Origin of the sequence: Allosphingosinicella sp., assembly GCF_046295735.1 — a bacterium.
In the GTDB taxonomy this organism is placed as follows: Bacteria; Pseudomonadota; Alphaproteobacteria; order Sphingomonadales; family Sphingomonadaceae; genus Allosphingosinicella.
This window is the reverse complement of sequence record NZ_JBKBMQ010000019.1, coordinates 1-45,986: the sequence shown is the minus strand read 5'-3', so window position 1 is coordinate 45,986 and position 45,986 is coordinate 1. Positions and strand designations below refer to the sequence as shown.

Below are 45,986 nucleotides of genomic sequence, written 5' to 3'. Positions count from 1 at the left end.
CGGCCCGATCAATGCCCACTCGTCATCCGTAAGACCAATCCACTCGCCCAACGCCGCCTCCAAAAGGAAGCTTTGAATCAACCTGCGAGTCCCCCGTCAAGCTTTGTCCACGAAACCTAGCGCACGTCGCTTTTCAAAAAAGTCGGTGCGCCGGTAGGCTGCCTCAACCGTGTTCGGCACCTTGTGTGCCAGCGCTTTCTCGACGATCTCCTTAGCGACGTTCGTCTGCTCCGCGGCCCAATCCGCGAAGCTGCTCCGGAACCCGTGCACCGTGATCCCCGCGATGCCCATGTCACGCAGCGCCTTGAGCATGGTGACATCGCTGATCGCGCGCGCCCCGTAATGCGTGAAGATCAGCCGCCCCGGCTTCACCTCGCCGTCCAGCACGAGCTGCTCGTCCCGAAGGCGCCTCATCAGCGCCACCGCAGCCGGAGCGAGCGGAACAACGTGCGGCTCCTTCATCTTCATCCGCTCGGCCGGGATCGACCAGACAGCCTTGTCCAGGTCGAACTCACCCCAGACGGCGTTCCGCACCTCGCCGGAACGGGTCGCGGTCAGCACCGTCAGCTTCAAGGCATCCCGGCCCACTGTGGGCGTGAGCGCCATCAACTTCTTCATGAACGCCGGCACATCCTTGTATGGCATGGCCTGCCGGTGCTGCACCTGACGCGTCTGCCGCGGCAGACCCTTGCGGACCGAGCGAAGCGACACCGGCTGCGCGATCATGCCCTTGATGTGCGCATAGTCCAGAACCGCGCCGATCCGCTGCAGGATCTTCCTCGCCGTGTCGGGGATGGTCAACCAGATTGGCTCCATCACGCTCAAGGCAGCCTTGCTGTCGATCGCGTCGATCGGCTTGGAACCGATCAGCGGGAACACATGGTTCTCGAAGCTCGCAATCCAGGAGGCGTTGCGTCGATCCTTCCAGCCCTTGCGCAGCGACTCGTAGCATTTGCGGGCCACCACCTCGAACGTCGGCCGGCTTGTGCGGCTGGGCCGCTTCAGCCCGCGCTGCTCGACCGGATCGAGCCCGGCCCGGACCATCTTCCGTACCTCCATGGCGGCGACGCGAGCCTCGGCGAGCGACACGTCGTGGATCGGGCCGAGCCCGTAGTCGCGGCGGCGGCCCTTATGCTGGTAGCGCAGCATCCATGAGCGGGTGCCGCTTGGCTGAACGATGAGGTACAAACCGTGCAGGTCGGCGTGCTTGCCGGGACCTGCTTTCTTTACCTTCAAGGCAGTGAGAGGCATGGTTGGATTTCCCAAAAATCTGAAGCCACGCTCTTTCCAACGGAATGATCGCGAAACAGCGGAACAACCCGGGACCGAGCGGCACCAGGGTCACCTTCCAAGTCTCATGATTTCAATAGGTTGAGACGGTGTTGGGCGCCGTGGGGCATCCCTCTTCTGTTCGTAGGGGTCACCAGCAAATCAAGCGTTTAGCCTACTTTGCCAAGTGGCCGTCTCATGCCTGCTCCAAAACCTCGGTTCTGATCGCAGCAGCTCATCAACTGCTTGTTTGGCAAAGATTGCCCGCACCTCCCGGTCAACTGCACGGCGGGCATTCCGGAAGATGGCGCTGCGGCTTGTCGCTCCCGCATCGAACCAGGGGTCATCTCACCTCCGCTGATCGAGTTCGCGGTCAAGGCCCGCCGAGCCTATGCCCCGCCTCCTGGAATCCGGTGAGAGCGGACGCCTTCGGCTGGAGCCAGACAGACACTTCCCGCTTTCGTTCACGCATTGATGCGCTGCGTCAGCGCCCGAGCGGCACTGGCGCGCGCTTGGAGAGCGCCTTCGACTGGATCGGCAGGACGCGGTTTCGTCGTCGCTCCCGGCGTGCAGGTCCGCGCCCCGGGCATGCCGCACCGGTGGCACGACGTGCCGTCCCCGCCGGGAGCTTCGCGCTTACGCAGACCTAGATCGACTCGTCGGAGGCTCCGCTGCGCAAGTAAAAGCGAACCGGCGAGCGGCCTTCAACCCGCACAAGATGGCTGTGCGCGGAAGCCGGCAAAAGCGGTGAGAGCGCGGTCGCGGGCGGCGGCGTGGGGGATGATCGGCGGGGGATAGGCCGCTGGGCGGTCGGGACCTGGGTCGTGGATCGTCTCGTCGGTGAGCGCTTCGAGTTCGGGGACCCAGCGGCGGATATAATCGGCGGCGCCGAATTTGCGGGACTGCAGCGTCGGCGCCATGATGCGGGCGAACGGTTGGCTGTCGATGCCGGTGCCGGCGATCCACTGCCAGTTCTGGCTGTTGTTGCCATAGTCCGCGTCGACCAGCGTGTCCCAGAACCATTCGGCGCCGCGCCGCCAGTCGATCAGCAGATGCTTCACCAGGAAGGAGGCCGCGATCATCCGCACGCGGTTATGCATCCATCCGGTCGCCCAGAGCTGGCGCATGCCCGCATCGACGATCGGATATCCGGTCCGTCCCCGGCACCAGGCGCGGAAGTCGGCGTCCGCGTCGGCGCCGGTGCGCCACGGGAAGGCTTCGAAGCGCGCCGCGCCCGCCCGCTCGCCGACGGCGGGCTGCGAAAGCATGACGTTGCGGGAGAAATCGCGCCAGGCGAGCTCCTTGCGGAACTTCTCACCGCCCTCGCCCGACAGCCCGTGCCACACCCGCCGCGGCGACAGTTCCCCGAGATGAAGGTGCGGCGAGAAGCGGCTGGTCCCCTCCTCCCCCGGCCGGTCGCGAAGCGCCGCATAATGTCGCGCTTCGTCAGCGAACAGGTCGAGCCGCTCCAGCGCGGCCGCTTCGCCGGGATGCCAGTCCGCCGCGAAGCCCGCCGCCCAGTCGGGGCGGGTCGGCAGCAGCCCCCAGCTCCGAAGCTCCTCGCCGCCGGGCCAGCGCTCCGGGCGCGCGATCCGATCGGGCGCGGAGGTCGGTGCCGGCGGCGGGAGTTGCTCCTGCAGGGCGCGCCAATAAGGCGTGTAGATCTTGTACGCCCCGCCGGCGCCGGTGCGCACCTGTTCCGGCGGCACCAGCACGTCGGCTGGGTGGAGCACGAGGTCGCAGGCGGCGGCGAGTTCCGCTTCGGCCGCACGCCACCAGGGCTCGTAATGGCGCACCGCGTGGATGCGCGCGCCGCCAAGCTCGGCCGAGAGCGTCGCCAGCACCGTCGCCGCTTTCCCCCGCCGCAGCACCAGGCCCGAGCCGCGCCGCTCCAGCGTCTCGGCCAGCCGCGACAGGCTGTGGTGCAGCCACCAGCGCTGGGCAGCGCCGATCCGCCAGCGGCCGGGCGTCTCGTCGTCCAGCACATAGACCGGGACGACGGGCCCCTCTCCCGCCGCCCGCGCGAGCGCCGGCTGGTCGTCGAGCCGCAGATCCTGCCGGAACCAGACAATGGAAGGAGCGGACATCATGCTGCAATGCCCCGAAACAGATGCCGTTCCGCGGCTTGAGCGGCGCGCGGATTTCGTCGCCTGATAGCCGATCGCGCGCCGCGGTAAACAGGGCCGAAGACGCGGCCGCGATGGACCCACACGACTCCCGGCGGCTTTCGGGCCGTTCGCCCCGGATCGGCGCGGCGCCGGGAACGATCGCCGAGGCCGCCGCTTTGCCTTGCCATCCATTTGAAAGGAGCGGCAAAATGTTCATGCACAACAAGCGGCTGCAATATACCGTCAGGGTTTCCGAGCCGAACCCGAAACTCGCCTGCATGCTGCTGGAGCAGTTCGGCGGCGCGGACGGCGAGCTGGCGGCGGCGATGCGCTATTTCACGCAGGGCCTCGCCGAAGAGGATCCCGGCCGCAAGGACATGCTGCTCGACATCGCGACCGAGGAACTCAGCCATCTCGAGGTGATCGGATCGATCGTCACCATGCTGAACAAAGGCGCCCGCGCCCAGCTCACCGAACAGCAAAGCAGCGAGGCCGAGCTCTACCAGATGATCGGCGCCAGCGGGACCAGCGCCAAGGAGGCGATCCTGTTCGGCGGCGGTCCCGGGCTGATCGACTCCGCCGGCGTTCCCTGGACCGCCAACTATATCGACAGCCGCGGCGAGCCCACGGTCGACCTGCGCTCCAACATCGCCGCCGAGAGCCGCGCCAAGATCGTCTACGAGCGGCTGATCGGCATCACCGACGATCCCGGCATCAAGGAGGCGCTCGGCTTTCTGATGACCCGCGAGGTCGCCCACCAGAAATCGTTCGAGAAGGCGCTTTACGCCATCGAGGACAATTTCCCGCCGGGCAAGCTGCCGGGGGTCGAGGCCTATGCGAACATGTACGTCAACGCCTCGCAGGGGGAAGGCGACATGCGCGGGCCGTGGAACAGCGGCGACCAGTGGGAGACGGTCGACGACCTCAACCAGGTCCTGCCCGCCGATCCCGGAGGCGACGGCACGGCGAGCGTCGGCCTCGGCCCGAGCGATGCCGGCGCGCTCCAGATGATGACGGCGCGGCTCAAGTCCGATCCCGACGCCGATCCGATGACGGGAGCTGATCTCGGCGCCGGCCCCGGCGCCGGACGCACCAGCAAGGGCGATCAGGGCGGCGCCAGCGACATCCACAGCGCGTCGCGACGCGCCGACAGCCTGACCCCGGCGGAATGAGGAGACGGCGCATGGCGAGGACCTTGAGCGAACATCTGGAAGGACGCGGCGCCCGCCGCGCGGGGCTCGTACTGCTCGGCGTGGCGGCGGGTCTCGGCGCGACCGGCTTGTTGAAGGCGGGGCGGAAGGGCTTCGCGTCGCTGCGGACCGTCACCCACCGGAGCGGGACACCCGATCCCTCCTACCGGCCGGCGGCGGACCCGGCGGCCGGCCGCGCCGCCTGAGCCGCCTGAACCGCCGGGGCTGACTGCCCGGCAGGAACCGATACCGGCCGCGCCCGTGCCGCGCGGCCGGCGTCGTTCCACAAAAAGCGCAACAGACACGTTGCGGTTGCGGCGGCTGCCGCTATGCGCGGGGAAGGCCACCTTCACTCGGCCGGGAGAGCGCAACTGGACTGGCAACTGATCCTTCTCGCGACGTTCGCGAGCGGCCTTGCGGGCCTCGCCACCGCCGGCGGCGCCCTGCTGATCTACGCCGTCCCCCGGAAGCGGCTGGAACAGATCGAGCATCCGGCGCTCGGCTTCACCGCCGGGGTGATGCTCGCCGCGTCCTTCTTCTCGCTGATCCTGCCGGGCATCGAGAGCGCGACGGAGGCGGGAATGCCGCTGCGCAGCGCGGCGGCGATCGTGGTCGGCGCCCTGCTTGCCGGCGGCGCCGTCATCTTCCTGATGAAGCGCTACAGCCCGCCGTTCGAGAGGATGCTGCTCAACCCCGCCGACATCGAGCCGGACCGGGCGCGGCGGATCTGGATCTTCATCGCCGCCATCATCCTCCACAACCTCCCCGAAGGCCTGGCGGTCGGAGTCAGCTTCGGCGGCGGCGACATCGCCAACGGCACCGCCACCGCCATCGGCATCGGGCTGCAGAACGTGCCCGAAGGCCTCGCCGTCGCCCTCCTCGTGCTGTCGCTCGGCTATCGCCGGTCGACCGCGCTCCTGGTCGCCCTGCTGTCCGGGCTGGTCGAGCCGCTGATGGGCTTCGTCGGCATCGCGATGGTCAGCATGGCCTCGGCCCTCCTGCCCTGGGGCATGGGCTTCGCCGCCGGCGCGATGATCTACGTCGTCACCGCCGATATCATTCCGGAGACCCACCGCAAGGGCAATGCCGACCGGGCCAATGCCGGGCTGATGATCGGCCTCGCGGTCATGCTGTTTCTCGACATCACGCTCGGCTGATCCGCTTCTCCGACGAACGGCGTCCCGAAAGCCGCGCCGATTTCGGCCGTCGCGGCAGCCGGAACCCGCCGCTCCGCCTGTCGTTTCGGATGCCAAGTCAATGGAGAGGAACAATGGAACTGCTGACACCGCTCGAAACGCTGTGCCGCCTGATCCTTCGGGCGCGCGAGCTCGAGGCGCAGGTTCCGGCCCTGGATCCCGACGAGGATCCGGACAATGTCGACGACATCGACGACGGCGAGGACGATCAGGCGCTGTCCGCCCTGCAGGACGAACTCAACAGCGGCGTCGAGGAAGAGATCACGGCGATGCTCGACGACCTCGCCGACGATCAGCTCGCCGAGACGGTGGCGCTCGCCTGGGTCGGGCGCGGCACCTATGACGTCAGCGAATGGGAGGACGCCTGCGCCGAGGCCAACGAGCTCGACCCCGAGGAGGCGATCGACGAGCTGATGGAGATGCCTCTGCTCGCCTCTCACCTGGAGGCCGGCCTCGCCGCCTTCGACTATAGCTGCGAAGGCGTCGGCCAGAACGACTGACCGGCCGGCCGCCGCTCAGCCGCGGAAGACATGCGTCTTGAGCGGCTCCCACGGGCCGCCGAGATAGCACCAGGAGGCGAGGCCGCGGATCGCGAGCGGGCGCGGCTGGAAGGTGGCGCGCAACTGCTGCTGCAGCTGCCTGGCCTCGCGCGGCTCCACCTTGTTCTGGATGGTGATGTGGGGCCGCCAAGGGGCCTGGTCCTGCGGCGTCAAGAGTCCGCGCAGCGCTTCCGCCAGCTCGGCCCGCATGTCCTCCAGCGCCTCGCTGTCGACGCGGAGCGCCGTGCCGCGGCCGAGATCGAGGATGCCGGTCAGCGTCGCCCGTGGTGGCGGCAATGCGGCGAAGCCGGCGAGGCGCTGCGACAGCTCCCGCTCGACGCCCGGCGGCAGATGGTGGAACAGGGTCAGGTGCGCCGGCACGCGGTTGAGCTCCGGCGGGTAGTGCTTGCGGCGCAGTTCCTGCAGCCAGCCATTGTCGCCGTCGCCGAAGACCGCCGTGACGATGATCGGCGCGCCGCTCATATCTCGACCTGACTGCCCAGCTCCACCACCCGGTTGGGTGGCAGCCGGAAGAATTCCATCGCGCTTTCCGCGTTGCGCAGCATCCAGGAAAAGAGCTTCTCCCGCCACAGCGGCATGCCCGGCCGCGCCGACGGCAGCAGCGTCTGGCGCGAAAGGAAGAAGCTCGTTTCCATCATCTTGAACGCCGCGCCGCATTGGACGGTGTCGAGCGCCTTCGGGATGTCGGTGTCCTGCATGAAGCCGAAGCGGAGGATCAGGCGGAAGAAGCCGTTGCCGAGATCGGTGAGGGCGCAGCGCCTTTCCTCCTCGACGTAAGGCACGTCCTCGATCTGAACGGTGAGCAGCAGCACCCGTTCGTGCAGCACCCGGTTGTGCTTCAGATTGTGGAGCAGCGAGTGCGGCACGCCTTCGGCCGACGTCGTCATAAAGACGGCGGTGCCCGGCACGCGCGCCGCGCTGGTCGCGGCCGACTTGATGAAGACGCCGACCGGTATCGCCGCCTCGCGCATCCGGTCGCGCATCAGCTGCCGGCCCCTGGCCCAGGTGGTGAGCAAGGTGAAGATGACGAGCCCGACCGCCAGCGGGAACCAGCCGCCGTCGGGGACCTTGGTGAGGTTGGCCGCGAAGAAGGCGATGTCGACGACGAAGAAGACGGCGAGCAGCGGCACCGCCAGGATCGGCCGCCATTTCCAGACCGAGAAGATGACGACGGTGAGGAGGCAGGCGTCGATCAGCATCGCGCCCGTCACCGCCACGCCGTAGGCGGCGGCGAGGTTGGAGCTGTTCTGGAAGAACAGGACGAGCAGGATCACCATCACCATCAGCGCCCAATTGATCGCCGGGATGTAGATCTGGCCGTGGGCGGAGGCGCTGGTGTGGAGGATCGACAGGCGGGGGATGAAGCCGAGCTGGATCGCCTGCTGGGTGACGGAGAAGGCGCCGGAGATGACCGCCTGACTGGCGATGATCGTCGCCGCCGTCGCGATGAAGACGAGCGGCAGGCGGAACCATTCGGGGGCGAGAAGATAGAAGGGGCTGGAGATCGCGCCCGGATCGGCGATCAGCAGCGCCCCCTGCCCCATGTAATTCAGCATCAGCGCGGGCAGCACGAACCAGATCCAGGCGATCCGGATCGGTCGGCGGCCGAAATGGCCCATGTCGGCGTAAAGCGCCTCGCTGCCCGTCACCGCCAGCACGACCGACCCGAGCGCCAGGAAGGCGAGCCACTGGTCGATGATGAAGAAGTTCAGCGCATACCAGGGGTTGAGCGCGAACAGGATGGTCGGATCGCCCGCGATGCTGGCAATGCCGAGCACCGCCAGCGTCAGGAAATAGATGCCGACCACCGGCCCGAACAAAGCGCCGACCTTGGCGGTGCCCTTCCGCTGGATCAGGAACAAGGCGATGAGAATCGAGATGGCGATCGGGACGACGAGCGGCGCCAGCCCCTCCTCCACCACCGTCAGCCCCTCGACCGCCGACAGGACGGAGATCGCCGGGGTGATCATCGAATCGCCGTAGAAGAGCGCGCAGGCGAACACGCCCAGCATCATGATCCCCGCCGACCAGCGCATGTTCGATCCGCCCTTGCGGGAGATGAGCGCGAGGAGGGCGAGGCTGCCGCCCTCCCCCTTATTGTCGGCGCGGGTGAGGATGGTCACATATTTCAGGGTGACGATCAGCATCATCGCCCAGAAGATGAGCGACACGACGCCGAACACGTGGATACGGTCCACGGCCAGCGGATGGTGGCCGGCGAACGTCTCGCGAAAGGCGTAGAGCGGGCTGGTGCCGATGTCGCCGAACACGACGCCGATCGCCAGCATGGTGAGCCTGGCGACGCTCGCCTGCCGCGCGTGGTGACCCGCCGGCCGGTCGCCCGGCTGCATGGGAAGAGCTGAATTGTCGGCCATGAAACGGGAAGCGGAAACGCCCCTCCAAAACGCCCTGCCCCGGCAAGGCGGCGGGCGCATTAGCACCGGCCTTATGCATGCGCAACAGCGACAAATGCGGATCGGCCCGCTATAGGCGCGCGCACAACAGATTCACGGAGCCCTAACATGCGCGTCGGCGTGCCCAAGGAAATCAAGGTTCATGAATATCGGGTGGGTCTCACCCCGGCATCGGTGGCGGAGCTGGTCGCCGCCGGCCATGACGTCATCGTGGAGACGAAGGCCGGAACCGGCATCGATTTTGACGACCAGGCCTATGTCGATGTCGGCGCGACGATCGCGGCCGACGCCGCCGAGGTCTTCGCCAAGTCCGACATGATCGTGAAGGTGAAGGAGCCGCAGGCGCAGGAAATCGCGCTGCTCGAATCGCGCCACACGCTGTTCACCTATCTCCACCTCGCCGCCGACAAGCCGCAGGCCGAGGGGCTGATGAAGTCGGGCGCGACCTGCATCGCCTATGAGACGGTGACCGCCCACGACCGCTCGCTGCCGCTGCTGAAGCCGATGAGCGAAGTGGCCGGCCGCATGTCGATCCAGGTCGGCGCGCACTATCTCGAGAAGGAGCAAGGCGGCCGCGGCGTGCTGCTGGGCGGCGTGCCCGGCGTGGCGCCGGCGCGGGTCACGATCCTCGGCGGCGGCATCGCCGGCGTGAACGCCGCGCAGATGGCGGTCGGCATGCGCGCCGACGTTACCATCTACGACATCTCCAACGCTCGCCTCGCCGAGCTCGACATGTTCTTCGGCAGCCAGATCAAGACGGCCTACGCCTCGAAGGCGGCGGTCGCCCATGCCGTCGCCAATTCGGAGCTGGTGATCGGCGCGGTGCTGATCCCGGGCGCCGCCGCGCCCAAGCTCGTCACCCGCGACATGCTGCCGACGATGAAACGCGGCAGCGTGCTGGTCGACATCTCGATCGACCAGGGCGGCTGCTTCGAAACCTCGCGGCCCACCACCCACAGCGACCCGGTCTACGAGATCGACGGCGTCATCCATTATTGCGTGGCGAACATGCCCGGCGCCGTCGCCCGCACCTCGGCCTTCGCGCTCAACAACGCCACCCTGCCCTTCGTGCTGAAGATCGCCAACCAGGGCGCGGACGCCGCGATGGCGGCCGATCCGCACCTCGCCAACGGCCTCAACGTCTCGGGCGGCAAGATCCGCCACAAGGCCGTGGCCGAAGCGCTCGACCTGCCGTTCGAGGCGGCGTGAGCCGAAAAGCCCCTCTCCTTCGGGAGAGGGGCGCCCGGTCCGGAACATAGGCGGAACACGGCCGTTGAGGGGACGAATGTTCCTTCAAGGGTAAGCCGATGTCCGACACCGACAATCCGAAGACCACCGCGCCCGGCAACGCCGCCAAGGACCCCGACGATTGGGTAACCGGCGACGAGTCCATGACCGGCGCGCAGGCCTCTTATCTGAAGACGCTGAGCGAGGAAGCGGGCGAGGCGTTCGACCCGGACCTCACCAAATCCGAGGCTTCCAAGAAGATCGACGCGCTTCAGGAAAAGACCGGGCGCGGCCTCGATCACTGAGCCCGTGCGCCGGGCTTCAGGGCCGCCGTCCGGCGGCGCGCGCGCGATCGATCACCTGAAGGCGCTCGGCGAGCACGCGGTGCCATTCCGAATCCTCCGGCGCGCGCGCGAGCAGGTCCCGCCAGATCGCCTCGGCTTCCTCCACCTCTCCCGCCTGCGCCAGCGACAGGCCGTAGAAGAAGGGCGGCGCCGGATGATCGGGCGCGAGCCGCGCCGCGCGCTGGAAGGCGAGGTGCGCCGCCGGGCTCATCAGCCCGTCGGCATGCAGGACCAGCGCGTTGCCGAGGCCGATCCACAGGATGGCATTCTCCGGATACCGCCGCAGCGCGTTGCGGATCAGGCCGACCGCGCCGCGCGTGTCGCCGCGCCGCTGATAGCTCTCGGCGATGGTGAGCCACGAGCCCGCCGCGTCGAATCGGCCGAGAAGTTCCGGCCGCAGTTCGGCGAACTCGCTGTCCGCGGCGGCAGCGGAGGCGGCGGCGGGCTTGGGCCGCCCTTCCATCGTCGGCCGACCTTGCCAGACATAGCCCGCCAGCGCGAACAGGAGCGATGCCGCCAGAAGCTGCAGCCCCGCGCGGTCGAACCGGCCGACCCGCCAGAGAACGAGGCCGGTGACCAGCCCCATGGCGATGATGATCGCCCAGCCCATCAGCCGCGTCCTTTCCGCCGGAATCGGCCGCGCGCCAGGAAAATGCCGAGCAGGACCAGCAGCACCGGCGCCGCCCAGAGCGGCCAGGTGATCGGCGAAACCGGCGGCGCATAGCTCACCCAGGCGCCGTAGCGGTCGATCAGCCAGGCGCGAATCTCCTCCGGCCGCTCCCCAGCCGCGATCCGCCGCCGCACCAAAGCCCGCATGTCGCCGGCCATTTCGGCGTCGCTGTCGGCGATCGACTGGCCTTGGCAGACGAGGCAGCGCAGCGTCTCCATCAGCGCCGCCGCCTGCGCCTCCTGCCGCGGGTCCGGCAGCTGGGTGTAGGCGTAGTCGGCGGGCGGCAGCCGCGAGTCCGCCGAAGCGGAAGCCGGCACCGACAGCGCCAGGCAGATCGCGGCGATGCGAAACACCCTCATCGCGCCGCCTCCCACGCCGCCAGGATGTCCGCCACCTGCGCGTCGTTGATGGCGCCGATATGCTGATATCGGATCACGCCCTGGCCATCGATCACGAACGTCTCCGGAACCCCGGAGGATCCGAGCGCCATCTGCACCGAACTGTCCACGTCGGACCCGATGCGCGCGAAGGGATCGCCATGGCGCTCGAGAAAGCGGGCGATGTCTTCCGGTCGGTCGCGGATGGCGATCGCGTCGATCGGAACGCCCCGGCGTGCGATCGCCAGCAATTGCGGCGCTTCCGCGATGCAGGGAATGCACCAGCTGGCGAAGATGTTGAGGATGCGCGGCTCGCCCGATCCGAAGTCCGAACTGGCGAGGGCGGGTTTCTCCGGCACGGCCTGCGGCAGCGCGAATTGCGGAAGCTCCCGCCCGATGAGGCGCGATTTCACCTGACGGTCGGAGGGCGCGTAGAGGCCGATCGCGACGGTGCCGAGGAAGATCGCGAACAGCGCAAGCGGCAGCCAGAGCACCAGGCGCTTCATTCCAGAGCCTCCTTGCGGGTCCGGCGCTCGCGCAGCACCCGCCCGACCAGCGACAGCGCGCCGCCGATCGCGACCAGGATGCCGCCGAACCAGATCAGCGTCACGAACGGTTTCCACCAGAGCCTCAGCTGCCAGCGGCCGGTCTCGTCTTCCTTGCCGAGCACCGCGTAGAGCTGCCCGTCCCAGCGCGTCGCGAGGGCGGCTTCGCTGGTTTCGGTCACCGGGCTCGAGAACATCCGCGCCTGCGGCCGCATCGCGAAGCTGGGGCCGTCACCGCGGCGGGCAGTGAGCTGCGCCTCGAGCGCGGTCCAATTGGGGCCGGCGACGGGCTCAACGGCGTCGAAGCGCACGGTGAACGGGCCGATCTCGCTCAGCTGGCCGATCTCGGCCGCGACCAGTTTCTCCTCGGTGAAGGCGGCTTCGAACGCCATGCCGGCCATGCTGACCGCGATGCCGAGATGCGCGACCACCATCCCCCAGATGAAGAGCGGCGTGCGCCGCAGGTTGCGCTTCCACAGCGGCGCGACGCTCGCCGCGCCGACGCCGAAGGCGAGCCCGAGGCCGAGCAGCGGGAGGATGCCCGTGCCCGGCGCCGCGACGAGCACGGCGATAAGGGCCGCGACGGTGAGCAAGGCGGGAAAGGCGATGCGGCGGGCAAGCTCCAGCGCCCGGTCCCGCCGCCATTTGAGGAGCGGCCCGGCTCCCATCACCGCGACGAGCACCAGCGCAAGCGGCCCGGCGGCGGTGTTGAAATAAGGCGGGCCGACGGACAGCTGCTCGCCGGTCGCCGCCTCGATCGCGAGCGGGTAGAGAGTCCCCACCAACACGATGCCGAGGATCGCGGAAAGGAGCAGGTTGTTGAGAACGAGCGCGCCTTCGCGGCTCACCGGCTCGAAGGTCGCGCCTTCCCGCACCGTCCCGATCCGCAGCGCGAACAGGAAGAGCGCGCCGCCGATGTAGAGCACGAGCAGGCCGAGGATGAAGGCGCCGCGCTGCGGATCGACCGCGAAGGCGTGGACCGAGGTGAGGATCCCGGAGCGCACCAGGAAGGTGCCGACCATCGACATCGAGAAGGCGACGACCGCCAGCATCACCGTCCAGGCGCGCAGCCCGTCCCGGGTCGCCAGCACCGTCACCGAATGGAGCAAAGCCGTCGCCGCGAGCCAGGGCATCAGCGACGCATTCTCCACCGGATCCCAGAACCAGTAGCCGCCCCAGCCGAGCGTGTAATAGGCCCAGTAGGATCCGGCCACGATGCCGATGGTGAGGAAGATCCAGGAGAAGAGGACCCACGGCCGCATCGCTCGGGCGAAGGCGGGCCCCACGTCGCGCGTGATGAGCGCGCCCACCGCGAAGCTGAACGCCACCGACACGCCGACATAGCCGACATAGAGCGTCGGCGGGTGGAAGGCGAGGCCGGGGTCCTGAAGCAGCGGGTTGAGCCCCCGTCCTTCCATCGGCGCGGGATATGCGCGGGCGAACGGATTGGAAGCGAACAGCAGGAAGCCGTAAAAGCCGATCGCGATCGCCGCCTGCGCCGCCAGGGTCGCGATCAACGTGCGCTGCGCCAGCGTGCGTTCGAACAGGGCGACCGCGCCGCCCGCCAGGGCGAGCACCGCCACCCAGAGCAGCATCGATCCTTCGTGATTCCCCCAGGTGCCGGCGAATTTATAGAGCCAGGGCTTGGCCGAATGACTGTTCGCGACAACCAGCTGGACCGAAAGGTCGGTGCGCAGAAACAGGAGGATGAGGATCAGGAAGGACAGGCCCGCCAGGGCCGCCTGCGCCGCCGCCACCGGACGCACGGTGCGCACGAGCGCCTCGCCCCCCGGTCGCAGCGCGGCGGCGGCGAGCATCAGCTGCAACAGCGACAGCGCCGCCGCGATCCACAGGGCCGCGAGGCCCGCTTCGGCCATCATTCCAGCGTGTCCGTCTTGTGCAGCCCGGCCTGGCGGGAGAGTTCGGGCGGCATGTAATTCTCGTCATGCTTGGCGAGGATCTCGCTCGCGACGAAGGTGCCGTCGGGCTGGAAGCGGCCGTCCGCCACCACCCCGCTATTCTCCTTGAACAGATCGGGCGTGATGCCGGTGAAGCGCACGGGGATGGTCGCGGCGCTGTCGTCGAAGACGATGAAGTCGATGGTGACGCCGTCGGGATGACGGCTGATCGACCCTTCCCGCACCATGCCGCCGATCCGCACCGCCCGATCGAGCGGCAGGCCTTTGCGGGCGACGTCCGCCGGCGCGTAGAAGAAGGCGGCCTGGTCGCGCAGCGCCGACATGCCGAGCAGCACCGCGCCCAGCATCGCCACCACGGCGATGATCAGCAGGGTCAACCGCTGGTTCTTCGCCTTCATCGGCCGCGCCCCAATTCGTCCGCCGCACGCTCGGCGCGGCGCATCGCCGACCAGCTCCACAGCACCAGCGCGGCGACCGCGAGAAAGGTGAGCCCGTAGGAGGCGAGGATGAAAGGCCAATGGTTCACGGCCGCGCCATCCTCTTCATCCGTGCCTCGACCTTGTTGCGGGCGAGCTCGGCCCGCATCCGCATCAGCACCACGGCCCCGAACAGGAGCGAGAAGCCGAGCGCCGCGCCGAGCAGCGGCCACAGCATCGAAGGATCGATGGTGGAGCTGCGCCGGATGAAGCTGATGCTCTGACCCTGGTGGAGCGTGTTCCACCAGACGACCGAATAATGGATGATCGGCAGGTTGATCGCGCCGACCAGGCCGAAAATGGCCGTGATCCGCCCCTCGCCGCCTTTCTCCCGCTCGGCGTCCGCCAGCGCCATATAGCCGATGTAGAGGAACAGGAGGACGAGCATCGACGTCATCCGCCCGTCCCATTCCCAATAGGTGCCCCAGGTCGGCCGGCCCCAGAGCGAGCCGGTGACGAGGCAGATCGCGGTGAACGTCGCGCCCGGCACCGCGAGCGCCCGCCCTGCGACCGCGGCCAGCGGGTGACGCCAGACGAGCTGCATCGCGCTCGCCACCGCGATCCCGGTCCATCCGCCCATGCCGAGCCAGGCGGCGGGGACGTGGACATACATGATCCGGACGCTCTCCCCCTGGAGATAATCGGGCGGCGCGGCGAACAGGCCGACGCCCAGCGCGAGCGCGATCAGCGCCGCGCCCGCCCAGCCGAGCCATGCGGTCAGCGGGCGCGCGAGTTTCAGAAAACGAGCGGGATTGGCGTAGATATGCATGGGATGAACGCTGTCTAGCGAAGCGGAACGGCGCGGGAAAGCAAATGCGTACTTTTCCGGAGGCCACTGGCGCCTGTCGGCTTGCCCTTTGATGAACCGCGGCCCAAGTGGGTCGCGGATGCCCGCTCCCGCCGCCTCCCCGCCGACCGAGAACCGAAGGCTCGGCATCCTGCTGAGGATCGGCGCGACCACCTGCTTCGCCTTCATGGCCGCGATGATCAAGCTCGGCTACGAAGCGGGCGTGTCGACGCCGGAGCTGGTCTTCTACCGCTTCGCGCTCGGCCTGCCCCCGCTGCTCGTCTGGATCGCTTGGAGCGGCAATTTCGGCGCGTGGCGCACCCGGCGGCCGGGCGCCCATGTGCTGCGCGCCACGATCGGCCTCACGGCGATGGTCCTCGCCTTTTCCGCCCTGTCCTATCTGCCGCTCGCCGAGGCGACGACGATCGGCTTCGCCGCCCCCTTGTTCGCCGTCGCGCTCTCCGCTTTGGTGCTGAAGGAGCCGGTCGGCCGCCACCGCTGGAGCGCGGTCGCGGCGGGCTTCATCGGCGTTCTGATCGTCATGCGGCCCGCGGGTGAGAATCTGCCGACGATCGGCCTCGCGCTCGCCGTCGCCGCCGCCTTCGCGGTCGGCTGCGTCACCATCGCCATCCGCCAGATCGGCCGCACCGAAGGCACGCAGACGACCGTGCTCTGGTTCACGTTCATCTCGATCCTGCTGGCGGGCGCGCTGATGCCCGTCTTCGCGCAGGGCCACGCGCCGCGCACCTGGGCGATCCTGATCGGGCTCGGCTTCTTCGGCGGCACCGCGCAGCTGCTCCTCACCGCGTCGCTGCGCTTCGCCCCGATCCCGGTGATCGCGCCATTCGATTATTCGCAGCTGCTCTGGGCGGTGCTGCTCGGCTGGGCGATCTGGGACACGCAGCCGCCGCCCAGCACATGGGCGGGCGCCGCCGTGATCATCTTCAGCGGCCTCTACACCTTGTATCGCGAACAGCGGCTCGGGGTCGCCGTGCGGCGGCGCCCCGAGGAAATATGAGCGTCAGCCGCGGCCGATCTTGCGCTGGGCCATGTCGTCGGCGACCGCGGCCGGGTTGCGGCCGGTGGCGGCGCTCTCGTCCCAGATCGCCTCGAGCCGGCCCGGGATGCGCTCGATCCGCTCCCTGACCTTCGCCTCGTCGCCGTCGCCGAGATATTCGGAAGCGACGTTGATGATGCCGCCGGCATTGATGACATAGTCCGGCGCGTAGAGGATGCCGCGCCCATCGACGCGGTCGCCGTCCGCCGCGGTCGCGAGCTGGTTGTTGGCACCGCCCGCGATCACCGGCACGCGAAGCTCGGGGATGGTGCGCTCGTTGAAGATCGCGCCGAGCGCGCAGGGCGCCAGCACGTCGGCCTCGATCGCCAGGATGTCGCGCGCGGCCACCGTCTTGCCGCCGACCTCGTCGGCGAGCGCCTGGGCGCGATCCGCCGCGACGTCCGCGACCGTGATGCGGGCGCCGTCCGCCGCCGCCAGCCGGGCGAGGCCGCCGCCGACGCTGCCCGCGCCCTGGATCGCGATGTGGAGGCCCGACAGGCTGTCCTTGCCGAGCGCGCGTCGAACGGCGGCGCGAACGCCCAGGAAGACGCCGTAGCTGGTGTGCGGGCCGGGATCGCCGCCGACGGCGCCCTCGGCGACCGGAAGGCCGGAGACGTACTTCGTCTCCTTCGAGATCGCGACCATGTCGGCCACGCTCATGCCGACATCCTCGGCGGTGACGTAGCGGCCGCACAGCCCGTCGACGGCGCGGCCGAAGGCGGCGAGCATCTCGGGCGTCTTGGTGTGCGCCTCGTCGGCGAGGATCACCGCCTTGCCACCGCCGAGCGGCAGATCGGCCATCGCATTCTTGTAGCTCATGCCGCGCGACAGGCGCAGCGCGTCGGCCACCGCCTGGCCCTTGTCGGCATAATGCCAGAAGCGGGTGCCGCCCGCGCCCGGCCCGAGATGGGTGGAGTGGACGGCGATGATCGCCTTCAGGCCCGAATTCCGATCGGTGACGAAGTGCACGACCTCATGGTCGTCGAAATCGGGGAAATCCCAAGGCGACTGCATGTGCGAATAGTCCTGAATTGTGGGTGCGGGTGGGGCGATCGACGGGACTTGAACCCGCGACCCTCGGTACCACAAACCGATGCTCTAACCGACTGAGCTACGATCGCCACTGCGCGCAAGGTGCGGAGCGCACATAGGAGCGGCGGGGGCGCGGCGTCAAGGCGCGATGGGTGGCGCCTCGGCCGGCGCCTCCCATATCCTTCTCATGATCCCACTTTCCATTCTCGACCTCGCCCCGATCGTCGAAGGCGGCGACGCGGGCCAGGCGCTCCGCAACGCCCGCGACCTCGCCCGCCACGGCGAGGCGCTCGGCTACCGCCGCTTCTGGATGGCCGAACATCATTCGATGCCCGGCGTCGCCAGCGCCGCCACCGCCGTCGCGCTCGCTTATGTCGGCGCAGGCACCTCGCACATCCGCATCGGCGCGGGCGGCATCATGCTCCCGAACCACAGCCCGCTGGTGATCGCGGAGCAGTTCGGGACGCTCGAATCGCTCTTTCCCGGCCGGGTCGATCTCGGCCTCGGCCGCGCGCCCGGGACGGATCAGGCCGCTGCCCGCGCCCTGCGCCGCAACCTCGACGGCGGTGCCGACCGGTTCCCGGAGGATGTCCTCGAACTCATCGACCATTTCGCGCCCGCCGATCCGGAGAAGCGGGTCCGCGCCATCCCCGGCGAAGGGCTCGACATCCCGGTCTGGATCCTCGGCTCCAGCCTGTACGGGGCGCAACTGGCGGCGATGCTCGGCCTGCCCTACGCCTTCGCCTCCCACTTCGCGCCGCAGGCGATGATGGAAGCGATCCGGCTCTACCGGGAAAGCTTCCGCCCCTCCCCCGCGCTCGACAAGCCCTATGTCATGCTCGGCTTCAACCTGTTCGCGGCCGATACGGACGAAGAGGCGCAGCTTCTCGCGACCTCCCTGCAACAGGCCTTCGTCGCCTTGCGCCGCGGCCGGCCCGTGCCGCTCCAGCCCCCGGTCCCGGAGTTCCTGCACAGTCTGCCGCTCGCCGAGCGGACGATGCTCCAGCAGCTTTTCTCCTGCTCCGCGATCGGCGGGGCGGAGACGGTGAAGCGGCAGATGGAGGCGTTCGTCGAACGCACCGGCGCGGACGAGCTCATCGTCACGTCGCAGATCTACGACCATCGGGCGCGGTTGCGATCGTTCGAGATCGCCGCCCGCCTGTTCGGCCAGGAACCTGCCGCGCCTTCGCTCGCTACAGCCGCGAAGGAGCAGGACGACATGGCCGAAGACCGCGAGAAGATCAGCACGGGACCCAACGAGCGGGCCGTGAACGAGCCGATCGCCGGCACCGCGCCCGGCATACCCGACGACGCGCGCGGCCCCGGCGAGGAACTGCCGGAGCCGCCGAGCGACGAGGAGGTGAGGCGCACCGCCGAGCGGCTGGGCGCCAAGCTCGACTAGGCTGCCGCTTGGTCGCGCACCGCCGCGTGGGCGCGCGAGTCGAACAAGCGTGCGAGTTCGAGGTGCAGCGCGCGCGCCTTGTCGCTGAACGCGGCGTCGGCCGCCGCCCGCTGCTCATCGGCCCGGCGGGCGAAATAGATATGATCCTCTTCCATCGATCCTCCCCATAACGGCGACTCGCGACGGCGCCGTGACAATCGGCAAACGGATGGCGTGGCCGGTTTCATCCGCGGCCGCGGGCTCAGCGGGTCAGTCGAGTCGGAAAAGGGGAAGGCGTGGTGGGCGCGGCAAGGATTGAACTTGCGACCCCTGCGGTGTGAACACAGTGCTCTACCACTGAGCTACGCGCCCACGCCTTGAGAAGAACGCCGCCCGGCGTGGTGTTCCGGGCAGGGAAGCCGGCAAATGGCGCCGGACTGCGCCGCGGTCAATAGGGCGGCGCCGGAAATCTGTCCAGCGCTTCCCGTATCGCCGCGCCGCTACTGGCCTCAGGCGTTGACCGCGTCCTTCAGGCCCTTGCCTGCCTTGAACTTCGGCTGGGTGGATTCCTTGATCTGCATCGGCTCGCCGGTGCGCGGGTTGCGGCCGGTCGACGCCTTGCGCCGGGAGCAGGTGAAGGTACCGAAGCCGACGAGACGGACCTCGTCGCCGCGCTTCAGCGCGTTGCTGATCGAGTCGAAAACGGCCTCCACGGCCTTGCTCGCATCGCCCCGGTTGAGCCCGGTCGTGTCGGCGACCTGCCCGATTAACTCCTGCTTGTTCATCTCTCCCGAACCCCTGTTACTGTGACTCGGCGCGCACGCCGGAACCTCCTTTTAAGAACAGGAGCCGCGCGAGAGTCAAAAGGAAAGGCGCACGTTCCCTAGGGTCCGTGCGCCTTTCCGGATGGCGGGCGATGCCGCGCCGCCACACTTCAGTGGCGGATCGAAACCCCTTGCGACTCGTCGGGCGCCGCGGCCAGCTCGGTCGGCGGAACGGCGGCGAGCTCGTCCGCCTCGCTCCATTCGATCGGCACGACCGGGGTGGCGAGCGCGTGGAGCAGCACCTCGTCGACATGGCTGACGCTGACGATCTCCAGTCCTTCCCGAATATTGGCCGGGATTTCGGCGAGGTCCTTTTCGTTCTCGGCCGGGATCAGCACCTTGGAGATGCCGCCGCGCAGCGCCGCGAGCAGCTTCTCCTTGAGGCCGCCGATCGGCAGCACGCGGCCGCGCAGCGTCACCTCGCCGGTCATCGCGACGTCGCGGCGCACCGCGATGCCGGTCAGCGTCGAGATGATCGCCGTCACCATTCCGATGCCGGCCGACGGACCGTCCTTCGGCACCGCCCCTTCGGGCAGGTGGACGTGGATGTCGCGTCGGGCGAACAGGCTCGGCTTGACGCCGTAGCTCGGGCTGCGCGCCTTGACGAAGGAGAAAGCGGCCTGGACCGACTCCTGCATCACTTCGCCCAGCTTGCCGGTGGTCTTGATCTGGCCCTTGCCCGGCACGGTCACCGCCTCGATGGTGAGCAGTTCCCCGCCCACTTCGGTCCAGGCGAGGCCGGTGACGGCGCCGATCTGGTCCTCTTCCTCCGAAACGCCATGGCGATAGCGGCGCACGCCGGAGAAATCGGCGACATTGTCCGGCGTCACCTCCACCTTCTCAGCCTTGCCTTCGAGAATCTGGCGCAGCGCCTTGCGCGCGACCTTGGCGATCTCGCGCTCCAGCGTGCGCACGCCGGCCTCGCGGGTATAGTGGCGGATCAGCGCCCGCAGCCCTTCCTCGGTGAATGCGAGTTCGCCGTCCTGAAGACCGTGCGCCTCGATCTGCTTGGGGATGAGGTGACGCCGGGCGATCTCGACCTTCTCATCCTCCGTATAGCCTTCGAGGCGAATGATCTCCATCCGGTCGAGCAAAGGCTGCGGGAGGTTGAGCGAGTTCGCCGTGGTGACGAACATCACGTCGGACAGGTCGTAATCGATCTCCAGATAATGGTCCTGGAACTTCGCATTCTGCTCGGGATCGAGAACCTCAAGCAGCGCGGAAGCGGGATCGCCGCGGAAATCCTGGCCCAGCTTGTCGATCTCGTCGAGCAGGAAGAGCGGGTTCGACGTGCCCGCTTTCTTGAGGTTCGAGATCACCTTGCCGGGCAGCGAGCCGATATAGGTGCGGCGGTGGCCGCGGATTTCCGCCTCGTCGCGCACGCCGCCCAGCGACTGGCGCACGAATTCGCGGCCCGTCGCGCGAGCGATCGAGCGACCGAGCGAGGTCTTGCCGACGCCGGGCGGCCCGACGAGGCACAGGATCGGGCCCTTCAGGCGGTTGGTGCGGGCCTGGACGGCCAGATATTCGACGATCCGGTCCTTGACCTTCTCGAGGCCGTAATGATCCTCGTCGAGCACCGCCTGCGCCTCGGCGATGTCCTTCTTCACCTTCGACTTCTTGCCCCAGGGCAGGCCCAGCAGCACGTCGAGATAGTTGCGCGACACCGTCGCCTCGGCGGACATCGGCGCCATGGCGCGCAGCTTCTTCAGCTCCTGCTTCGCCTTGGCGCGGGCTTCGCGCGAGAGCTTGGTCCGCTCGATCTTGCGGGACAGCTCGGCGATCTCGTCGCCCTCGCCTTCCTCGCCCTCGTTGCCGAGCTCGCGCTGGATCGCCTTCAGCTGCTCGTTGAGATAATATTCGCGCTGGGTCTTCTCCATCTGGCGCTTCACGCGCGAGCGGATCTTCTTCTCGACCTGGAGCACGCCGAGCTCGCCTTCCATGAAGGCGAAGGCCATCTCCATCCGGCGCACCGGATTGAGCTCGGCGAGCAGCGCCTGCTTGTCCGACACCTTTATGTTGATGTTGGCGGCGACGGCGTCGGCGAGCTTCGACGGCTCCTCGATCTGCGACAGCTGGACGGCGGTCTCGGCCGGAAGCTTCTTGTTGAGCTTGGAATAATTTTCGAACTGCTCGACGACCGAGCGCATCAGCGCCTGCACCTCGGTCCCTTCCGGCTCGTCGGCGTGGACCGCCTCGACGTCGGCGACGAGATGCTGCCCCTCGGAGCGCAGCGCCTGCAGGCTCGCGCGGCTCTGGCCCTCCACCAGCACGCGCACCGTGCCGTCCGGCAGCTTCAGGAGCTGGAGAACGGTCGCCACCACGCCAAGGTCGTAGAGCGCCTCCCGGTCCGGATCGTCTTCGGCCGGATCGAGCTGGGAAACGAGGAAGATCTGCTTGTCCTGCGCCATCGCGCTTTCCAGCGCCGCCACCGATTTGTCGCGGCCGACGAACAGCGGCACGATCATGTGCGGGAAGACGACGATGTCGCGCAAGGGAAGGACGGGGAAGGACAGGGTCATGTATACTCCGGCACGGGCCATTGGCTCTCGCGCTCTATATGGGGAGAAAGGCGGGGAGCATCAATCCGCCACGGCGGCGGTGCGGCGCGTCAGGCCCCCGACGCGCCTCCCAGCAGGATCGCGGCGGCCGCGAAGCTGTTCTGGAGCGCGTGGATCGCGACCACGATTCCGCAGGCGAGCCAGAAGCCGCGTTCGCGCCAGGTGAGGAAGGCGATCGACATCAGCAGGAACGGCCACCAGGCGACGAAGCCCCAGATCGGCGCCGCCAGGCTGTGCGCGACTCCCCATCCCACCGCGCTCAGGAACACCGCCGGCGCGGGGCCGAGGAAGCGGTTGAGGAGGAGAAGCGGCGGCACCATGAAGGCGGTCTCCACCGCCGGCACGACGAGCACCAGCAGGAAGACCGTCCAGGCCTCGTCGACCGGGCCGAGGTCGGGCTGGGCCGCCTCGGGCGCCACCGCCCCGGCGAGAACCGACAGCAGGATGCTTCCGGCGAGGCTCAGCAGCCAGGCCTTGAGGATGAAGGACCAGGGCCGGGCCGGCCGGAACAGGAATTCCGGGAATGGCGCAAGCGCCGCGGGGCGCTCGCGCCGCTCGTCCCCGGACGTCACCCTGCGTCAGCCCGGCTCAGGCCGCGCTCTCGCCCTTCTTCTCGGCATAGACGCGGACCGGCTCCTTGCGGCCTTCCACCACGTCCTTGTCGATCAGCACCTCGTCGACCCCGTCCATCGACGGCAGGTCGAACATCGTGTCGAGCAGGATGTTCTCGAGGATCGAACGCAAGCCACGCGCGCCGGTCTTGCGCTCGATCGCCTTCTTCGCGACCGCCACCAGGGCATCGTCGGTGAAGGTGAGATTCACATCCTCCATCTCGAACAGCTTGGCATATTGCTTGATGAGCGCGTTCTTCGGCTCGCGCAGGATCTTGACGAGCGCGTCGGTGTCGAGATCCTCCAGCGTCGCGATCACCGGCAGGCGGCCGACGAACTCGGGGATCAGGCCGAACTTCAGCAGATCCTCCGGTTCGCCCTGGCGCAGCACCTCGCCGGTGCGGCGCTCCTCGGGCGCGGCGACATGGGCGCCGAAGCCGATCGACTTGCCCTGCAGGCGGTCGGCGATGATCCGCTCCAGCCCGGCAAAGGCGCCGCCGCAGATGAACAGGATGTTGGTCGTGTCGACCTGCAGGAATTCCTGCTGCGGATGCTTGCGGCCGCCCTGCGGCGGGACGGAGGCGGTGGTGCCTTCCATCAGCTTCAGGAGCGCCTGCTGGACGCCCTCGCCAGACACGTCGCGCGTGATCGAGGGATTGTCCGACTTGCGGCTGATCTTGTCGATCTCGTCGATATAGACGATGCCGCGCTGCGCCCGCTCGACATTATAGTCGCTCGCCTGGAGCAGCTTCAGGATGATGTTCTCCACGTCCTCGCCGACATAGCCGGCTTCGGTGAGCGTGGTCGCATCCGCCATGGTGAACGGCACGTCCAGAATGCGCGCCAGCGTCTGCGCGAGCAAGGTCTTGCCGCAGCCGGTCGGGCCGACGAGCAGGATGTTCGACTTGGCGAGCTCGACGTCAGCGCCCTTCTGGCCATGGGCCAGCCGCTTGTAATGGTTGTGGACGGCGACGGAGAGCACGCGCTTGGCGTGGCTCTGGCCGATCACATAATCGTCCAGCACCTTGCAGATTTCGAGCGGCGTCGGGACCCCGTCCCTGGTCTTCACCAGAGCGGACTTGGTCTCCTCGCGGATGATGTCGTTGCAAAGCTCGACGCATTCGTCGCAGATGAACACGGTCGGCCCGGCGATGAGCTTCCTCACTTCGTGCTGCGATTTGCCGCAGAAGGAGCAGTAGAGGGTGCTCTTGGAGTCGCCGCCGCTCAGTTTCGTCATATGTCTTCCCTCGCGGGCCTATGAGGCCGCCCGTCTCTGCCCCGTCAGCATACATCCTGACGGTAAATTGATACGCTTACAATCGCCTAAACGTCAGGCGGTGGATTTCGCCGCATCCTCGTCGGCGGGGCTCGGCCGCTTCTCGAACACCTCGTCCACGAGGCCGAACTCCTTGGCCTCGATCGCGCCGAAGAAGCGGTCGCGCTCGACGGCCTTCTCGATCTCCTCGATCGGCTGCCCGGTATTCTTCGCCATCAGCTCGTTCATCCGGTGCCGGATGCGCAGGATTTCCTTGGCCTGGATCTCGATGTCGCTGGCCATGCCCTGCGCGCCGCCCGACGGCTGGTGGATCATGATCCGGGCATTGGTGAGCGCGACCCGCATGCCGGGCTCGCCGGCCGCGAGCAGGAAGGCGCCCATCGAGGCGGCCTGGCCGATGCAGACCGTGCCGACCCGCGGCCGGATATATTGCATCGTGTCGTGCATCGCCATGCCGGCCGTCACCACCCCGCCCGGCGAGTTGATGTACATGTAGATGTCCTTCTTCGGATTCTCGCTCTCCAGATAGAGGAGCTGCGCCGTCACCAGCGTCGCCATATGATCCTCGACGGGGCCGGTCACGAAGACGATCCGCTCCCGCAGCAGGCGGGAATAGATGTCGAAGCTGCGCTCGCCCCGGTTCGATTGCTCGATGACGATCGGCACGAGGCCGGCGGCGATATCTTCATGATCCATGGGTGGAGAGCATCCTGATTGTGGTGAGTGTCGAACGACACAAAGCAAGATCGGGGCGGCGAGGCAAGGGTTCAAGGCCCCGCCCCTTCCTCCCGCCGCAACGGGCCGGCGCGCGGCGGCGGTCTCAGCGCCTGAACGTCAGGCCGAACGTCACTGCCTCGCCGATCCCGCCGTCGCGATCGGCGCGGTAGAGGAGATCGACGTCGAACCGCGCGCCCGGCGGCGTCCAGCGCAGGCCGGTCTGCAGCCCCTTCTCGCCCGTGTCGCCCACGAACGCCTCCGCCATCACCAGCAGCTGCTCGCTCGCTTCATGGACGATCTGGGCGCCCCAGGTGGCGCGGTGGCCGACAGCGCCGCGGGTCCAGGCCCAGCCGGCGTTGAGATTGAGGCGCAGCCGCGGATCGAGGTCGAAGGTGACCGGCATGACGAGGCTCGCCGAACCCAACCTGCGGTCCACCACGCTGATCCCGGCCGCGCCGGACAAGGCGACGGCCACCCCGCGGCGCGCGGGCAGCAGCGCATATTTGACGGTCGGGCCGAGGACGACGTCGCGATCGCCGCCTTCGCGCGAGTAGGACAGCTCAGCCCCGACGTCGAAGCGAGGCGCGTCGCCCGGGGTGCAACTCGGCGCGACGACGGCGAGCCGGGCGCCGCGGGCGAAGGTCGCCCAGCCTTCCACCTGGCATTCGCCCGGCTCCTGGACCTCCGCGTCGTCGACGATATGGGCGCCGCCCCCCGCATGCGCGGGAACCGCCGCCGCCGCCAGCAAGGCTGCGAGCGACGGCGCGGCAAGGCGGCGGTGCACGGACGTCCCCATTCGAGGCGCCGCTATCGCCAGCCCCGCCGGGGGGCGTCAACCCCTTTCCGGTTCGGCGAACCGGGTCAGCAGCTGCGGTCGATTTCCCGGCCGATCAACGCGCCCGCGCCGGCGCCGACGATCGCGCCGGTCGTACCGCCGCGGCGATAATAGCCGCCGCCGCGCGCCACTTCGCGGCCGAGCAGGGCGCCGACCACGCCGCCGATCACCGCGCCGGCCGTGCCGTCGCCGCACCGCTCGCGATAGACCGGGCGCGCATAGCCGCGCTGCGGATAATGGCGCCGGGCGCCCTGGTAATAATCGCCGGGGCGATAAGGCCGGTAGCCGCGATCATATCCGCCGTGCCGGCCGTAGCGGTCGTAGCGATAGTCGTAGCCGCGGTCGGCGTAGCGATCGTCGTAACGATCGTCGTAACGATCGTAATAGCCGTCCTGATAATAAGGGTCGTCATAATAGCCCTGCGCCTGGGCGGCGGCGGGCAAGGCGACGAGCGCCGCGGCGGCGGTGCCGATAAGGATCTTCCCGAGCATATACTGGCTCCCTGAAAGCGGCGCGGCGACTCGCCTGCCGGAGCCTCTTCTCTGCCGCCACGCTAATGAGCGGAGCATGAACAATGCTGCTGCTGCTGCGGAACCCGCTGGACGGCCGAGGCTTTGAGCCGAAAGCCCCGCATGATAGGATTCCCGCATGACGGCACTGCGCAAAGGGGACGAGCCCCGGCCGGTGAAGCTCACCGTGGAGGATTTCCTGCGCCTCGACGCGGCCGGCGCCTTCGCGTCCTACGCCAAGACCGAGCTCATCGAGGGCGTTATCGTCGCGATGAACGCACAGCATGCGGCCCATGCCCGCGCGCAAGGCCGGCTGTTCCGCAGACTGGCGGAAGCGGTAGAGCGGTTCCTGCCCGGCCACGAGGCGCTGATCGTAGAGATCTCCGACACCACTCTCGCCTTCGACCTCGGCACCAAGGCGAGAGCTTATGCGGCGAACAACATTGCCGAATATTGGGTGGTCGACCTGCCGGGCGGACGTGTTCGCCAATTGTGGTCGCCGTCAGCCAACGGCTATGCCGAGAGCCGCGAGATCGCGATCGGACAACCAATCGAGGCGGTGACCCTCACCGGCCTCCGCGTCGAGACCGCCGGCATCTGAGCGGACATTCCCGCCCGCTTCGGCCGCGGCATAGTCCCCTTCAATGGCGCGGCAGCGCATGATAAAATGACGGCGTGTCCGAGCATCTGCCCCTCAACATATCCCCGCTGCCGGTGAAGCTGCGGATCGGGGACTATCTGCTGCTGGACGATGCGGGGGCGTTCGACGGCTATCGAAAGACCGAGCTGATCGAGGAGGAGGTGTTGTTCATGAACGCCCAGCACCGGCCGCACGTCCGGATCAAGTCGCGGCTCCATGTGCTGCTGGCGGAGGCGTTGAGATCGCATGGAGGCGGACTGGAAGCGATCGTGGAAGGTTCGATCGCCATTCCGCCGATCAACGTCCCGGGACCCGATATCGTGGTGACGAGCGAAGCCGAAGGTAAAGGCCTGGTCCCTCTGGAATCCGTGCATCTGATCGTCGAGGTCGCCGACGCGACGCTCAAGAACGACCTCACCGTCAAGGCCGCCGTCCATGCTCGCCACGGCGTCCCGGAATATTGGGTCGTGGATGTCGAAGGCCGCGCGATCCACCAGATGTCGGCGCCGGACGGCGAGGAATATCGCGAGCGGCGGAAGATCGGGTTGGGCAGGCGTATCGAAGCGGTGACGCTGACGGGGCTTGCGGTCGCGACGGAGGGGGTCGGTTAGGAGCCCCTCCGCCCCGAAGGATCAGCGGGTGAGCTTCCGGTACGTCACCCGGTGGGGCCGGTCCGCCTCGGGACCCAGCCGCCGCAGCTTGTCTTCCTCATAGGCTTCGAAATTGCCTTCGAACCATTCGACATGGCTGTCGCCCTCGAAAGCGAGGATGTGGGTGGCGAGGCGGTCGAGGAAGAAGCGGTCGTGGCTGATCACCACCGCGCAGCCGGCGAAATTCTCGAGCGCATCCTCCAGCGCGCGCAGCGTCTCGACGTCAAGATCGTTGGTCGGCTCGTCAAGCAGCAGGACGTTGCCGCCCTGGCGCAGCATCTTCGCCATATGGACGCGGTTGCGCTCGCCGCCCGAAAGCTGGCCGACCTTCTTCTGCTGGTCGCCGCCCTTGAAGTTGAAGGCGCCGACATAGGCGCGGGTCGCGACCTCGTGCTTGCCGAGCCGGAACACGTCGAGCCCGTCCGAAATCTCCTCCCAGACGTTCTTGTTCGGATCGAGCGCGTCGCGGCTCTGGTCGACATAGCCGAGCTTCACCGTCTCGCCGATCCGGATCGAGCCGGCGTCGGGCTGTTCCTGGCCGGTGATGAGCTTGAACAGGGTGGATTTGCCGGCGCCGTTCGGCCCGATCACGCCGACGATGCCGCCGGGCGGGAGCGTGAAGTCGAGATTTTCGAACAGCAGCTTGTCGCCATAGGCCTTGGTAAGGCCCTGGGCCTCGATCACCGTGCCGCCCAGCCGCTCGGGCACCTGGATCAGGATCTGGGCCTTGCCCGGCGTCCGGTTCTCCTGCGCCTCGACCAGTTCGTCGAAGGCGCGGATACGGGCCTTTGACTTGGCCTGGCGCGCCTTCGGGCTGCGCCGGATCCATTCCAGCTCTTCCGCGATCGCCTTCTGCTTGCCCTGCTCCTCGCGCTCCTCCTGCTCGAGCCGCTTGGCTTTCTTCTCGAGATAGCCGGAGTAATTCGACTCGTAGATGTAGTAGCGGCCGCGATCGAGCTCGAGCACCCAGTTCACGACATTGTCGAGGAAGTAGCGGTCGTGGGTGACGAGGATGACGTTGCCGGGATAGTCGATCAGATGCTTTTCCAGCCACTGCACGCTCTCGGCGTCCAAGTGGTTGGTCGGCTCGTCGAGCAGCAGGATGTTGGGCTTTTCGAGCAGCAGGCGGGTGAGCGCCACGCGGCGCTTTTCGCCGCCGGAGAGATTTTCGACCGAGCTGTCGCCGGGCGGGCAGCGCAGCGCGTCCATCGCGATCTCGAGCTGGTTGTCGAGCGTCCAGCCGTCGACCGCGTCGATCTTCTCCTGAAGTTCGCCCATCTCGGTCATTAGCGCGTCGAAATCCGCGTCCTCGGGCGGATCGGCCATGATGGTCGAAATCTCGTTGAACCGTTCCATCATGTCGGCGACGGGGCGAACGCCGTCCATGACGTTCTCCTTCACCGTCTTGGTGGGATCGAGCTGCGGCTCCTGCTCCAGATAGCCGACGCGGATCCCCTCGCCCGGCCAGGCCTCGCCCTGGAACTCGGTGTCGCGGCCGGCCATGATCTTCATCAGCGTCGATTTGCCGGTGCCGTTCGGCCCGATGATCGCGATCTTGGCGTCGGGATAGAATTGCAGGTTGATGTTGTTCAGCACGGGCTTCGGCGCGCCCGGGAAGGTCTTGGTCATGTTCTTCATGACGAAGCTGTACTGTGCGGCCATGGCGGCGCTTTCTCCGGATAGCTGTGACGGGTGGATTTGGGCGCCTACCTAGTGACGCAGCGGGCGATTGGCAAACGGCGCGTGGGGCCGCTAAGGCCCTCCCATGAAGAAGCTCCTGATCGCCGCCGCCGCCATTCCCGGCCTCGCCTTCGCCACGCCTCCGATCATGCCGCCCGGGCCGCCGCCGTCCCCGCCGCCCCTCTCGGAAATGGCGCCGGGGCTGCGCGACGCCGCCCTGTCGGACGATCTCGCCTGGAACCTCATCGAAGGTCTCACCACCGAGGTGGGACCGCGTCTCGCCGGCACAGAGGCGGAAGCGCGGGCGCGGCAATGGGCGGTCGCAAGGCTGCGCGAACTCGGCTTCGCGAACGTGCGGGTCGAGGACTTCCCGATGCAGGTGTGGGTGCGCGGCGCGGAGACGGCGGAGATCGTCGCTCCCTTCCCGCAGAAGCTCGCCGTCACCGCGCTCGGCCGCAGCGGCGCGACTCCGGAGGCGGGCCTCGCCGCCGAGGTGGTGGGCTTCCGCGACCTCGCCGCGCTCGCCGCCGCTCCGGACGCCGCCGTGCGCGGCCGTATCGTCTATGTCGGCCATGCGATGATGCCGACCCAGGACGGGTCCGGCTACGGCCATTTCGGCCCGGTCCGTTTCGCGGGGCCCGGCATCGCCGCCCGCAAGGGCGCCGCGGCCATCGTCATCCGCTCGGCCGGGACCGACCGCGACCGGCGCAACCCGCACACCGGCATGACGAGCTGGCCGGAAGGCGTCGCCGCCATTCCCGCCGGCGCCCTGTCCAACCCGGATGCCGACCAGCTCGAGCGCATCCTCGCCCGCGGCCAGCCGGTGCGGATGCGGCTCGCGCTCACGCCGCGCTGGATCGGCGAGCGCATGTCCGGCAACGTCGTCGCCGAAGTGCCGGGCACCGATCCTTCGGCCGGCGTGGTGCTGATCGGCGGCCATCTCGACAGCTGGGATCTGTCGCCTGGCGCGCTCGACAATGCCGCCGGGGTCGGCATCACCGTCGCCGCCGCCAAGCGGATCATGGACGCTGGCCGTCCCCGCCGCACCATCCGCGTCGTCCTGTTCGGGGCGGAAGAGGTCGGCGTGATCGGCGGCGCGGCCTATTTCGAACGGCACCGCGGCGCCGGCGACGTCGTCTTCGTGTCGGAAAGCGATTTCGGCGCCGACCGCATCTGGCGGATGGACGCGAGCTTCGACGACGCCGCCCGTCCGATCGCCGACCGCGTCGCCGCCCTCCTCGGCCCGCTCGGCGTCACGCGCGGCACCGCGCCCGCCGGCGCCGGCGCGGACCTCGGCGCCTGGGCGCGCGACGGCGTCGCCGCGATCAGCCTCAGGCAGGACGGTCTGCGCTATTTCGACTTCCATCACACGCCCGAGGACACGCTCGACAAGGTCGATCCGGCCCAGCTGCGGCAGAATGTCGCCGCCTGGACGGCGATGCTGGCGGTGGTGGCCGACGCGCCGGAGCCGATCGGGCGGGTCGAGCGACCGCGCCCCTGACCAGGCGTCAGAAATCGGTGGAGACGCTGGCGAGGCCGAAGGCGTAGAGCAGCACGCCGCTCGTCGCCGCGGCGGTTCCGACAGCGGCGCGTAGCCCGCCGGCGGCGTAGCGACCGCTCCGGACCAGCACCGCCGCATGGGCAAGGACGGCCAAGGCGGCGACGGGCGTCAGCATCGCCATCGCGCCGAGCCCCGTCAGCGCCGGTCCGGACGTGCCCAGCTTGTACGGGTCGTCGCTCACGACGGCGATCAACACGAACCATCCGATCAGGGTCGCAAGCATGAACGCGACGCCGATCCTCGAGGCCCGCACGAACCGGTCCTGGCGCTCGGGCGGCCGCCGGCCCCATAAGCGCCTGGATGCCGCCGCCACGGGGATGGCGAGGCCGGCCACCAGAATCGCTCCGGTCGACGCGCCGAACAGTGGAAGGGCGAATGCCATCCAGGCCGGCGCGCGCTCCAGATCGCTGACGGGGTTCACCATGGCGCTCGCGAACCGGACCACCTGGCCATCGGGATCGCGCACCAGCACGAGCGGAGTCCCGGTGACGGCCTCCGCGAAGCGATCTTCGCCCTGCGGGATCCAGACCCGCGGCTCTCCCGCCAAATCGACGACGGAATCGATGCGGAGATTGCCCTGCGCGTCGGCGCGCACCCCGACGAGGTTCAAGTCGCTCAGCTTCAGCGGTCCCGCGCGAAATCGCCGGGCGGGAAGCCAATGGCCTTCCGCGTCGCGCGCCGTCGAACGGCCGAATGCCCGCGGCGCGGCGCCGGGCGCGAAGCGGTCGATGACCGCAGCGGGAAGCTCGGCGCGGATGTCCAGGGCAATGCCGTTCCGGCCCATCCCGGTCATCCCGAGATACCAGCCGATCCCCAGTTCCGGGATCATCTCCATGTCGGTGACGACGGCGGCGGTCGTGCCCGGATGACCGACATAGGCCGTTCCGCGATGCTCGCGCACGACGAAACCCAGCCCGAAACCCGCGGGCAAGCCGGGCGCGAGCGGCCGGTGCAGGCGAAGCATGTTCGCGAGCGTGCCGCTCCCGACCAGCCGTCCGGCGCCCTCGGATCCGTCCTCCGTCAGGGCGACCAGCAACCTGCCCATGTCTTCCGCCGAGGCGCTCATCGCCCCGGCCGGCGGGATGGCGATGAATTCGAACCGCGTCGCAGTCCTCGCCGACGCACCGTAGGTCGACGCCAAACGGCTGCCGCGCGCCCCTTCGGGAGGCTGCGCGAAAGTGGCCGTCCGCATGCCCAGGGGTTCGAAGATCCGCTCCCTCGCGGCGACATCGAACGGCTTACCGGTCGCCCGTTCCACGATGCAGGCGGCAAGCGCGGCGCCCGAATTCGAATAGGACACGCGCTCCCCCGGCGGGCTCACCCGCCGCGGGAGATGGTCGCGGACCGTGTCGCACAGTCCGGCCGTCGGTCTTCCGAACACCCCCATATAGCGTTCGCTGAAGCCGGCGCTGTGGGTCAGCAGGTGGCGCATCGTGATCGGCAGGCCGAATTGCGGTTCGATCCTGAACGGCAGATAGGCGTTGACGTCGCGGTCGAGGTCGAGCCTGCCCTCGTCGACGAGCTGCATGGCCATCAGCCAGATCGCGAGCTTGGAGATGGAGGCCTGGCGCAGAAGGTGGTGTTCGGGAGAGAGCTGTTCGCCGCTGTCCAGATCGGCGACGCCATAGCCGCGCGACAGGATCACCCGCCCGTCGCGCACCACGATCAGGGCGCCCCCGGGCACCTCGCCGTCGGCAAGCGCCGCCGCGACATGGCGGTCGAAGAATGCGGCGACGTCGGCGTCCGACGGCCGCGCCCGAAGCGGGGAAGGCGCCAGGCACAGGAGAGCGACGGCGGCAAGCACACAAGCGGCATGAACATATCTGAACAACCCGCCCTCCCCCGCTTAGCACCAACACTTCTTGGTGAGCTATAGCGGTAACACGGTCAAGCCGCCGGAATGGGGAGGAAGGAAAGATGGTCGGGGAGACAGGATTCGAACCTGCGACCCTCTGCTCCCAAAGCAGATGCGCTACCAGGCTGCGCTACTCCCCGACGTGCCGGCTGTGACTGCGAACCCGGCCGCGGTCAATAGATGGTGGGCCCGGAGGGATTCGAACCCCCAACCTAGCCGTTATGAGCGGCCGGCTCTACCGTTGAGCTACAGGCCCCACCTCCCCCGCCGATAGCCGAGGCGCGGGGGCGGGGACAAGGCGGTTCAGGCGGTGCCCTCTTCGCCGGTCCCGCCGGCGCGGGCGTCCGGCAGCAGCGCCGGCAGGTGAAGCGAGAAGCGGCTCTCCGCGATGTCGAGGCCGCCGCCGCTCGCTTCGGCCAGGTTCCTCACCAGCCGCAACGCGAAGCCGAGGCCGAGCGCCGGCGCGGCCGGCCAGTCGCCTTCCGGACTGTAGCCCGGATCGAGCAGCGCCGCCTCGTCGAGGTCGGACACCGCCCGCGGGCGTTCGACCGACAGGCAGATCGCCTGGCGTCCGGCACATTGCGACGCCTCCATCCGGGCGGTCAGCGTCTCGCCCTCTTCGGCAAGCCCGATCGTCGCGGCGAGCAGGCGCGCGAACATGCGTTCGGCAGCTTCCGGCTCCACCATGGCGGGCGGCAGGTCGCGCGCGATCTCCACCTTGAGCGCGGCGCCGCGATGCTGCGCGATCCGCTCGTAGGAATCGTGCAGGCGGCACAGCAAGGCGACGGCGTCGACCGCGCCTTCGCCGAGTTCCAGCCGCCGGCTCTCCAGCCGGGCGGCGGTGTCGAGATCGTCGACCGCCGACAAAAGCCGCCGTGCCTGATCGATGATATCGACCGCGCGGTGCCGATAACCGTCGGCGGCGGGGCCCATATATTGGCCGTCGATCATCTCCGCGAAGCCGAGAATGGCGTTCAGCGGCGTGCGCAGCTCGTGGATGAGCTGGCGCAGCGAGTCCGGCTCAAGGCTCGTCCCGAACAGCCCCCCCGCCGCATCGCTCCGCGCGACCTCGTCGAGCCGCGGCCGCCGTCCCGTACCGCGGAAGCCGAGGAAGTTGCCGCGCGCCGGATCGAAGAAGGGAACGCCCGAGATGCGCCAGTCGCCGGCCGCCGGCCCTTCGCCCGGAATGGAGAAGCGCGCGTCGCGGAACGGCGCCCGGCGCTCGAACGCGCCCGCCGCCTGGCCGTCGACGCCGTGCTGGCCGCGTTCGGCGATCGCGGCGATCGACAGGCCCACCAGCGGCCCGCGCGGCGCGCCTTCCACCCAGATCAGGATGCCGTCCGTGCCCGTTTCCCAGCGGAACGCCTCGACCCGCTCCCCCGCCGGCGCCGCGACGGGAGCGGGAGCGTGGACGGGCGCCGGGCGCGGCGCCGCGGCGCGCTGGCGGCGAAAGGCTTCGATCCGCGCCACCAGCTCGCGGATCTGTGCCTCGCCGCCGGCTCCGGCGTCCGGCACGGACGGTGTCGGAGGCGCGGCTACGGCTGCGGGGGCGGCTTCGACCGCGGGTGCGTCGCGGCCGAGCCGGAAATCGGTCGGCCCGAAGGCGGCGAGCGCCTGCACGACGTCCGGCCCCAGGTCGCGGCGGTGCCGAAGCAGCGAGCGCGCGGTCGGGCCGAGTTCGGGGAGGATTTCCACCCATTCGGGCGACGACAGCCGCACCGCCCGGAACAAGGGCGCGCAGACGCTCGGATGGTCCTCGGCGAAGAAGCGCAGCAGCAGCGGGTCGATGCGCAGCCCCGCCAGCGCGCGGGCGCTCTGCCGGCGCGTCTCGATCGGCACTTCGTCGCGATGATAGCGAAGATAGGCGAAGGCGCATTCGACCGCCGGGTCGCCGCCCCGCTCGCGGCGCTGGGCGAGAAGGTCGACGAGCTGACGCCATTTGGCGTCGCGCTCGCGGGCCGTCCCCATCGGCTGCGCCAGCACCGTCGCGATCATGTCGTTGAAACGCACCGCCCGAACCTGCCTTGTCGTTGGCGCGAAGCGGCGGCCGTCCGCCCTTCGCCTTTCCTGCCTAATCCTCGCGCGGGGCGCGCGGAAGCGTCCATATCGGGACGTTGCAAAACGGGACGGGCGGAGCGGTCGGTGCGGCGTGCGTTGGGCACGAAAAAGGGCGCCGGTGCGGCACCGGCGCCCTCTTCCGTTCGGCGGTTGGCCTCAGCCCTGCTGGGCGAGCCAGGTCAGCCAGAAATTGGCGAGCGCCTGGCGCGGACCGGTGACGGCGCGGAACGCCGTCTCGGCCTCCGCGCGCTGACCGGACTGGGCCAGCGCCATACCGAGGCGGGTGTTGACGAGGTTCGCGTCGACGCCGCCCTTCTCGAGCGCGGCGCGATAGAGCGTCACCGCCTTCGCATAGTCGCCATAGCCGTAATAAGCGTCGCCGATATTGAGCGCGAGCGTGCCGTTCGCGCCGGCCAACGCCTGCCGCTCCTGCTGGGCGAGCGAGGCGCGGTCGCCCGCGAGGCGGCCTTGGATCGAGGCGCGCAGGTCGCGGAAGGCCGGGCGGTTGCCGTCGATCATCCGGTTCTGGACGCCCGCTTCGAGGACCGCATTGGCTTCACCCGGCAGACCCGCCGCGTTCAGCATCTCGGCCATCTCGAAGAAGTCGCGCTCGCCGGCCAGGGCACGGGCGGTGCGCTGCAGCCGCATCAGGTCCAGCGCGGCGGCCCGGTCGAGCTGCGCCGAGTCGCGGTAGATGATCAGCGCGTCGCGCCAATTCTCCTGGGTCGGATAAGCGGCGACCAGCGCGCGGGCGAAGCCCACCGCCTGCGGCGTCAGCCGGCCGTCATAGGCGATCTTCAGGCCGCGCTTGTACCAATTCTCCGGCACCTGCTGGCCCGTGGCGCGCATCGCCTCGATCGCGCGGTCGAGCAGGGCGACGGCTTCGTTGCCCTTGTTGAGGCTGTGCTTCACTTCCGCGAGCCGCGCGAGCGCGGTCGGGTCGTTCGGACGCAGCTCGACGACGCGGGCATAAGCGGCCTCGGCCTTCGGCAGGTCGCGCGCCTGGGCGGCGAGCGCGCCCTGGTTGTTCAGCAGCTCGACCAGCTGTTCGGCCGGAGCGGCGCCGCTCGCGATCATCGCGTCGATCGCCTGGGCCTGGATCTGCTGGTTCTGCATGCCGACGCCGAGGCGCAGCTGCATCGCGGCCAGCATGTAGCGGCCGTCGGCGCCCTGCATGGCGGGCTGGGCGGCGGCGAGCGCGGTCTGGGCGGTGGCCCAATCCTGCGCCTCGATCGCGGTCTGCACCGGAAGCAGCGCAGCGCGCTCCTCGCGGGACAGGTTCATCTGGCGCTGGCCGTTCTGCGCCTGCGCCTGCGCGGGCTGCTGCTGCTGCGTCTGCTGACGCTGCCGCTCGCGCTGCTGGCGGCCCGGGATCTGGGCATTGGCGACGTCGACGGCGACGAGAGAACCGCCGCCGAACGCAAGCGCCACGCCGAGCGCGATCTTCGAAACCTTCATATAAGCTGCCTCCTGTTGACCGCCTCTCCAGCGGGCGAATCTGTTTCAATCCTGGCGGTTGCGGGGGTATCTACCGCCAATCGCCCGGCCTTTCTAGAGGTTGGCCGCTGAACGGCGCTTGAACCGCAAACCCCCGGAAATCCAGCGATTTTTGAGCCGAGGCGGCGCCGGTTTGACGGCCGGGCACGCGGCGGTTAGGCGGCCGCGATGATCGCCGTCATCTCTCCCGCCAAGACGCTGGACTACAAGACCGCCCTCCCCGCGCTCGCGGCCACCCGCCCGCGCTTCGAAGCGGAGGCGGAAGCATTGGCCGCCGCCGCCGCCGGCCTGTCGGCGCCGAAGCTCGGTACGCTGATGCACATCTCGGACAAGCTCGCCCGGCTCAACGCCGACCGCTTCCGCGGCTTTGCCGAAGGCGAGGAGCGGCCTGCCATCTACGCCTTCGCCGGCGACGTCTATGCCGGCTTCGAAGTCCACAGCCTGCCCGAGGAAGCGGTGCTGTTCGCGCAGGACCATCTGCGTATCCTGTCCGGTCTCTACGGCCTGCTGCGCCCGCTCGACGCCATCCGCCCCTATCGCCTCGAAATGGGGACGCGCTGGGCGCCCGGCCGCGCGCGCAACCTCTACGAACATTGGGGCAGCCGCGTCGCGGACGCGCTCCGGGCGGACCTCGACGGCGGCCCGATCGTCAATCTCGCCAGCAAGGAATATTGGCAGGCGGCCGCGCCGCACCTCGCGGACCTGCCGGTCGTGGAGATCGATTTCCGGGAGCGCGGACCGGACGGCCTGCGCTTCAACACGTTCAACGCCAAGCGGGCGCGCGGCATGATGGCCCGCTTCATCTGCGAGCACCGCCTGACCGAGGCCGATCAGCTGAAAGGCTTCGACAGCGACGGCTACCGCTTCGACCCGGAGGGTTCCGACGCCGCGAAGTGGCGCTTCGTCCGCTGACCGCCGCCCTCGCGCGTACGCGCGTACGCGCGGGGTGGCCAAGGCGCATCCCATCGGCTAGGACCGGCGCCACTCATCTCCCGCGCGCCCGCGAGCGCCGAAACCGCACAACCAGGAACTGACATTGGCCAGCGCACCGCCGACCATCGAACCTTCGGACATCTCCCCTATCTCCATCGTCGAGGAGATGAAGACCTCCTATCTCGATTATGCGATGTCGGTGATCGTCAGCCGCGCGCTGCCCGACGTGCGCGACGGCCTGAAGCCGGTCCACCGCCGCATCCTCTTCGCTTGCCAGGAAGGCGGCTTCGTCGCGGGCCGCCCGTACCGCAAGTCCGCCAAGATCGTCGGCGACGTGATGGGCAACTACCATCCGCACGGTGACAGCGCGATCTACGACGCGCTCGCGCGCATGACCCAGGACTGGTCGATGCGCGTGCCGCTGGTCGACGGCCAGGGCAATTTCGGATCGATGGACCCCGATCCGCCCGCCTCGATGCGCTACACCGAGGCGCGGCTCGCCCGCGTCGCCATGACCCTGCTCGACGATCTCGACAAGGACACGGTCGATTTCACGCCGAACTATGACGGTTCGCGCATGGAGCCGCAGGTGCTCCCGGCCCGCTTCCCCAACCTGCTGGTGAACGGCGCCGGCGGCATCGCCGTCGGCATGGCGACCAACATCCCGCCGCACAATCTGGGCGAGGTCATCGCCGCCTGCAAAGCCTATATCGACAATCCCGCGATCACGATCGACGAGCTGATCGAGATCATCCCGGGTCCGGATTTCCCGACCGCGCCGCTGATCCTCGGCCAGGCCGGCGCCCGCTCCGCTTATCATACCGGCCGCGGCTCGATCATCATGCGCGCCCGCCACGAGGTGGAGGAAGGCCGGGGCGATCGCCGCTCGATCGTGCTCACCGCCATCCCCTACCAGGTCGGCAAGAACGGCCTGGTCGAGAAGATCGCCGAGGCCGCGAAGGAGAAGAGGATCGAAGGCGTCGCCGACATCCGCGACGAATCGAACCGCGAGGGCGTCCGCGTCGTCATCGACCTGAAGCGCGACGCCACGCCCGACGTCGTCCTGAACCAGCTGTGGCGCCACACCCCGGCCCAGTCCTCCTTCCCGGCCAACATGCTGGCGATCCGCGGCGGCCGGCCGGAGACGCTCAACCTTCGCGACATCATCGAAAGCTTCGTAAAATTCCGCGAGGAGGTGATCACCCGCCGCGCGAAGTTCGAACTCGCCAAGGCCCGCGACCGGGCCCACATCCTGCTCGGCCTCGTCATCGCCGTCACCAATCTCGACGAGGTGGTGCGGATCATCCGCGCCTCCGCCTCCCCGGCTGAAGCCCGGGCATCGTTGCTCGCCCGCGAATGGCCGGTGGCGGAGATCGCGCCCTATATCGCGCTCGTCGAGGCGGTGGAGCATGAAGTCGACGGCGACACCTACCGCCTGTCCGAGGCGCAGGTCCGCGCCATCCTTGAGCTTCGCCTCCACCGCCTCACCGCGCTCGGCCGCGACGAGATCGGCGGGGAGCTGCGCGAGCTCGCCACCTCGATCGGCGAACTGCTCGAAATCCTCGCCGACCGCGCCAAGCTCTACCAGGTGATGCGCGAGGAATTCGACGCCGTCTCCGCCCAATATGCGACGCCGCGCGTCACCCAGATCGCGCCCGCCGCCGACGGCATCGACGACGAGGACCTGATCGAGCGCGAGGACATGGTCGTGACCGTCACGATGGGGGGCTACATCAAGCGCACCCCGCTCGAGACCTTCCGCGCGCAGAAACGCGGCGGCAAGGGCCGGGCCGGCATGGCGACCAAGGACGAGGACGCCGTCACCCACCTGTTCGTCACCTCCACCCACACCCCGGTCCTGTTCTTCTCGACCGCCGGCAAGGTCTACCGTCTCAAGGTCTGGCGCCTGCCCGAAGGCGCGCCCCAGGCCCGCGGCCGGCCGATGGTGAACCTGCTCCCGCTCGGCGAGGGCGAGACCATCTCCACCGTCCTCCCGCTCCCGGAGGACGAGGAGGAGTGGAAGGACCTCCACGTCGTCTTCGCGACCGCGAAGGGGAGCGTCCGCCGCAACTCGATGGACGCCTTCGCCAACGTGCCGTCGAACGGCAAGTTCGCGATGCGCTTCGACGAAGGCGACGACGATTGCCTGATCGGCGTCGCGCTCCTGTCGGAAGAGGACGACGTCCTCCTCGCCACCCGCAACGGCAAGGCGATCCGCTTCGAGGCCACCGCCGTCCGCGAATTCCAGAGCCGCACGTCGACCGGCGTGCGCGGCATCACCCTGCTCGGCGACGACCGCGTCATTTCGCTGTCGATCCTCAAGGGCTTCGATGCGACCACCGAGGAGCGGGACGCCTATCTCCGCGCCGCGCCGTGGAAGGAGAATCAGAACCAGCCGACGCTCAGCCCCGAGCGCATGGCCGAGTTCGCCGAGGCGGAGGAGTTCATCCTCACCGTCACCGCCAACGGCTACGGCAAGCGCACCTCGGCCTTCGAATATCGCCGCACCAACCGCGGCGGCCAGGGCATCACCAACATCGAGACCTCGGCCCGCAACGGCCATGTGGTGGCGAGCTTCCCGGCCCATAACGGCGAACAGCTGATGCTGGTCACGGATCAGGCGAAGCTCATCCGCACGACCGTCGGCGACATCCGCATCGCCGGGCGCAACACGCAGGGCGTCACCATCTTCCGGGTCGCCGACAACGAGCATGTCGTCTCCGCCGCCCGCATCGACGAGGAAGAGGAGCCGGAGAACGAGGCGGAGGAGCTGGTGGCCGAAGATCTCGGCTCCGCCCCGCCCGCCGCCGCCGAGGACCAGGTCCGGCTCGACGACGGCACCGGCCCCGACACGCTCGACGAAAAAGACGTGGAGGAGTGATCCGGACGGACGGCGGCTGAGCCGCCGTCCGCGCCGCTAGCAGAACAGGTCGATCCGCTCCCAATCGGACAACGCTGCGGCGCGGAGCAGGCTGCGGTGGCATTGCTCCGGATCGCGCTCGTAGCAGAGCAGCGCCGAGGGCGCCTCCGCGGCGAGTTCCCGCATCCGCTCGGCCTCGACCACCGCCTCCATGGTTTCGAGCTGCTCCGCATAGATGCGGTCGAGCGCCGCCGAGTCCCCCCGCCGCGCCGCCGCCCGGCCGTCGGCCGGGGTGCCCAGCGCGCGCAGGTGGACGTAATCGATCCCGGCGTCCGCCAGCCCTCCCCGCAGCGCGTTCTTGGAAAAGCCCGGGCGGCGGGAATTGGGAACGGCCCGCACGTCGATCACCCGCGCGACGCCGGCGGAGCGCAGCGCCTCGATCAATTCCGCCTGGGTGGCGCTCTCATAGCCGATGGTGAACACCCGCTTCGTCATGCGTCACTTTTAGAGCGTGCGGCTTGACACGTCATCCGTAATCTGTAATTTCTGTTTTAACAGAAAGAACTGATATGTCACTGCTCGATCATCCCGACGTCAAAGCCTTCATCCTCCACTGGGGGGAAATGGGTACGCAGTGGGGCGTCAACCGCTCTGTGGCGCAGATCCACGCGCTTCTGTATCTGTCCGACCGCCCCCTCCCCGCCGACGAGATCGTCGATGCGCTCGGCATCGCCCGCTCCAACGTGTCGACCGGCGTGCGCGAGCTTCAATCCTACGGGATCGTCCGGCGCGTCCATGTCGAAGGCGACCGGCGCGACCATTTCGTCGCGGAAACCGACCTTTGGGAGATGTTGATGCGCATCGCGGCCGAGCGCAAGCGGCGCGAGATCGACCCCACCATCGCGCTGCTGGGGGAACTCTCTGAACGCCTGCGCGACGATGCCCGCGCGCCGGCCCATGTCCGCGAGCGGGTTACCCGGATGCACGAGTTCATCTCCACCCTCGGCGGCTGGTACGAACAGGTCCGCGTCCTTCCGAAATCCACCCTGGTCACGCTGATGAAGCTGGGCGGCAAAGTCGCCCGCTTCGTCTCTCCCCGCGCAAAGGAATAGCCCCTTCCACCACCCCGCTCGTGCAGGAGCATGTCCGATTATTTCTGTTTTTTCAGAAGATAGCGATAAGTCGTCGCCCCGGACAACGCCGTGCATGCCCGCCGCGTCCTCTGACCTCCGCTGATTCGAAGGAGAAAACCAATGGTCGAACTCTGCTACGCCCTCTATCTCGCGATCACCGCCGGCATCACGATCTGGGTCGCGCGGACCTTGTCGAAGAACGGCATCGTCTTCCTGGTCCAATGCTTCGGCCACAACGAGGAGCTCGCCCGCTCCACCAACCATCTGCTGGTGGTCGGCTTCTACCTCATCAATATCGGCTTCATCACGCTCACCCTCAGCCTCGGCGCGGAGCCGACCAGCCTGCCGGAGGCGATCCGTTTCCTCAGCGGCAAGGTGGGGCTCGCGGTGCTGGTGCTCGGCGCTATGCACTTCTTCAACATGTCGGCGATCGCCCATTTCGGCCGGCGGGTGAACCGCTGGCTGAACGATCAGGCGCCGGTCCCCGCCGGCAACTGAACCTTGGGGCTCCCTCGGGAGCCCCGTCCCGCTTCGTAGTGAGGACCAAGACCCATGTTCCCGCTCGCCGCGCGCGCCGCCGCCGTTCCGCAAGCCGCGCTCTGCTCAGGCCCGATCTTCGTCTTCGCCACATTCCTTGCGGAGCTCTACCTCCGTCTGCCCCACCCGGTGGCGCTGCCCCCCATCGGCGTCGTCCCCCCGGCGATACTCTCCAGCCTGCTGATGCTCGGCTTCTCGGCGATCGTGAGCGCGATCGTCGCGCTTATTCCGGTGCTGGTGGGCGCCACGGCGATGATGGGACTGTCCGCCCGGTTTCAGCCTGCGCGGCTGCCGCTTGCCTGGGCTTTGGCCGGAGCCGCTTGCGGAGCGGCGATCGCCTGGGCGTTGGACGCCGGGCCATCCATTTCCTTCGGCATCTTCGCCGCTTCCTCGGGAAGCGCCTGGATCGTCCGCCTGCGGCTGTGGAACGCGGAACTGGAAGCGGAGCTCTTCGGACGCTGACCAGGAGACCGCCGCATCGCCTTCCGATCCTCGCCGCGCTCGCCTAAGGAGCCGGCATGACCCACGACATCCACATCATCGGCGGCGGGCTCGCCGGTTCCGAAGCGGCCTGGCAGCTCGCCGAGGCCGGCCTCAAGGTCCGCCTTTCCGAAATGCGCGGCGGCGGGGACATGACGCCCGCCCACCACACCGACGGCCTGGCAGAGCTGGTCTGCTCCAACAGCTTCCGTTCGGACGATGCCGAGCACAATGCCGTCGGCCTGCTCCATGCCGAGATGCGGGCCTTGGGGTCCCTGATCATGGCGGCGGCCGACGCGCACCGCGTGCCGGCGGGCACCGCGCTCGCGGTCGATCGCGACGGCTTTTCGGCGCGGGTGACCGAGCGGCTCGCCGCCCACCCCGATGTCGAGATCGTGCGCGAGCGGGTCGACGCCCTCCCCTCCGGCCCCGCGATCGTCGCCACCGGGCCGCTCACCGCGCCCGGCCTCGCCGAGGCGATCCGCGGCGCCACCGGTTCCGATGCCCTCGCTTTCTTCGACGCGATCGCGCCGATCGTCTATCGCGAGACGATCGACATGGACGTCGCCTGGATGGCCTCCCGCTGGGACAAGGGGGAGACCAAGGATTACATCAACTGCCCAATGACGAAGGAGCAGTATCTCGCCTTCCACCAGGCGCTGCTCGACGGCGATAAGACCGAATTCCGCGAGTGGGAGAAGGACACGCCCTATTTCGAGGGCTGCATGCCGATCGAGGTGATGGCCGAACGCGGCGTGGACACGCTGCGCTACGGACCGATGAAGCCGGTCGGGCTGGACGATCCGAAGACGGGACGCTGGCCCTATGCCGTCGTGCAGCTCCGCCAGGACAACGCCCTGGGCACGCTGTGGAACATGGTCGGCTTCCAAACCAAGCTCAAATATGCCGAGCAGGTGCGGATCTTCCGGATGATCCCCGGCCTCGAACAGGCGGAATTCGCGCGGCTCGGCGGCCTGCACCGCAACACCTTCATCAATTCGCCCCGCCTGCTCGATCCGACGCTGCGGCTGCGCGGGCGGCCGAACATCCGCTTCGCGGGCCAGATCACCGGCTGCGAAGGCTATGTGGAATCGGCCGCCGTCGGCCTTCTTGCCGGGCGCTTCGCCGCCGCCGAGCTGAAAAGCGAGAGCCTCGCTCCGCCCCCGCCGGAAACGGCGCTGGGCGCCCTGCTCGGCCACATCACCGGCGGCGCCGAGGCCGATGACTATCAGCCGATGAACGTCAATTTCGGCTTGTTCCCGCCCGTGGAGGGCAAGGCGAAGAAGGCCGACCGCAAGCGCCTCTACACCAGCCGCGCCAGGGAGAAGCTGCAGGAATGGCAGGCGGCGTCCTGAACGCCCAAGGCGGGTCCGTGCGCCGGCTCAGTCGGTCGCGGGCATCGGCAGGGCAAGGTTGATCGACCGGGGGAGCTGCCAGTCGATCGTCTGAACCCAGCGCTGGGCCACCGCCTCGCCGGCTGCGCTGCGCGCCGGCGCGAACCGGAAGCGCCTGAGCACGATGTTGCAGCTCGCCTCGTCGAGCAGGGCCGATCCGCTGCTCTCCTGAACGACGCAGTCGCGCGGCCGGCCCGCGGGATCGACGACATATTGGAAGACGACCCGTCCCTGCTCGCCGCGCCTCCGCGCGGCGCTCGGATAATCCCGCTCTGTGACCGAGGCGCTGCGAAGCATCGCATGCTTCGCCACGGGCTCGGCTCCATCGGATTGGACCAGTACGGCCAGCAAAACGGCAATGCTCATTTGTTGTTCCCCCTGTGCGCCCCAGCGCTATACGAAGCTAAGGGGACGAGGAGTGACGCGCAACGGCTGATGGACAGCCGACCTCGTCAGCAGCTGCACTTCGCCTTCGGGCGCGGCTTGGGAGCCGTCGTGGCATATTCGGCGCGGGTCAGCATGCCGTCGCGATTGGCGTCGGCGGCGGCGAACTTGTCCGACGTCTTCACCACCCACTCCTCGAAGCTCAGCCGCCCGTCCCCGTTCTTGTCGAGCTTGGCGAAGGCTTTGCGCCGCGGCGCCAGCAGCTCTTCGCGCGAGATGCGGCCGTCGCGGTCCTTGTCAGCCCGGTCGAACCTCTTTTCCTCCTTCGTCCGGTCGGGCGCGGCGGGCGGGGTCGCCGGACGCTCGGCGGGGCGGAGCGGTGCCGGCGCCACGGCGACCGGGGGCTCCGGCGCAGGCGGAATCGGTCCCGCGTCAGGCTCGGCCTGAATCTTCCAGATGAAGAACCCGGCCAGCGTCAGCAGCAGCGCCGAACCGGCGCCCGCGAAGAACCGAAGCATGCGCGCCTCTCCTGCTCGAGGGAGCGGAAGCGGCAAGGGTCGGACGTAAATCCGTTTCGGACAAGCAAATATCCGAAACGGATCAAAAGCCGGTAAGACGGTGCTGCAGCATCCTCAGCATTCGGCGCGGCGCGCCCGGCTCCTCCCAGCCTTCGGTGCCGCGCTCGGCGTCCCGCGCGGCGAGCATCGCGAGCATCCCCGCCGGGCGCAGTCGCGCGGGCCAGCGGCCGCCATGGCTCCGCTCCCGCGCCGCCTGCACGGCCGCGGCCCGGTCGACCGCATTGGCGGAATGGCGCGCCAGGTCGATCAGCGCCCAGGCCTCGCCGCCGCGCTCGATGGACGCATCGCTTTCGCCGCCCAGCAGGCGTGCCGTGTAACGGAACAGCAGGCCGCCCCGCGCGGCGGCATAGCGAGCGAGCGCCTCCGGTTCGAGCGGATCGGGGCTGAGGAGGATCGTCCAGCCTTCCTCCATCCGCGACAATTCCTCGCCTCCGACGCCGTTCCCCACCACCTTCGAGGCAAGCGCCTGCAGCACCGGCTCACCGGGCGCGCCATCGCGGTCCAGCTTCTCGAGCGCCTCGCGCCACCAGGCGAGGCGGATCTGGCTGATCATCGGCTCGCGCCCGGTCGACAGCACCGAGGCGAAGGCGAGGTCCAGGCGCCAAAGCGCCTCGACCGCCGCGCGCCGCGCCGCCGGCACATAGGTCAAGGCAAGCCGGCGATCGTGATCGAACTCCATCATCGCCTGCCTCTCACCGCCCCGCCCGCCAAGGCATCTCGCGGGACTGAGGAAGGCGCTCCCACGTCAGCGGTAGCACACCTTCTTCGCCGCCTCGACCACGTCGTCGACCTTGATCAAGGCGAGCTTCTCGAGATTGGCGGCATAAGGCAGCGGCACGTCCACGTTGGTGACGCGCAGGACCGGGGCGTCGAGATCGTCGAACCCCTCCTCCATCGCGATCGCCATCAGCTCCGAGCTGATCGAGCAGACCGGCCAGCCTTCCTCGACGCAGACCATGCGGTTGGTCTTGGCGAGGCTGGCGAGCACCGTCTCCTTGTCGAGCGGGCGAAGGGTGCGCAGGTCGATCACCTCGGCTTCGATCCCCTCCTCGGCCAGCTTCGCCGCCGCGTCGAGCGCCACGCCCACGCCGATCGAATATGAGACCAGCGTCACGTCCTTGCCCTCGCGCGCGATCCGCGCCTTGCCGATGGGAAGGACGTAATCGTCGAGTTTGGGGACGTCGAAGCTCTGGCCGTAGAGCAGCTCGTTCTCCAGGAACACGACCGGATCCTCGCTCCGGATTGCGGCCTTCAGGAGCCCCTTGGCGTCCGCGGCGCTGTAGGGGGAGATGACGATGAGGCCGGGCACGTTGGCGTACCAGGGGCCGAAATTCTGGCTGTGCTGCGCCGCCACCCGGCTTGCCGCGCCGTTGGGGCCGCGGAACACGATCGGGCAGCGCATCTGCCCGCCTGACATATAGTTGGTCTTGGCGGCCGAATTGATGATGTGGTCGATCGCCTGCAGCGCGAAGTTGAAGGTCATGAACTCGATGATGGGCCTCAGGCCCCCCATCGCCGCGCCGCTGCCGACGCCGGCGAAACCATATTCGGTGATCGGAGTGTCGATCACGCGCCGGGCGCCGAACTCGTCGAGCAGGCCTTGGGTTACCTTGTAGGCGCCCTGATATTCCGCGACCTCCTCGCCCATCACGAACACGCGGTCGTCGGCCCGCATCTCCTCCGCCATCGCGTCGCGCAGCGCCTCGCGCACCGTCCGGCGCACCATCTCGGTGCCCTCCGGCACCTCCGGCTCGACCCGCAGCGACGCCGGCTTCTTCTCTTCCTTGGCGCTGACGGAAGCGGTCGCCTGCTGCGCCTGCGCCTCTTCCGCGGGCGAGGCGGCGATGCGCGCCTCGCCGCC

Annotated in this window: 45 protein-coding genes, 4 tRNA genes and 1 pseudogene; 17 read left to right on the top strand and 33 right to left on the bottom strand. The window is 68.7% G+C overall.

What is annotated here, in order from left to right; translation table 11 throughout:
* Nucleotides 1–96: 96 nt before the first annotated feature.
* Together ACK4K7_RS15460 and ACK4K7_RS15455 are read right to left on the bottom strand one after the other, a co-directional pair.
* Nucleotides 97–1,236 carry a tyrosine-type recombinase/integrase gene (locus ACK4K7_RS15460; protein ID WP_431867370.1) on the bottom strand — a complete coding sequence of 380 codons (1,140 nt, stop codon included), beginning with the start codon at nucleotides 1,234–1,236 and terminating at the stop codon, nucleotides 97–99.
* A 737-nt stretch (nucleotides 1,237–1,973) separates the two neighbouring features.
* A complete protein-coding gene (locus tag ACK4K7_RS15455) occupies nucleotides 1,974–3,356 on the bottom strand; it encodes a cryptochrome/photolyase family protein (RefSeq protein ID WP_431867372.1) in 1,383 nt (460 codons plus the stop codon).
* A gap of 230 nt (nucleotides 3,357–3,586) precedes the next feature.
* On the opposite strand from ACK4K7_RS15455, the gene ACK4K7_RS15450 reads away from it, so the two are divergent.
* The 4 genes from ACK4K7_RS15450 (at nucleotide 3,587) to ACK4K7_RS15435 (ending at nucleotide 6,263) form a co-directional block, all read left to right on the top strand.
* On the top strand, nucleotides 3,587–4,549 hold the full coding sequence (locus ACK4K7_RS15450; RefSeq protein WP_431867368.1) for a manganese catalase family protein: 963 nt from the start codon (nucleotides 3,587–3,589) through the stop codon (nucleotides 4,547–4,549).
* 11 nt (nucleotides 4,550–4,560) lie between these two features.
* Nucleotides 4,561–4,773: a hypothetical protein gene (locus ACK4K7_RS15445; protein ID WP_431867366.1), complete on the top strand. Its 213-nt coding sequence runs from the start codon at nucleotides 4,561–4,563 to the stop codon at nucleotides 4,771–4,773.
* Nucleotides 4,774–4,896: 123 nt separating this feature from the next.
* Entirely contained in the window at nucleotides 4,897–5,724 is an 828-nt protein-coding gene (locus ACK4K7_RS15440; RefSeq protein ID WP_431867365.1) for a ZIP family metal transporter, read from the top strand.
* 113 nt (nucleotides 5,725–5,837) lie between these two features.
* Entirely contained in the window at nucleotides 5,838–6,263 is a 426-nt protein-coding gene (locus ACK4K7_RS15435) for a DUF3775 domain-containing protein (protein WP_431867364.1), read from the top strand.
* Between the two features lie 15 nt (nucleotides 6,264–6,278).
* Here the strand turns inward: ACK4K7_RS15435 and ACK4K7_RS15430 are convergent, their stop codons facing one another.
* Nucleotides 6,279–6,785 (bottom strand): 2'-5' RNA ligase family protein, encoded by a 507-nt coding sequence (locus ACK4K7_RS15430; RefSeq protein ID WP_431867362.1) that lies wholly within the window; start codon nucleotides 6,783–6,785, stop codon nucleotides 6,279–6,281.
* The gene (locus ACK4K7_RS15425) at nucleotides 6,782–8,698 is read right to left on the bottom strand and encodes a potassium transporter Kup (RefSeq protein ID WP_431867361.1); all 1,917 of its coding nucleotides are present in this window, start codon (nucleotides 8,696–8,698) and stop codon (nucleotides 6,782–6,784) included. The genes ACK4K7_RS15430 and ACK4K7_RS15425 overlap by 4 nt, the downstream gene beginning before the upstream one ends.
* 147 nt (nucleotides 8,699–8,845) lie before the next feature.
* Between ACK4K7_RS15425 and ald the strand changes: the two genes are divergently transcribed.
* Complete coding sequence (gene ald, locus ACK4K7_RS15420) at nucleotides 8,846–9,946, top strand: alanine dehydrogenase (protein ID WP_431867360.1); 1,101 nt, start codon at nucleotides 8,846–8,848, stop codon at nucleotides 9,944–9,946.
* A gap of 98 nt (nucleotides 9,947–10,044) precedes the next feature.
* The gene (locus ACK4K7_RS15415) at nucleotides 10,045–10,269 is read left to right on the top strand and encodes a DUF3072 domain-containing protein (RefSeq protein ID WP_431867358.1); all 225 of its coding nucleotides are present in this window, start codon (nucleotides 10,045–10,047) and stop codon (nucleotides 10,267–10,269) included.
* Between the two features lie 16 nt (nucleotides 10,270–10,285).
* Here ACK4K7_RS15415 and ACK4K7_RS15410 read toward each other — a convergent pair whose 3' ends face one another.
* Genes ACK4K7_RS15410 through ACK4K7_RS15380 form a run of 7 tightly spaced genes read right to left on the bottom strand, consistent with a single transcriptional unit; the run spans nucleotide 10,286 to nucleotide 15,064 of the window.
* Nucleotides 10,286–10,918: a tetratricopeptide repeat protein gene (locus ACK4K7_RS15410; RefSeq protein WP_431867357.1), complete on the bottom strand. Its 633-nt coding sequence runs from the start codon at nucleotides 10,916–10,918 to the stop codon at nucleotides 10,286–10,288.
* On the bottom strand, nucleotides 10,918–11,337 hold the full coding sequence (locus ACK4K7_RS15405; RefSeq protein ID WP_431867355.1) for a cytochrome c-type biogenesis protein: 420 nt from the start codon (nucleotides 11,335–11,337) through the stop codon (nucleotides 10,918–10,920). The genes ACK4K7_RS15410 and ACK4K7_RS15405 overlap by 1 nt, the downstream gene beginning before the upstream one ends.
* On the bottom strand, nucleotides 11,334–11,861 hold the full coding sequence (locus ACK4K7_RS15400) for a DsbE family thiol:disulfide interchange protein (protein ID WP_431867353.1): 528 nt from the start codon (nucleotides 11,859–11,861) through the stop codon (nucleotides 11,334–11,336). The genes ACK4K7_RS15405 and ACK4K7_RS15400 overlap by 4 nt, the downstream gene beginning before the upstream one ends.
* Complete coding sequence (locus ACK4K7_RS15395) at nucleotides 11,858–13,780, bottom strand: heme lyase CcmF/NrfE family subunit (RefSeq protein ID WP_431867352.1); 1,923 nt, start codon at nucleotides 13,778–13,780, stop codon at nucleotides 11,858–11,860. The genes ACK4K7_RS15400 and ACK4K7_RS15395 overlap by 4 nt, the downstream gene beginning before the upstream one ends.
* Nucleotides 13,777–14,217: a cytochrome c maturation protein CcmE gene (gene ccmE, locus ACK4K7_RS15390; protein ID WP_431867350.1), complete on the bottom strand. Its 441-nt coding sequence runs from the start codon at nucleotides 14,215–14,217 to the stop codon at nucleotides 13,777–13,779. Before ccmE ends, ACK4K7_RS15395 begins: the two co-directional genes overlap by 4 nt.
* On the bottom strand, nucleotides 14,214–14,345 hold the full coding sequence (ccmD, locus tag ACK4K7_RS15385) for a heme exporter protein CcmD (protein WP_431867349.1): 132 nt from the start codon (nucleotides 14,343–14,345) through the stop codon (nucleotides 14,214–14,216). Before ccmD ends, ccmE begins: the two co-directional genes overlap by 4 nt.
* A complete protein-coding gene (locus ACK4K7_RS15380) occupies nucleotides 14,342–15,064 on the bottom strand; it encodes a heme ABC transporter permease (protein ID WP_431867348.1) in 723 nt (240 codons plus the stop codon). The genes ccmD and ACK4K7_RS15380 overlap by 4 nt, the downstream gene beginning before the upstream one ends.
* Before the next feature lie 118 nt (nucleotides 15,065–15,182).
* Between ACK4K7_RS15380 and ACK4K7_RS15375 the strand changes: the two genes are divergently transcribed.
* Complete coding sequence (locus tag ACK4K7_RS15375) at nucleotides 15,183–16,100, top strand: DMT family transporter (protein WP_431867346.1); 918 nt, start codon at nucleotides 15,183–15,185, stop codon at nucleotides 16,098–16,100.
* A gap of 3 nt (nucleotides 16,101–16,103) precedes the next feature.
* Here ACK4K7_RS15375 and ACK4K7_RS15370 read toward each other — a convergent pair whose 3' ends face one another.
* A complete protein-coding gene (locus tag ACK4K7_RS15370) occupies nucleotides 16,104–17,153 on the bottom strand; it encodes a Glu/Leu/Phe/Val family dehydrogenase (RefSeq protein WP_431867344.1) in 1,050 nt (349 codons plus the stop codon).
* A gap of 30 nt (nucleotides 17,154–17,183) precedes the next feature.
* Nucleotides 17,184–17,260 (bottom strand) — tRNA-His (locus tag ACK4K7_RS15365).
* A 98-nt stretch (nucleotides 17,261–17,358) separates the two neighbouring features.
* Between ACK4K7_RS15365 and ACK4K7_RS15360 the strand changes: the two are divergent.
* Nucleotides 17,359–18,327 (top strand): annotated as a pseudogene (locus ACK4K7_RS15360) (LLM class flavin-dependent oxidoreductase); the annotation flags it as partial.
* 242 nt (nucleotides 18,328–18,569) lie between these two features.
* Here the strand turns inward: ACK4K7_RS15360 and ACK4K7_RS15355 are convergent.
* The 9 genes from ACK4K7_RS15355 to ACK4K7_RS15315 all read right to left on the bottom strand — a co-directional run bounded on the left by ACK4K7_RS15355 (nucleotide 18,570) and on the right by ACK4K7_RS15315 (nucleotide 25,867).
* Nucleotides 18,570–18,728, bottom strand: coding sequence for a hypothetical protein (locus ACK4K7_RS15355; protein WP_431867343.1), 159 nt, complete (start codon nucleotides 18,726–18,728; stop codon nucleotides 18,570–18,572).
* Between the two features lie 121 nt (nucleotides 18,729–18,849).
* Nucleotides 18,850–18,924 (bottom strand) — tRNA-Val (locus ACK4K7_RS15350).
* 137 nt (nucleotides 18,925–19,061) lie between these two features.
* Nucleotides 19,062–19,337, bottom strand: a complete 276-nt coding sequence (locus ACK4K7_RS15345; protein WP_431867341.1) for an HU family DNA-binding protein — start codon at nucleotides 19,335–19,337, stop codon at nucleotides 19,062–19,064.
* 149 nt (nucleotides 19,338–19,486) lie between these two features.
* Complete coding sequence (gene lon / locus ACK4K7_RS15340; RefSeq protein WP_431867339.1) at nucleotides 19,487–21,898, bottom strand: endopeptidase La; 2,412 nt, start codon at nucleotides 21,896–21,898, stop codon at nucleotides 19,487–19,489.
* 89 nt (nucleotides 21,899–21,987) lie between these two features.
* Nucleotides 21,988–22,509: a hypothetical protein gene (locus ACK4K7_RS15335; RefSeq protein WP_431867338.1), complete on the bottom strand. Its 522-nt coding sequence runs from the start codon at nucleotides 22,507–22,509 to the stop codon at nucleotides 21,988–21,990.
* A 16-nt stretch (nucleotides 22,510–22,525) separates the two neighbouring features.
* The gene (gene clpX, locus ACK4K7_RS15330) at nucleotides 22,526–23,785 is read right to left on the bottom strand and encodes an ATP-dependent Clp protease ATP-binding subunit ClpX (protein ID WP_431867336.1); all 1,260 of its coding nucleotides are present in this window, start codon (nucleotides 23,783–23,785) and stop codon (nucleotides 22,526–22,528) included.
* A gap of 93 nt (nucleotides 23,786–23,878) precedes the next feature.
* Nucleotides 23,879–24,520, bottom strand: coding sequence for an ATP-dependent Clp endopeptidase proteolytic subunit ClpP (clpP, locus tag ACK4K7_RS15325; RefSeq protein ID WP_431867334.1), 642 nt, complete (start codon nucleotides 24,518–24,520; stop codon nucleotides 23,879–23,881).
* Between the two features lie 124 nt (nucleotides 24,521–24,644).
* Nucleotides 24,645–25,337 carry a hypothetical protein gene (locus ACK4K7_RS15320; RefSeq protein WP_431867332.1) on the bottom strand — a complete coding sequence of 231 codons (693 nt, stop codon included), beginning with the start codon at nucleotides 25,335–25,337 and terminating at the stop codon, nucleotides 24,645–24,647.
* 65 nt (nucleotides 25,338–25,402) lie between these two features.
* On the bottom strand, nucleotides 25,403–25,867 hold the full coding sequence (locus tag ACK4K7_RS15315) for a glycine zipper 2TM domain-containing protein (RefSeq protein ID WP_431867331.1): 465 nt from the start codon (nucleotides 25,865–25,867) through the stop codon (nucleotides 25,403–25,405).
* A gap of 157 nt (nucleotides 25,868–26,024) precedes the next feature.
* Between ACK4K7_RS15315 and ACK4K7_RS15310 the strand changes: the two genes are divergently transcribed.
* Together ACK4K7_RS15310 and ACK4K7_RS15305 are read left to right on the top strand one after the other, a co-directional pair.
* Entirely contained in the window at nucleotides 26,025–26,486 is a 462-nt protein-coding gene (locus ACK4K7_RS15310; RefSeq protein ID WP_431867330.1) for a Uma2 family endonuclease, read from the top strand.
* 74 nt (nucleotides 26,487–26,560) lie between these two features.
* Entirely contained in the window at nucleotides 26,561–27,136 is a 576-nt protein-coding gene (locus ACK4K7_RS15305; RefSeq protein ID WP_431867328.1) for a Uma2 family endonuclease, read from the top strand.
* 21 nt (nucleotides 27,137–27,157) lie between these two features.
* Here ACK4K7_RS15305 and ettA read toward each other — a convergent pair whose 3' ends face one another.
* Complete coding sequence (ettA, locus tag ACK4K7_RS15300) at nucleotides 27,158–28,837, bottom strand: energy-dependent translational throttle protein EttA (RefSeq protein WP_431867327.1); 1,680 nt, start codon at nucleotides 28,835–28,837, stop codon at nucleotides 27,158–27,160.
* 103 nt (nucleotides 28,838–28,940) lie between these two features.
* On the opposite strand from ettA, the gene ACK4K7_RS15295 reads away from it, so the two are divergent.
* The gene (locus ACK4K7_RS15295; protein WP_431867325.1) at nucleotides 28,941–30,356 is read left to right on the top strand and encodes a M28 family peptidase; all 1,416 of its coding nucleotides are present in this window, start codon (nucleotides 28,941–28,943) and stop codon (nucleotides 30,354–30,356) included.
* 7 nt (nucleotides 30,357–30,363) lie between these two features.
* On the opposite strand, the gene ACK4K7_RS15290 is transcribed toward ACK4K7_RS15295, so the two are convergent.
* The 5 genes from ACK4K7_RS15290 to ACK4K7_RS15270 all read right to left on the bottom strand — a co-directional run bounded on the left by ACK4K7_RS15290 (nucleotide 30,364) and on the right by ACK4K7_RS15270 (nucleotide 35,787).
* Entirely contained in the window at nucleotides 30,364–32,247 is a 1,884-nt protein-coding gene (locus ACK4K7_RS15290; RefSeq protein ID WP_431867323.1) for a serine hydrolase domain-containing protein, read from the bottom strand.
* Nucleotides 32,248–32,334: 87 nt separating this feature from the next.
* Nucleotides 32,335–32,411: transfer RNA gene (locus ACK4K7_RS15285), tRNA-Pro, on the bottom strand.
* 41 nt (nucleotides 32,412–32,452) lie between these two features.
* A tRNA-Ile gene (locus tag ACK4K7_RS15280) sits at nucleotides 32,453–32,527 on the bottom strand.
* A gap of 47 nt (nucleotides 32,528–32,574) precedes the next feature.
* Nucleotides 32,575–34,281 (bottom strand): sensor histidine kinase, encoded by a 1,707-nt coding sequence (locus ACK4K7_RS15275; protein ID WP_431867321.1) that lies wholly within the window; start codon nucleotides 34,279–34,281, stop codon nucleotides 32,575–32,577.
* Nucleotides 34,282–34,485: 204 nt separating this feature from the next.
* The gene (locus ACK4K7_RS15270) at nucleotides 34,486–35,787 is read right to left on the bottom strand and encodes a hypothetical protein (protein WP_431867319.1); all 1,302 of its coding nucleotides are present in this window, start codon (nucleotides 35,785–35,787) and stop codon (nucleotides 34,486–34,488) included.
* A gap of 207 nt (nucleotides 35,788–35,994) precedes the next feature.
* On the opposite strand from ACK4K7_RS15270, the gene yaaA reads away from it, so the two are divergent.
* Nucleotides 35,995–36,738 carry a peroxide stress protein YaaA gene (gene yaaA, locus ACK4K7_RS15265; RefSeq protein ID WP_431867317.1) on the top strand — a complete coding sequence of 248 codons (744 nt, stop codon included), beginning with the start codon at nucleotides 35,995–35,997 and terminating at the stop codon, nucleotides 36,736–36,738.
* Between the two features lie 187 nt (nucleotides 36,739–36,925).
* The gene (gene gyrA, locus ACK4K7_RS15260; protein ID WP_431867371.1) at nucleotides 36,926–39,640 is read left to right on the top strand and encodes a DNA gyrase subunit A; all 2,715 of its coding nucleotides are present in this window, start codon (nucleotides 36,926–36,928) and stop codon (nucleotides 39,638–39,640) included.
* A gap of 36 nt (nucleotides 39,641–39,676) precedes the next feature.
* On the opposite strand, the gene ACK4K7_RS15255 is transcribed toward gyrA, so the two are convergent.
* The gene (locus ACK4K7_RS15255; protein ID WP_431867316.1) at nucleotides 39,677–40,114 is read right to left on the bottom strand and encodes a DUF488 family protein; all 438 of its coding nucleotides are present in this window, start codon (nucleotides 40,112–40,114) and stop codon (nucleotides 39,677–39,679) included.
* Nucleotides 40,115–40,188: 74 nt separating this feature from the next.
* Between ACK4K7_RS15255 and ACK4K7_RS15250 the strand changes: the two genes are divergently transcribed.
* The 4 genes from ACK4K7_RS15250 to trmFO all read left to right on the top strand — a co-directional run bounded on the left by ACK4K7_RS15250 (nucleotide 40,189) and on the right by trmFO (nucleotide 43,124).
* The gene (locus ACK4K7_RS15250) at nucleotides 40,189–40,731 is read left to right on the top strand and encodes a GbsR/MarR family transcriptional regulator (RefSeq protein ID WP_431867314.1); all 543 of its coding nucleotides are present in this window, start codon (nucleotides 40,189–40,191) and stop codon (nucleotides 40,729–40,731) included.
* A 141-nt stretch (nucleotides 40,732–40,872) separates the two neighbouring features.
* A complete protein-coding gene (locus tag ACK4K7_RS15245) occupies nucleotides 40,873–41,250 on the top strand; it encodes a hypothetical protein (RefSeq protein ID WP_431867312.1) in 378 nt (125 codons plus the stop codon).
* A 54-nt stretch (nucleotides 41,251–41,304) separates the two neighbouring features.
* The gene (locus ACK4K7_RS15240) at nucleotides 41,305–41,751 is read left to right on the top strand and encodes a hypothetical protein (protein WP_431867311.1); all 447 of its coding nucleotides are present in this window, start codon (nucleotides 41,305–41,307) and stop codon (nucleotides 41,749–41,751) included.
* Nucleotides 41,752–41,807: 56 nt separating this feature from the next.
* Nucleotides 41,808–43,124 carry a methylenetetrahydrofolate--tRNA-(uracil(54)-C(5))-methyltransferase (FADH(2)-oxidizing) TrmFO gene (gene trmFO / locus ACK4K7_RS15235; protein WP_431867309.1) on the top strand — a complete coding sequence of 439 codons (1,317 nt, stop codon included), beginning with the start codon at nucleotides 41,808–41,810 and terminating at the stop codon, nucleotides 43,122–43,124.
* A 27-nt stretch (nucleotides 43,125–43,151) separates the two neighbouring features.
* On the opposite strand, the gene ACK4K7_RS15230 is transcribed toward trmFO, so the two are convergent.
* The 4 genes from ACK4K7_RS15230 to ACK4K7_RS15215 all read right to left on the bottom strand — a co-directional run.
* Entirely contained in the window at nucleotides 43,152–43,475 is a 324-nt protein-coding gene (locus ACK4K7_RS15230; protein ID WP_431867307.1) for an energy transducer TonB, read from the bottom strand.
* A gap of 140 nt (nucleotides 43,476–43,615) precedes the next feature.
* Nucleotides 43,616–44,065 (bottom strand): EF-hand domain-containing protein, encoded by a 450-nt coding sequence (locus ACK4K7_RS15225; RefSeq protein ID WP_431867305.1) that lies wholly within the window; start codon nucleotides 44,063–44,065, stop codon nucleotides 43,616–43,618.
* An 82-nt stretch (nucleotides 44,066–44,147) separates the two neighbouring features.
* Nucleotides 44,148–44,807 (bottom strand): squalene/phytoene synthase family protein, encoded by a 660-nt coding sequence (locus tag ACK4K7_RS15220; protein ID WP_431867303.1) that lies wholly within the window; start codon nucleotides 44,805–44,807, stop codon nucleotides 44,148–44,150.
* A 63-nt stretch (nucleotides 44,808–44,870) separates the two neighbouring features.
* The coding region (locus tag ACK4K7_RS15215; protein WP_431867302.1) for a pyruvate dehydrogenase complex E1 component subunit beta at nucleotides 44,871–45,986 on the bottom strand (1,116 nt) is incomplete at its 5' end.

Excerpts from the sequence above, each read along its gene's own strand:
- ACK4K7_RS15345 (WP_431867341.1), bottom strand. The coding sequence starts at position 19,337 with ATGAACAAGCAGGAGTTAATCGGGCAGGTCGCCGACACGACCGGGCTC.
- ACK4K7_RS15250 (WP_431867314.1), top strand. The coding sequence starts at position 40,189 with ATGTCACTGCTCGATCATCCCGACGTCAAAGCCTTCATCCTCCACTGG.
- clpX (WP_431867336.1), bottom strand. The coding sequence starts at position 23,785 with ATGACGAAACTGAGCGGCGGCGACTCCAAGAGCACCCTCTACTGCTCC.
- ACK4K7_RS15310 (WP_431867330.1), top strand. The coding sequence starts at position 26,025 with ATGACGGCACTGCGCAAAGGGGACGAGCCCCGGCCGGTGAAGCTCACC.
- ACK4K7_RS15400 (WP_431867353.1), bottom strand. The coding sequence starts at position 11,861 with ATGAAGCGCCTGGTGCTCTGGCTGCCGCTTGCGCTGTTCGCGATCTTC.
- ACK4K7_RS15220 (WP_431867303.1), bottom strand. The coding sequence starts at position 44,807 with ATGATGGAGTTCGATCACGATCGCCGGCTTGCCTTGACCTATGTGCCG.
- ACK4K7_RS15375 (WP_431867346.1), top strand. The coding sequence starts at position 15,183 with ATGCCCGCTCCCGCCGCCTCCCCGCCGACCGAGAACCGAAGGCTCGGC.
- ACK4K7_RS15395 (WP_431867352.1), bottom strand. The coding sequence starts at position 13,780 with ATGATGGCCGAAGCGGGCCTCGCGGCCCTGTGGATCGCGGCGGCGCTG.
- ACK4K7_RS15320 (WP_431867332.1), bottom strand. The coding sequence starts at position 25,337 with ATGGGGACGTCCGTGCACCGCCGCCTTGCCGCGCCGTCGCTCGCAGCC.
- trmFO (WP_431867309.1), top strand. The coding sequence starts at position 41,808 with ATGACCCACGACATCCACATCATCGGCGGCGGGCTCGCCGGTTCCGAA.
- ACK4K7_RS15240 (WP_431867311.1), top strand. The coding sequence starts at position 41,305 with ATGTTCCCGCTCGCCGCGCGCGCCGCCGCCGTTCCGCAAGCCGCGCTC.
- ACK4K7_RS15315 (WP_431867331.1), bottom strand. The coding sequence starts at position 25,867 with ATGCTCGGGAAGATCCTTATCGGCACCGCCGCCGCGGCGCTCGTCGCC.
- ACK4K7_RS15355 (WP_431867343.1), bottom strand. The coding sequence starts at position 18,728 with ATGGAAGAGGATCATATCTATTTCGCCCGCCGGGCCGATGAGCAGCGG.
- ACK4K7_RS15380 (WP_431867348.1), bottom strand. The coding sequence starts at position 15,064 with ATGCATATCTACGCCAATCCCGCTCGTTTTCTGAAACTCGCGCGCCCG.
- lon (WP_431867339.1), bottom strand. The coding sequence starts at position 21,898 with ATGACCCTGTCCTTCCCCGTCCTTCCCTTGCGCGACATCGTCGTCTTC.
- ettA (WP_431867327.1), bottom strand. The coding sequence starts at position 28,837 with ATGGCCGCACAGTACAGCTTCGTCATGAAGAACATGACCAAGACCTTC.
- ACK4K7_RS15255 (WP_431867316.1), bottom strand. The coding sequence starts at position 40,114 with ATGACGAAGCGGGTGTTCACCATCGGCTATGAGAGCGCCACCCAGGCG.
- ACK4K7_RS15410 (WP_431867357.1), bottom strand. The coding sequence starts at position 10,918 with ATGGGCTGGGCGATCATCATCGCCATGGGGCTGGTCACCGGCCTCGTT.
- ccmE (WP_431867350.1), bottom strand. The coding sequence starts at position 14,217 with ATGAAGGCGAAGAACCAGCGGTTGACCCTGCTGATCATCGCCGTGGTG.
- clpP (WP_431867334.1), bottom strand. The coding sequence starts at position 24,520 with ATGGATCATGAAGATATCGCCGCCGGCCTCGTGCCGATCGTCATCGAG.
- ACK4K7_RS15435 (WP_431867364.1), top strand. The coding sequence starts at position 5,838 with ATGGAACTGCTGACACCGCTCGAAACGCTGTGCCGCCTGATCCTTCGG.
- ACK4K7_RS15450 (WP_431867368.1), top strand. The coding sequence starts at position 3,587 with ATGTTCATGCACAACAAGCGGCTGCAATATACCGTCAGGGTTTCCGAG.
- ACK4K7_RS15370 (WP_431867344.1), bottom strand. The coding sequence starts at position 17,153 with ATGCAGTCGCCTTGGGATTTCCCCGATTTCGACGACCATGAGGTCGTG.
- ACK4K7_RS15405 (WP_431867355.1), bottom strand. The coding sequence starts at position 11,337 with ATGAGGGTGTTTCGCATCGCCGCGATCTGCCTGGCGCTGTCGGTGCCG.
- ACK4K7_RS15245 (WP_431867312.1), top strand. The coding sequence starts at position 40,873 with ATGGTCGAACTCTGCTACGCCCTCTATCTCGCGATCACCGCCGGCATC.
- ACK4K7_RS15295 (WP_431867325.1), top strand. The coding sequence starts at position 28,941 with ATGAAGAAGCTCCTGATCGCCGCCGCCGCCATTCCCGGCCTCGCCTTC.
- ACK4K7_RS15440 (WP_431867365.1), top strand. The coding sequence starts at position 4,897 with ATGCGCGGGGAAGGCCACCTTCACTCGGCCGGGAGAGCGCAACTGGAC.
- ACK4K7_RS15225 (WP_431867305.1), bottom strand. The coding sequence starts at position 44,065 with ATGCTTCGGTTCTTCGCGGGCGCCGGTTCGGCGCTGCTGCTGACGCTG.
- ACK4K7_RS15455 (WP_431867372.1), bottom strand. The coding sequence starts at position 3,356 with ATGTCCGCTCCTTCCATTGTCTGGTTCCGGCAGGATCTGCGGCTCGAC.
- gyrA (WP_431867371.1), top strand. The coding sequence starts at position 36,926 with ATGAAGACCTCCTATCTCGATTATGCGATGTCGGTGATCGTCAGCCGC.
- ACK4K7_RS15430 (WP_431867362.1), bottom strand. The coding sequence starts at position 6,785 with ATGAGCGGCGCGCCGATCATCGTCACGGCGGTCTTCGGCGACGGCGAC.
- ACK4K7_RS15415 (WP_431867358.1), top strand. The coding sequence starts at position 10,045 with ATGTCCGACACCGACAATCCGAAGACCACCGCGCCCGGCAACGCCGCC.
- yaaA (WP_431867317.1), top strand. The coding sequence starts at position 35,995 with ATGATCGCCGTCATCTCTCCCGCCAAGACGCTGGACTACAAGACCGCC.
- ald (WP_431867360.1), top strand. The coding sequence starts at position 8,846 with ATGCGCGTCGGCGTGCCCAAGGAAATCAAGGTTCATGAATATCGGGTG.
- ACK4K7_RS15425 (WP_431867361.1), bottom strand. The coding sequence starts at position 8,698 with ATGGCCGACAATTCAGCTCTTCCCATGCAGCCGGGCGACCGGCCGGCG.
- ACK4K7_RS15270 (WP_431867319.1), bottom strand. The coding sequence starts at position 35,787 with ATGAAGGTTTCGAAGATCGCGCTCGGCGTGGCGCTTGCGTTCGGCGGC.
- ACK4K7_RS15445 (WP_431867366.1), top strand. The coding sequence starts at position 4,561 with ATGGCGAGGACCTTGAGCGAACATCTGGAAGGACGCGGCGCCCGCCGC.